This is a genomic window from Streptomyces sp. NPDC052079, assembly GCF_040680275.1.
GTDB lineage: Bacteria > Actinomycetota > Actinomycetes > Streptomycetales > Streptomycetaceae > Streptomyces.
Genome location: NZ_JBFAWL010000026.1, coordinates 1 through 57,671, shown reverse-complemented (window position 1 = coordinate 57,671; position 57,671 = coordinate 1). Strand labels below are relative to the sequence as shown.

At 69.9% G+C, this 57,671-nt stretch carries 42 protein-coding genes and 8 pseudogenes (1 of these 50 running past the window's edge); 19 read left to right on the top strand and 31 right to left on the bottom strand.

All coding sequences use genetic code 11. The features are described from left to right. Positions 1-1,163, top strand: the 3' portion of a protein-coding gene (locus AB0L56_RS27785; RefSeq protein ID WP_365427851.1) for a thiamine pyrophosphate-requiring protein. It extends 682 nt beyond the left edge of the window; 1,163 of the gene's 1,845 nt are visible here — the last part of the coding sequence; its start codon lies beyond the left edge, outside the window; it ends in the stop codon at positions 1,161-1,163. Positions 1,164-1,193: 30 nt separating this feature from the next. On the opposite strand, the pseudogene AB0L56_RS27780 reads toward AB0L56_RS27785, so the two are convergent. The 4 genes and pseudogenes from AB0L56_RS27780 to AB0L56_RS27765 form a co-directional block, all read right to left on the bottom strand. After that, a pseudogene (locus AB0L56_RS27780) lies at positions 1,194-1,917 on the bottom strand (glycoside hydrolase family 11 protein). 637 nt (positions 1,918-2,554) lie between these two features. Continuing rightward, positions 2,555-3,235 (bottom strand): hypothetical protein, encoded by a 681-nt coding sequence (locus AB0L56_RS27775; protein WP_365427848.1) that lies wholly within the window; start codon positions 3,233-3,235, stop codon positions 2,555-2,557. A gap of 29 nt (positions 3,236-3,264) precedes the next feature. Beyond that, positions 3,265-5,616, bottom strand: coding sequence for a hypothetical protein (locus tag AB0L56_RS27770; protein ID WP_365427845.1), 2,352 nt, complete (start codon positions 5,614-5,616; stop codon positions 3,265-3,267). 20 nt (positions 5,617-5,636) lie between these two features. Beyond that, a complete protein-coding gene (locus tag AB0L56_RS27765; RefSeq protein WP_365427842.1) occupies positions 5,637-6,068 on the bottom strand; it encodes a hypothetical protein in 432 nt (143 codons plus the stop codon). A gap of 235 nt (positions 6,069-6,303) precedes the next feature. Between AB0L56_RS27765 and AB0L56_RS27760 the strand changes: the two are divergent. After that, a pseudogene (locus tag AB0L56_RS27760) lies at positions 6,304-6,417 on the top strand (IS5/IS1182 family transposase); the annotation flags it as partial. 29 nt (positions 6,418-6,446) lie between these two features. Here the strand turns inward: AB0L56_RS27760 and AB0L56_RS27755 are convergent. After that, positions 6,447-6,710: pseudogene (locus AB0L56_RS27755) on the bottom strand (transposase); the annotation flags it as partial. Between AB0L56_RS27755 and AB0L56_RS27750 the strand changes: the two are divergent. Further along, the gene (locus AB0L56_RS27750; RefSeq protein WP_365427839.1) at positions 6,708-7,103 is read left to right on the top strand and encodes a hypothetical protein; all 396 of its coding nucleotides are present in this window, start codon (positions 6,708-6,710) and stop codon (positions 7,101-7,103) included. The pseudogene AB0L56_RS27755 and the gene AB0L56_RS27750 overlap by 3 nt on opposite strands. Before the next feature lie 340 nt (positions 7,104-7,443). On the opposite strand, the pseudogene AB0L56_RS27745 reads toward AB0L56_RS27750, so the two are convergent. The 6 genes and pseudogenes from AB0L56_RS27745 to AB0L56_RS27720 form a co-directional block, all read right to left on the bottom strand. After that, positions 7,444-7,817 (bottom strand): annotated as a pseudogene (locus tag AB0L56_RS27745) (TMEM165/GDT1 family protein); the annotation flags it as partial. Between the two features lie 89 nt (positions 7,818-7,906). Then, positions 7,907-8,464: a DM13 domain-containing protein gene (locus AB0L56_RS27740; protein ID WP_365427836.1), complete on the bottom strand. Its 558-nt coding sequence runs from the start codon at positions 8,462-8,464 to the stop codon at positions 7,907-7,909. 108 nt (positions 8,465-8,572) lie between these two features. Further along, positions 8,573-8,747, bottom strand: a pseudogene (locus AB0L56_RS27735) (flavodoxin family protein); the annotation flags it as partial. Between the two features lie 314 nt (positions 8,748-9,061). Continuing rightward, on the bottom strand, positions 9,062-10,114 hold the full coding sequence (locus AB0L56_RS27730; RefSeq protein ID WP_365427833.1) for an ABC transporter ATP-binding protein: 1,053 nt from the start codon (positions 10,112-10,114) through the stop codon (positions 9,062-9,064). After that, positions 10,111-11,655: an iron ABC transporter permease gene (locus tag AB0L56_RS27725; protein ID WP_365427899.1), complete on the bottom strand. Its 1,545-nt coding sequence runs from the start codon at positions 11,653-11,655 to the stop codon at positions 10,111-10,113. Before AB0L56_RS27725 ends, AB0L56_RS27730 begins: the two co-directional genes overlap by 4 nt. Positions 11,656-11,772: 117 nt before the next feature. Further along, positions 11,773-12,819 carry an iron ABC transporter substrate-binding protein gene (locus AB0L56_RS27720; RefSeq protein ID WP_365427830.1) on the bottom strand — a complete coding sequence of 349 codons (1,047 nt, stop codon included), beginning with the start codon at positions 12,817-12,819 and terminating at the stop codon, positions 11,773-11,775. A 258-nt stretch (positions 12,820-13,077) separates the two neighbouring features. On the opposite strand from AB0L56_RS27720, the gene AB0L56_RS27715 reads away from it, so the two are divergent. Beyond that, positions 13,078-15,648, top strand: coding sequence for an AMP-binding protein (locus AB0L56_RS27715; protein ID WP_365427827.1), 2,571 nt, complete (start codon positions 13,078-13,080; stop codon positions 15,646-15,648). Between the two features lie 383 nt (positions 15,649-16,031). On the opposite strand, the gene AB0L56_RS27710 is transcribed toward AB0L56_RS27715, so the two are convergent. The 10 genes and pseudogenes from AB0L56_RS27710 to AB0L56_RS27665 all read right to left on the bottom strand — a co-directional run. Then, complete coding sequence (locus tag AB0L56_RS27710; RefSeq protein WP_365427824.1) at positions 16,032-16,676, bottom strand: hypothetical protein; 645 nt, start codon at positions 16,674-16,676, stop codon at positions 16,032-16,034. Positions 16,677-16,706: 30 nt separating this feature from the next. Continuing rightward, positions 16,707-16,829 carry a hypothetical protein gene (locus tag AB0L56_RS27705; RefSeq protein WP_365427821.1) on the bottom strand — a complete coding sequence of 41 codons (123 nt, stop codon included), beginning with the start codon at positions 16,827-16,829 and terminating at the stop codon, positions 16,707-16,709. 240 nt (positions 16,830-17,069) lie between these two features. Next, entirely contained in the window at positions 17,070-17,435 is a 366-nt protein-coding gene (locus AB0L56_RS27700; protein WP_365427818.1) for a transposase family protein, read from the bottom strand. 303 nt (positions 17,436-17,738) lie between these two features. Beyond that, positions 17,739-20,279, bottom strand: a complete 2,541-nt coding sequence (locus AB0L56_RS27695) for a DUF4118 domain-containing protein (protein WP_365427815.1) — start codon at positions 20,277-20,279, stop codon at positions 17,739-17,741. 13 nt (positions 20,280-20,292) lie between these two features. Continuing rightward, entirely contained in the window at positions 20,293-20,976 is a 684-nt protein-coding gene (locus tag AB0L56_RS27690) for a response regulator (protein WP_365427812.1), read from the bottom strand. A gap of 134 nt (positions 20,977-21,110) precedes the next feature. Further along, positions 21,111-21,779: a potassium-transporting ATPase subunit C gene (locus tag AB0L56_RS27685; RefSeq protein ID WP_365427896.1), complete on the bottom strand. Its 669-nt coding sequence runs from the start codon at positions 21,777-21,779 to the stop codon at positions 21,111-21,113. A gap of 24 nt (positions 21,780-21,803) precedes the next feature. Beyond that, on the bottom strand, positions 21,804-23,924 hold the full coding sequence (gene kdpB / locus AB0L56_RS27680) for a potassium-transporting ATPase subunit KdpB (RefSeq protein ID WP_365427809.1): 2,121 nt from the start codon (positions 23,922-23,924) through the stop codon (positions 21,804-21,806). Further along, the gene (kdpA, locus tag AB0L56_RS27675) at positions 23,924-25,585 is read right to left on the bottom strand and encodes a potassium-transporting ATPase subunit KdpA (RefSeq protein ID WP_361026206.1); all 1,662 of its coding nucleotides are present in this window, start codon (positions 25,583-25,585) and stop codon (positions 23,924-23,926) included. The genes kdpB and kdpA overlap by 1 nt, the downstream gene beginning before the upstream one ends. An 8-nt stretch (positions 25,586-25,593) precedes the next feature. Then, positions 25,594-25,683, bottom strand: a complete 90-nt coding sequence (gene kdpF, locus AB0L56_RS27670; RefSeq protein WP_037672136.1) for a K(+)-transporting ATPase subunit F — start codon at positions 25,681-25,683, stop codon at positions 25,594-25,596. A 320-nt stretch (positions 25,684-26,003) separates the two neighbouring features. Further along, a pseudogene (locus AB0L56_RS27665) lies at positions 26,004-26,233 on the bottom strand (amino acid permease); the annotation flags it as partial. A gap of 367 nt (positions 26,234-26,600) precedes the next feature. Here AB0L56_RS27665 and AB0L56_RS27660 point away from each other — a divergent pair. The 3 genes from AB0L56_RS27660 to AB0L56_RS27650 all read left to right on the top strand — a co-directional run bounded on the left by AB0L56_RS27660 (position 26,601) and on the right by AB0L56_RS27650 (position 29,758). Beyond that, positions 26,601-28,553 (top strand): amino acid transporter, encoded by a 1,953-nt coding sequence (locus tag AB0L56_RS27660; protein ID WP_365427805.1) that lies wholly within the window; start codon positions 26,601-26,603, stop codon positions 28,551-28,553. A gap of 448 nt (positions 28,554-29,001) precedes the next feature. After that, a complete protein-coding gene (locus AB0L56_RS27655) occupies positions 29,002-29,205 on the top strand; it encodes a hypothetical protein (RefSeq protein WP_365427802.1) in 204 nt (67 codons plus the stop codon). Between the two features lie 385 nt (positions 29,206-29,590). Beyond that, on the top strand, positions 29,591-29,758 hold the full coding sequence (locus AB0L56_RS27650; protein ID WP_365427799.1) for a hypothetical protein: 168 nt from the start codon (positions 29,591-29,593) through the stop codon (positions 29,756-29,758). On the opposite strand, the pseudogene AB0L56_RS27645 reads toward AB0L56_RS27650, so the two are convergent. Continuing rightward, positions 29,758-30,352, bottom strand: a pseudogene (locus AB0L56_RS27645) (FAD binding domain-containing protein); the annotation flags it as partial. The gene AB0L56_RS27650 and the pseudogene AB0L56_RS27645 overlap by 1 nt on opposite strands. Before the next feature lie 223 nt (positions 30,353-30,575). Between AB0L56_RS27645 and AB0L56_RS27640 the strand changes: the two are divergent. The 4 genes from AB0L56_RS27640 (at position 30,576) to AB0L56_RS27625 (ending at position 33,853) form a co-directional block, all read left to right on the top strand. Beyond that, positions 30,576-31,091, top strand: coding sequence for a toxin-antitoxin system HicB family antitoxin (locus AB0L56_RS27640; RefSeq protein ID WP_365427796.1), 516 nt, complete (start codon positions 30,576-30,578; stop codon positions 31,089-31,091). Between the two features lie 82 nt (positions 31,092-31,173). Continuing rightward, the gene (locus AB0L56_RS27635) at positions 31,174-32,016 is read left to right on the top strand and encodes a DUF4097 family beta strand repeat-containing protein (protein WP_365427793.1); all 843 of its coding nucleotides are present in this window, start codon (positions 31,174-31,176) and stop codon (positions 32,014-32,016) included. Positions 32,017-32,072: 56 nt separating this feature from the next. After that, positions 32,073-33,065 carry an ATP-binding cassette domain-containing protein gene (locus tag AB0L56_RS27630; RefSeq protein WP_365427790.1) on the top strand — a complete coding sequence of 331 codons (993 nt, stop codon included), beginning with the start codon at positions 32,073-32,075 and terminating at the stop codon, positions 33,063-33,065. Further along, positions 33,062-33,853 (top strand): ABC transporter permease, encoded by a 792-nt coding sequence (locus AB0L56_RS27625; RefSeq protein WP_365427787.1) that lies wholly within the window; start codon positions 33,062-33,064, stop codon positions 33,851-33,853. Before AB0L56_RS27630 ends, AB0L56_RS27625 begins: the two co-directional genes overlap by 4 nt. A gap of 136 nt (positions 33,854-33,989) precedes the next feature. On the opposite strand, the gene AB0L56_RS27620 is transcribed toward AB0L56_RS27625, so the two are convergent. After that, positions 33,990-34,124: a hypothetical protein gene (locus AB0L56_RS27620; RefSeq protein WP_365427905.1), complete on the bottom strand. Its 135-nt coding sequence runs from the start codon at positions 34,122-34,124 to the stop codon at positions 33,990-33,992. Then, positions 34,090-34,432: pseudogene (locus AB0L56_RS27615) on the bottom strand (response regulator); the annotation flags it as partial. The gene AB0L56_RS27620 and the pseudogene AB0L56_RS27615, both read right to left, overlap by 35 nt. A 1,798-nt stretch (positions 34,433-36,230) precedes the next feature. Here AB0L56_RS27615 and AB0L56_RS27610 point away from each other — a divergent pair. Both AB0L56_RS27610 and AB0L56_RS27605 read left to right on the top strand, forming a co-directional pair. Next, positions 36,231-37,886, top strand: coding sequence for a histidine kinase (locus tag AB0L56_RS27610; RefSeq protein ID WP_365427784.1), 1,656 nt, complete (start codon positions 36,231-36,233; stop codon positions 37,884-37,886). 16 nt (positions 37,887-37,902) lie between these two features. After that, positions 37,903-38,604 (top strand): response regulator transcription factor, encoded by a 702-nt coding sequence (locus AB0L56_RS27605; RefSeq protein WP_365427781.1) that lies wholly within the window; start codon positions 37,903-37,905, stop codon positions 38,602-38,604. Between the two features lie 161 nt (positions 38,605-38,765). Here the strand turns inward: AB0L56_RS27605 and AB0L56_RS27600 are convergent, their stop codons facing one another. From AB0L56_RS27600 to AB0L56_RS27590, 3 genes are read right to left on the bottom strand one after another with little or no spacing between them, the layout of a single operon-like run. Then, positions 38,766-39,563, bottom strand: a complete 798-nt coding sequence (locus tag AB0L56_RS27600; protein ID WP_365427778.1) for an ABC transporter permease — start codon at positions 39,561-39,563, stop codon at positions 38,766-38,768. A 19-nt stretch (positions 39,564-39,582) separates the two neighbouring features. Next, positions 39,583-40,278 (bottom strand): phosphatase PAP2 family protein, encoded by a 696-nt coding sequence (locus AB0L56_RS27595; RefSeq protein WP_365427775.1) that lies wholly within the window; start codon positions 40,276-40,278, stop codon positions 39,583-39,585. After that, a complete protein-coding gene (locus AB0L56_RS27590) occupies positions 40,278-41,219 on the bottom strand; it encodes an ABC transporter ATP-binding protein (protein ID WP_365427772.1) in 942 nt (313 codons plus the stop codon). Before AB0L56_RS27590 ends, AB0L56_RS27595 begins: the two co-directional genes overlap by 1 nt. Positions 41,220-41,372: 153 nt before the next feature. Here AB0L56_RS27590 and AB0L56_RS27585 point away from each other — a divergent pair, with 153 nt between their 5' ends. The 6 genes from AB0L56_RS27585 (at position 41,373) to AB0L56_RS27560 (ending at position 47,510) form a co-directional block, all read left to right on the top strand. Then, positions 41,373-41,921, top strand: coding sequence for a nuclear transport factor 2 family protein (locus AB0L56_RS27585; RefSeq protein WP_365427769.1), 549 nt, complete (start codon positions 41,373-41,375; stop codon positions 41,919-41,921). A 36-nt stretch (positions 41,922-41,957) separates the two neighbouring features. Next, on the top strand, positions 41,958-43,076 hold the full coding sequence (locus AB0L56_RS27580; RefSeq protein WP_365427766.1) for a branched-chain amino acid aminotransferase: 1,119 nt from the start codon (positions 41,958-41,960) through the stop codon (positions 43,074-43,076). 82 nt (positions 43,077-43,158) lie between these two features. Next, entirely contained in the window at positions 43,159-44,211 is a 1,053-nt protein-coding gene (gene proB / locus AB0L56_RS27575) for a glutamate 5-kinase (RefSeq protein ID WP_365427763.1), read from the top strand. 2 nt (positions 44,212-44,213) lie between these two features. After that, on the top strand, positions 44,214-45,470 hold the full coding sequence (locus tag AB0L56_RS27570; RefSeq protein ID WP_365427760.1) for a glutamate-5-semialdehyde dehydrogenase: 1,257 nt from the start codon (positions 44,214-44,216) through the stop codon (positions 45,468-45,470). Positions 45,471-45,525: 55 nt separating this feature from the next. Then, positions 45,526-46,680, top strand: coding sequence for an aminotransferase class I/II-fold pyridoxal phosphate-dependent enzyme (locus AB0L56_RS27565; RefSeq protein WP_365427757.1), 1,155 nt, complete (start codon positions 45,526-45,528; stop codon positions 46,678-46,680). Continuing rightward, positions 46,677-47,510 carry a pyrroline-5-carboxylate reductase dimerization domain-containing protein gene (locus AB0L56_RS27560; protein ID WP_365427754.1) on the top strand — a complete coding sequence of 278 codons (834 nt, stop codon included), beginning with the start codon at positions 46,677-46,679 and terminating at the stop codon, positions 47,508-47,510. Before AB0L56_RS27565 ends, AB0L56_RS27560 begins: the two co-directional genes overlap by 4 nt. Positions 47,511-47,638: 128 nt before the next feature. On the opposite strand, the gene panD is transcribed toward AB0L56_RS27560, so the two are convergent. The 4 genes from panD to AB0L56_RS27540 all read right to left on the bottom strand — a co-directional run. Continuing rightward, a complete protein-coding gene (panD, locus tag AB0L56_RS27555) occupies positions 47,639-48,046 on the bottom strand; it encodes an aspartate 1-decarboxylase (protein WP_365427751.1) in 408 nt (135 codons plus the stop codon). A 14-nt stretch (positions 48,047-48,060) separates the two neighbouring features. Beyond that, complete coding sequence (locus AB0L56_RS27550) at positions 48,061-48,285, bottom strand: MbtH family protein (protein WP_123763581.1); 225 nt, start codon at positions 48,283-48,285, stop codon at positions 48,061-48,063. Between the two features lie 3 nt (positions 48,286-48,288). Beyond that, positions 48,289-55,443: an amino acid adenylation domain-containing protein gene (locus tag AB0L56_RS27545; RefSeq protein WP_365427748.1), complete on the bottom strand. Its 7,155-nt coding sequence runs from the start codon at positions 55,441-55,443 to the stop codon at positions 48,289-48,291. A gap of 11 nt (positions 55,444-55,454) precedes the next feature. After that, positions 55,455-57,671 (bottom strand): condensation domain-containing protein (locus tag AB0L56_RS27540; protein WP_365427745.1); only part of this gene is annotated, 2,217 nt, incomplete at its 5' end.

Below are 57,671 nucleotides of genomic sequence, written 5' to 3'. Positions count from 1 at the left end.
AGCGGCTGGCGGACGTGCTCGGTGCCGGAGTGGCCAAGGCCCTGCTCGGCAAGGATGCCCTGCCCGACGACCTGCCCTACGTCACCGGCTCCATCGGGCTGCTGGGCACCCGCCCCTCCTACGAGCTGATGCAGGAGTGCGACACCCTGCTGATGATCGGCTCCAGCTTCCCGTATACGCAGTTCATGCCCGAGCTGGACCAGGCGCGGGCCGTGCAGATCGACATCGACCCGCACATGATCGGCATGCGCTACCCGAACGAGGTCAACCTCGTCGGCGACGCCCGGGAGACGCTGCGCCGTCTGCTGCCCAAGCTGCACCGCAAGCAGGACCGGGCATGGCGGGAGAAGATCGAGAAGAACGTCGCCCGCTGGTGGGAGGTCATGCAGCGCCGCGCCGCCGTCAGCGCCGATCCCGTCAATCCGGAGTACGTCGTGCACGCCCTGGACGGCAAGCTGCCCGAGGACGCCATCCTCGCCGCCGACTCCGGCTCGGCCGCCAACTGGTACGCCCGGCACCTGCGGCTGCGCGGCCGGATGCGCGGCTCCCTGTCCGGCACCCTGGCCACCATGGGCTCCGGCGTGCCATACGCCATCGGCGCCAAGTTCGCCCACCCGGACCGGCCCGCCATCGCCCTGGTCGGCGATGGCGCCATGCAGATGAACGGCATGATGGAGCTGGTCACCGCCGCGAGGTACCACCGCGAGTGGTCCGATCCGCGGCTGATCGTGGCCGTACTGAACAACGGCGACCTCAACCAGGTCACCTGGGAGATGCGCGCCATGACCGGCGCTCCCCAGTTCGAGGAGTCCCAGCACATCCCCGACCTCCCTTACGCCGACCTGGCCCAGCGCATCGGCCTCGACGGCGTACGGGTGGAGAAGCCCAAGCAGGTCGAGGCCGCCTGGGACCGCGCCCTCGCCGCCGACCGGCCCTTCGTCATCGACTTCCGCACCGACCCGGCCGTGCCGCCGATCCCACCGCACGCCTCGCTGGACCAGATCGAGGCCGCCGCCACCGCGATCCTCAAGGGCGACAGCGACCGCGCCTCCATCGTCAAGCAGGGTCTCAAGGCCAAGGTCCAGGAAATGCTCCCCGGCAGCCGCCACCGCAACGACCGCCCCGGCGCCGGCAAGCACGACAGCACCGAAAAGAACAAGTAACCCAGGCGGCGTCACGCGGCCGGCCGCCTGTCAGCCGCTGACCGTGATGGCGGAGCTTCCGCTGCTCTGGTAGCCCTCGGTGGCCATGATCATGTAGTACCTGAACTGGCCGAGGTTCATGCTCGCGTGCCCACGCGTCGAAGTGGTTGCCGGTGGTGATCGTGCCGGAGCCGCTGGTCACCTTCGACTGCCGGACGCTCCAGTACTGGTCGAAGGTGCGGGTGCCCTCGACGGAGGGGGCGTTGTACCGCGTCGTCTTGTAGATGTCGTACGTGCCGCCGTCGCTGTTCACGGTGCCCCGGTGCTCGCCGGTGGGCCGGTAGCTGCCCCAGTTGTCGACGATGTAGTACTCCACCAGCGGGTTCGACGTCCACCCGTAGAGGCAGCCGTAGCCGTTGCCCGACGGGTTGAAGTAGCCCGTGTAACGGACCGTCCTGCGCCCGCCGTTGCCCCACCCCTTGCCGGCGACGAAGTTGCCGCAGTTGGTCCACCGGGTGCTGTAACTGCCGCCGCCGTTGAGCGTCATGGAGACGGAGCCGCCGCCGTCGGTCCAGAACGAGTAGTACATGCCGTCGTAGCCGGTCTGGTTGGTGGTGATGGTGGTGGCGGCGTGGGCGGTGCCGGGCAGCAGCAGTCCGGACGCGGTGGCGAGCGCGGCGGTGCCGACGCCGCCGAGGAAGCCCCGTCGGCTCAGGCCGCTGAAGGGAGCGAGGTGCTGCTGAATCCGGTCCTGCTGGGTGCCGTCCTTGTGCAAGCGTCCTCCCGATGAAGGCTGGTGGGGGCCGGGCGGCTACTGCCGCCCGCGGCCTCGTGGTGCCGCAACGGTCTCCTGTCGTTCGGCGACCACAAGTCTTCGGACGGCGCCATGGCCCTGTCAACAGTTTCGACAACCTTTCGGAAACATTCCCGTCACGAAAGAACCCCCGACGAGCGGATCCTCGCAGGCCATACCACCTTCTACGCGAGTCGCCACCTTGGATGGGACGAGACCAGGAAGAACCACAACGCACGCACGTGCACGGACATCGAAACTTTCGACCCCCTCCGCCCCCTGAAGGCCGCCGCCTGCGCGGATTGGATCATCGACAACACGGCGTCCGGACGTAACACGAACGAGCGGGACCTTCGTAACGTGGTCGGCCACTGGCGAGGACGGCGGGCTGGACGTCGTTCTCGTCGACGAACGGCAGGTCGGCGCCGAGGCGTTCACCGGTGTGTACGCGCCGGTGAAGGTGAACGTCCCACGCCGCTGGTCGAACGAGCCCGGCCGCTCGCGGGCCGGGGCCGCGCGTCCGTGCACCGCTCGCCCATGGCGGACCGCATACAGCAGACGGCCCCTCCTCCGGAGAGGAGGGCCCCCTGATCACGGTCGTTTCCGCATACGTCGGCGGCTACGCGGGGTCCAGCACAGGCCGCTCGGGGAGCCCGCCGTTCTTCTCACAGCGCAGTTCTTCGGCCATGGCCAGCGAGAAGGAGTGAGCCACGGTCGCGTAGGCGTCCTTCAACGCCTCGATGTCGCCCTCGGGCTCCGTCGGCGTGCCCCAGCGCTCCACGCCGATGGCGACGTGAGCCGCATTCGCCGAGTTGGGGAACCTGTCGCTCTGGCACGCGAACCGGACCGACGCCCTGTTGGCCGCCGCCAGGGTGCGCTCCCCCATCTTCAGCACGGTGAAATCCGGGGCCGGAGTTCCCGTCGGGGGACCGCCCTCCAGCCCCCAGGTGACTCGGATCGCGAAACCGGGCGTACCGTCGGCCGTGTAGATGCGGCAGACGTCGTCGCGTCCCCCGGTGGCGACCGGAAGCGCCTCTACGAGGTCCGTCGCGGCCCGCGCGACGGTGGACTTCTCCGCCGTCGTCCCGAACCGCGACGACCCCGTGATCACCTTCAGCGCCTTGGACGCCTGGACGGACACGGCGTCGCCACCGCACAGTTGCGTCCCCGTCACAGCCTTGTCGGGCGCCTCCTCGTCTCCGTCCCCACCACAACCGGTGACCCCGAGACACAACAAGCCGACCACGGCCGTGGCAAAGAGTCCAACGCGCACCGGCCTACGACTGATCATTGTCCGCATCCTTACGTGTCCTCGGCCGTACACCGACATCAGCCGGTCTCCGGGCGGTTGCCCTGCTGATTCTCCCGGTCGTTGCCGACCCCGTAGCCGATCAGCATCGATTCGCGAAGGTCCTGCGCGAACGTGCTGTTCCCGGGGTCCGGGACGTGCAGCCTCAGAAACTCCTCCATCGGCGCCTCGGCCAGGGCCTCACCGGCGGAGAAGATCGCCATTCTCTCCTCGTCGGTGAGCTCCTCCATGTTCTCCTTGTGCTCGTCCACCGTTTTGTCGGAGATGTCGCCGACCACCTGACCGATGAGCTGCTCGGCAGCACCACTGGCGGTGTCGGTCGCCAGCGGGACGAGCACCGCTGCCGCACCCACGGCCGCGGTCGCGGGCAGGAAGGCGACGCCCGCCGCGACGCCCACCGTGGCCCCGAACTCCACCCAGCCCGCCCGCTTGGCGACCGCTTTCTCGTAGTCCTCGTGGGTCTTGAGGTTCGTCGCCTCGACCTGGTCGGCCCGGGACTGATCGAGCATGCCCTGCACCTCGGCGCCCACGCGCACGGTCGCCCTGGCAGCGCCCTCGTTGATCTTTCCGTCCGGGCCCGCTGCCCCTTCCAGCGCGCTGCGGGTGTAGACCTGCTCCGCGGTCGAGACCGTCGCGTAGGCGTCCGGATGCTGGCCGAGGGTGCTGAGGAAGCCCCGTACGACGCTCCGCCCGTTCCCGTCCGCGGTGTCCGCGAAGTCGACGTGCCCGTGCGGGTTCTTGCCCGGCGCGAACACGCTGCCCGGATCGTTCTTGTCCAGCGCCCAGTTGATGTCGTCGATGTAGCCGGCGCCCATGACGCCCAGGCTGTCGGCCATCGCCTCGTGGTGCTCCTTGAGCAGACCCGGGTCCGCACCGTACTTTTCCATGACCTTCTGCATGACCGCGGCGTTGTCCGCGTCCCGCACCACGCCGGCGTCCGGATGCCCGGCCGGGTAGCCGAGGGTCGCCGCCTCCAGGGCGTGGCCGAGGGCGTCGGGCATCTGGTCGAGCGACGCCTTGAGCTCCTTCTGGTCGAGCGAGTTGACGTCGGGGAAGGACTCCCACTTCTCGTTGCTGAAGAAGTCGAGGTAGTTGTCGATCGCCTCGCCGTCCTTGCCCTTGCCCAGGTCGGCCGTGGCGCCGTGGTTGACCGTGCCGTCCTCGTTGTACGCGGTCGGGGGGTCGGCGAAGAACTTCTTCGCCGCTTCCGGGCTGTTGCCGAGCGCTTCCAGCATGGCGGTGGCCGGGTCGTAGCCGGCCCCGTTGACGCCAGAGGGGTTGAACGGGTTCTTGAACGGACTGTTCACCACCTTGTTGTCGGCGAACATGTACGGGTCCTTCTGGTGCAGCTGCGCCACGTGTTCGGCGATCGGGTTGAGGAACTTCGCGTCGTAGTTCCCGTACCGCATGATCCCGCCGAGCAGCTGGTATCCGAACGGCCCGCCGTAGTCGTGCTTGGTCAGCGGAACGCGCTCCGTACCCAACTTGCGGAGCTCCGGGCCCCACTTATCCGTGAATTCCCTGTCGTGGGAGGCGGTGGCCAGGTTGAGGCCGAGGTTCTTCTGGAGCTCCTGGACGTCCTTGAGGCGATCCGAGTCGACCTTGCCGTACTCGTACGTGTCCGTGGAGAGCTGGCCGAAGAACGCCAGCGACTTCTCGGGGCCGAGCTTCTCGTAGAAGCCCCTGGAGAAATCCACCGACGAACTGTTGTCCTTCAGCAGCTCGTTGAGCTGCTGAAGTTCGGCGTGCGTGAGGTCCCGGCCCTTGGCCGCCAGGGCGGCGGCGCGGGCGGCCTCCTCCTGGTCCAGCTTCGTGTACGTCGGAGCGCTGAAGTCCTTGCGGTCGGTGACGTTGGCCTCGAGGGTGTTCTTGAGGGCGAGGTCGGTGTCGTTGCAGGTCTCGACGATGAGGTCGATCCTCTTCTGCCACGACTCGATGTTCCGCCTCTCCTCCCGCAGCAACTCGCTGTAGTCGGGGTCGTGCCGCGCCGCCTGGTTCTCGGACAACGGGTGCCGCGCCGTGACCTTGCCGTTGCCGTCCACGCGGATACCGGCCGCGGGCCCCTCGTGGTCCCGGATGTCGATCAGGTCGTCCTTGGCCTTCTTGATGGCCGCGTAGCCCTCTTCCAGGATCCGCTTCACGCCCATGGCCTCGGCCGCGGCGTCCGCGAACTCCTTGGCTGTCTTGCCGATGAAAGCCTTGGTGACCCCTGCGTTGACGCCCTCCCAAGCCGCTTTGTCCGCCTTTGCCTTCATCCCGTCGGCGGCGTCGGTGGCGAGTTTGTCCAGCTTCCCCGCCATCTCCGACCAGTCGTCGACGGCGTTCTTCAGCTTCGCCACCGGGGCGTCGACGATGTCCTCGTACTTCAGCATGTCGCGCGCTCCCCCGAGCCTTATTTCATGTATTCCGTGAGCACGGATAGCCGCGTCAGTTCTCCCACGATCTTCGCCTCGTCCTTGGCGTGCCGGGCCTTGCTGTAATCGAGGTGGTTCGAAATCTGCGCGCAGGCGTCCAGCAGCGTCTTCAGGTGGGTCTGCCAGAAGTCGTGCACCTTCAGCACGGCCGGACCGCTCACGAAGTTCCCGTTGGTCAGCGCCGTCGCCGCGTCGAACGTAGAGGCACGGGCGATGTCGCCCTCCTTACCCAGCCGTCCCAGCAGGTCGTACGCGTCATTGCCGATGGCGCCGAGGTGGTCCCGATGGACCACCAGGTCTTTCCCGCCACCACCGCCTCCGCCGCCCTCGGCCGGAATGCTGTTGATCTGCATGGCGGTCCGCTCGGCCGCCGCGGCGCGCAGCTCGGCCCATTCTTGCTCGAACGTCATGCATTCCCCCAAGTCCATCCGGGCAGGCCACTCCACCGTACTCGCGCGGCCACCAGCCTGATCACCTGTCTCTTGTATCATCACCTGCCCACGAGCGGCCGGTAGTTGCTCCCCCGAAGCCCGGACGACAGCGATCGAATCCCGGCAGGGTCATGCCCGTGGAACCGGCCTCCCTGCCTGCCCGAAGGCGATAGATGCGGCCCCGGAAACGACCACTCGCCATTCGTCAGACCCCACCACCTTGCGCCGACGCCGCGACGAGTGGATCGCCGCCGGCCTGATGGACAGGCTACGGCTACTCGCACGCGCCGCCTACGACCGCACGATCGGCCTCGAACTCGACCGCCTGGATCGTGCCCCTTCTCGTGGTGTAGGCGATCAGTCGTCGGTTGTGTTGGTGGTGTTGGGGAGTGCGGGGGCGCTATCGCACGGCTCGGAGGGGTAGATCTGGCCCATGCTGCCCTGGGGTAGGTAGCGGCGAGGGAAGGCGGCGATCCACTCGTCGTGCATCTCGAATGGCACGGCGGTGACCAGCCGCAGGAGCGCGTCGTCGTTGGGGAAGACCTGGACGACGTCGACGCGGCGTTTGATCTCGCGGTTGACGCGCTCCAGCGGGTTCGTGGACTGAATCGTGTTCCAGTGAGCATCGTCCAACCTGAATTCGCTGTCCTTCGAGGCGAGGACGTCCCCTTCGACTGCCAGGCAGCGGAGTTCGTCTGCCGCATCCTCGTCGACCCGCACCATCCGTTCACGATGGCCCGCTATTTCGATACCCACTGGTTCATGAACGCGAGCAACGCGGCGGACGCGCCCGGCGTGCCACCGGCCGAGTGGCCGTCGATACACCACTCCAGCGGACGTAACCTTCTCCCGTCTGGGCCTCCGCGGCTGGCACCTCGCACGGGCCTTCCGAAATTTAGCGTTGTGGAGGCGCTGGATGGTTCCGCCGGCATCGAGGCCCTCGTCGACGCTTTCACCGGCCAGCTCATCGGCCAGGAATCGGAGCAGGGAGAAGACGAGGGCGAAGACGACTGAGTCGGCCATCGACCGTCCCGGGGGGCGGGTGTTCGCCTTTGTGGTGGAGGTGAGGCACCTGCCCCGCGGCGACGGGACGCTCAACGATTCCGCGTCCCTGATCTCCTTTCCTCCCTAGCCCGGGACGGGCGCTCGCGACCGGCCGTACAGGGGTCGTTTCGTCATGACCGGCCAGGGTGCTGCGCCAGGCCGCATACCCTCCTCCGGCTCCGACCTCTGGGACACCGAGACGGGCACTAGCCGGTCGCGGCCCGGGTGGGCGCGTCGAGTGCGCGGTGGCGGCAGGGCCCTGGCTGGGGTCGGGAGCCCTGCCGCGCGGGTGGAGACGCGGGGCTGGGGCTTACCCGGTGAATGCTTCGATGAGGGTCCAGATGGCCAGGCCGGCCATGCACAGGGCGCCGATGCGCTGCACGGCCCTGAGCGGGACGCGCTTGGCGATGAACCGGCCGACCAGCAGGGCCAGGGCGGGGACGGCCATCAGGGCGGCGGCCGAGCCGATGGCGGTGGGCAGTCAGCCGTTGGCGGCGCAAAGGTCGCGGTGGTGATCTGGGTGAGATCGCCCCATTCGCTGATGAAGACGGCCGTGAAGCGGTGGTGTAGACGGGCCAAAGCCGGTGACCGTCTTGGCGGCCGTGTCGTCCTCGTCGTCGTCCCGCACAGCAGGACGAAGGCCCCGAAGGCGAACAGAACGGCGGAGACGAGCTTGACGGACCACCCGCGCCGAACCGGCAGACATTCTCGCCGCGCTCGACGCGCTGGCCTGAGGTAGACAGCCCGAACAGAGCTTGTACCGGCAGGGCCTATCAGGCATGGGCGAGTTCTGCCGCACCGAAGGAGACGTCGAACCGGTCGCACCAGATGCTGACGCTGCTGAACCGGGCCGGATCGATGTCCTCGGGCAGGGCGTAGTTCTGGTTGCCCTTGTTCCCCTTGAGCTTGCCGAGGCTGACGTATTCCCCGTCGTCAAAGACGTGCCAGCCGGCCGTCCCTTCCTTCACCGGTGCGTCGGTCAGCCACACGCGCAGGTCGGGGCCGTTACTGGTGTCGAGGTTCTCCAGCCGGACGACGTGGGAGCCGTCAGCCAGCCGTACGAGCTTCACCGCACCCGACGTCGCGTGTTCGTGGCTGATCAGCTCACCGCTCGCCAGCGTCTGTGGTCGGGCCGGCGTGGTGGGCGTCCGGGAGGGCGCCGCCGCAGGAGGTGCGGAGGCGTCCACCTGGGGCAGGGCCTCCTCGACGGTCTCGTCCTGCCACAGCTTCCACGGCTGGAACCAGTACAGCCCGAAGCCTCCTCCGGCGACCGCCACCACCAGTACCGCGATGGTCAACGGCCTGGTCACCACCTTCCGCACGCGCCTCATCGTCGCCTCGCCTTCTGGGAGTTTTCTGTCCTGCCCCATTCAACGGAAGTGGGCGGCAGTCCCACACCCCGCAGGTGATGACGGAATCCTTACGCCGCACCGTCCCATTCAGCGGTGCTCGGGTTGTCCACCCCCGGGCCGACAGCCGGCGTCCCACTCCGAGCGCTGGCTTACCGTGGGCCGGGATGCGTCCCGCGTGTTTGAGCAGGGCCGCCAGGTGCATCAGGTTCCAGGTCATGAAGGATGTGTTGCGGTTGGTGAAGTCGTTCTCCGGGCCGCACGCCGCGACACCGCCCCCAGCCGCACCTAGCCTGGTGTCATGGCGACGGTGCAGGTCAGCGGGGTGGAAGTCGCCTATGCGCGCGTGGGTCACGGCTCGGCGGCTTCGGGGTCGCCTTCCTGATCACCACCCCGGTCAACAAGTGGATGATCGGCCGCGGCAAGGGACACGCGGTCGTCCACGCCTACCACTGACCATCAGCCGGACCGGCACCAACCCGCCTGGAGCACCCCCAGACCGTGGGGCGCCCCATGCGCGTTTCCCTACCTGGCTCTCTGGCTCGGACCCGGGCGAGGCGAAAGCGTGGTGCACCGTGGCTACGGGTGGAGGCCGGCCTCGCCCACGACGCGGATGCCCGTCTCCTCCCCCGGGCGGACGGTCAGAGGGACCGCGACCCTGATGCCGACCGGGGTGTTATGGCCCTGGACGGCCACGGTGACCATGGCGTCGTGGCCGTAGTACGAGACGTCTTTTACCACGCCTCTCACCGAGTCCTCGGAGTCCGTGTCGGTCAGCAAGAGTTGTTCCGGGCGGAGTAGGACCGTGCCGGTGCGGAGTCCTGTGGGCGGGGTGGCGAGGGGTACGGCGCCCAGGGCAGTCAGGGCCGTGCGGTCGCCTTCGACGGTGCCGGGGAGCAGGACGGCGTCGCCGACGAAGCCGGCGATCCAGGGGTCGGCGGGGTGCCGGTAGAGGTCCTGCGGGGTGGCGCACTGGGCCACCTGTCCGTCTCGTACGACGGCGACGAGGTCGGCAGTGGACAGGGCCTCCTGCTGGTCGTGGGTGACGAGGACGGCCGTGGCGCCGGTCGCCCGCAGTGCGGATCGTACGTCTGCCCGCACTCCAGCCCGCAGTGCGCTGTCGAGGGCGTTGAACGGTTCGTCGAGGAGCACGAGCCCGGGTCGTGGGGCGAGTGCGCGGGCCAGGGCGATGCGCTGTTGCTGGCCGCCGGACAGCTCGTGCGGCATGCGGTCGCCGTAGCCGGCGAGGCCGACCAGTTCGAGCATCTCCTCGGTGCGGCGCCGCCGTTCGGTCCGGTCTATGCCGGTCAGTCCGAAGGCGACGTTGCGGGCCACGCTCAGGTGCGGGAAGAGGGCGCCTTCCTGGGGCACGATGCCGATACGGCGTCGCTCCGGGGGGAGGTGGACGCCGGGCCCGCTCAGGAGCCGGTCGCCGAGTCGGACGGTGCCCGCGTCGGCGTGCAGGAAGCCGGCGACGATTCGCAGCATGGTGGTCTTGCCGCAGCCGGAGGGACCGAGGACCGCCACCAACGCGCCTGCGGAGACGGTGAGTTCGAGGCCGCGCAGGACCGGCTCTCCGGCTCCGTAGGACTTGGTGAGCCCCTCGACGTGCAGTGCGTTCGTGTCGTTCATGTCCGGTGCCTGCCTAGGAGGTAAGAGGGGACGGCGGCCAGCACAATCAGCACGGCGGCGTACGGGGCGGCGGCCGCGAAGGATCCGGCGCCGGTCTCGGTCCACAGCCGGGTGGCGAGGGTGTCCATGCCGGTGGGGCGCAGGAGGAGGGTTGCGGGGAGTTCCTTCATGCAGACCACGAAGGTAAGAGCGGCCCCGGCGGCGACGCCGGGCGCGGCCAGCGGCACGGTGACCTCGCGCAGCACCTGCCACGGCCGTCGCCCGAGCGAGCGGGCCACGTCCTCCAGGGCGGGCGGCGCCTGGAGCACGGCCGCGCGGGTGGCGGCCACCGCGACCGGCAGGAAGAGAACCGCGTACGCGCAGACCAGCAACGGGAGTCGCTGGTAGATCGGGTACGCATACCGCACGGCGAAGAACACCAGCGCGAGCGCGACCGTGATGCCGGGCAGCGCATGGCCCGCATACGCCGCCTGCTCCAACAGGCGGGCGGCGCGACCCCGGTGCCGGGCCGCGATCACCCCGACCGGCAGGGCGAGGAGCGTAGTGAGGCCGGCGCCCGCCGCCGCAACCCCGAAGGTGGCCCAGGCCGTCTCCGCGAGCACGCCCAGATCCCATGTGGCCGAGCTGCCGACGGCCAGCCAGTACCCAAGGGTGCCCAGCGGGAAGGCGACGGCGAGCACACCCACAGCGCCGCACCACAGCAGGGCGAGTGGCTGCCATCGGCCGAGGGCGGCTGGGGCCGCCGGGCGGGCGGTGCCCGTACCGGTCCTGACGTGCCCGGCCCGTCCGCGTGTACGGGCCTCGGCGGCCACCAGGGCGACGGTCATCACCACCAGCACGACGCTGAGGGCGGCGGCCGGGGTGCGGTCGAAGGAGGCACGGTAGGAGGTGTGGATGGCCCGGGTGAAGGTGTCGTACCGCATCAGTGACACCGCGCCGAAGTCGGAGAGCACGTACAGCGCGACGAGCAGCGCCCCGCCCGCGGCCGCCGGCCGCAGCTGCGGGAGCGTGACGCGCACGAAGGTCCGCAGCGGCCCGTGCCCGAGGGAGCGTGCGGCCTCCTCTTGGGCCGGGTCGATGCCCCGCAGCGCGGCGGCGACCGGCAGTTGCACGTACGGGTAGCTGACCAGCGTCAGCGCGAGGGCGGCACCGCCGAAGCCGGCGAGGTCCGGCTCGGCCGACAGCCAGGCGAACGCTGCCACGTAGCTGGGCACAGCCAGGGGCAGCGTGGCCAGCACCGACCAGGCGCGGGCTCCGGGTAGCGCGGTGCGCACGGTCAGCCAGGCCAGCGAGACGCCCAGTACCAGACACGCCGCCACGACCACGGCGGTCAGGCCGAGGCTGCGGCCGAGGAGGTCGAGCGTCCGCTCGTCGGCGATGACCTCCCAGGCGAAGGCCGGGCCGCGTTCCAGGGCGCGGACGGCGAGGTAGCCGAGCGGCAGCAGAGCGAAGAGGGCGGCGACGCAGGCGGGGACCAGCAGGATCAGGGCTGGTCGGCGATCGGGCCTGCGGGGCTTGCCCGGCTTGCGAAATGCCCTGATCCGCGCACGGATAGCACGGGCCGTACCGCTCCCGCTGGTGTCGCGCACGCGCTCACGCCCGGGCGGGGCCGGGGCTCCGGTCGGGCGCGAGGTGGACGGCGGTGTGCGCACGGTGGGTCAGACCAGCCCGACGTCCTGGAGCATGGCCAGCGTCTCCTGGAGGGACTCCAGCTTGCCGAGGTCGATGTCAGGTGATTCGAGCGAGTCGAACGCCGGCAGGCCCTCAACGGTGCTGGTGACACCCGCGGCCAGCGGGTACTCCTTGGTGTTGTCCGCGAAGTAGGTCTGTGCCTCCTCCGACAGCAGGTAGTCCACGGCCTTCTGGGCGGTGGCGCTCTGCCCGCTGTCCTTGAGGATGCCCGCGCCGGCGACGTTGATCAGCGCGCCGGGGTCCTTGCCGGGCAGGAAGTTCAACTTGGAGTTGACCTTGTCCTCGCCCTTCTCGGCGACCCGCTCGTACCAGTAGTAGTGGTTGACCAGGCCGAGTTCGACCTCGCCGGCCTCGACGGCGTCCAGGGTGGCGAGGTTGTGGGCGTAGGTCTTGGCGCCGTTCGCCTTCAGGTCCTGCAGCCACTCGCGGGTGACGTCGTCGCCCCTGAGGACCCGCATGCCGGTGACGAAAGCCTGGAAGGAGGCATTGGTGGGCGCGAAGCCGACCTTGCCCTTCCACTCGGGCTCGACCACGTCGAAGACGCTGTCCGGAACCTTGTCCTCGGCGACCTTGTCCGGGTTGTAGGCGATGACGCGGACGCGCCCCGAGAGACCCACCCAGTCACCCTCGGAGCCGCGGTACGCCTCGTCGACCTTGCCCAGGGTGGCCGTGGGCAACTCTTGCAGCATGCCCTCCTTGGACAGGGCGCCCAGTGCTCCGGCGTCCTGGGAGAAGAACAGCCCGGCCTTGGTGCGGTCGCCCTCCTCCAGGATCTGCGCGGCCAGTTCGGCGCTTTCGCCATAGCGGACCTCGACCTTGGCGCCGACGGCCTTCTCCAGCTTGTCCAGCAGCGGCCTCACCAGCTTCTCGTTGCGGCCGGAATAGATGACGAGGGCAGAATCGCCGCTCCCGCTCCCGCTGTCCTTGTCGTCGGAGCCGCATGCCGCGAGGGCGGGGAGCAACAGGCCGGCCGCGACCAGCGCAGTGATCCGGCGAACCGAGGGGCGTCGCATGGTGTGTGCCTTCCTGCGGGGGCTCGCCGTTACGCCGCCGGTCATGTCGGTGCAGAGCGAGGGGCGAAGCCATCCTGTGGCTTTGCTGTGGCTTGATTATGACCATGCTATGAATAAGGTAAAGCTTACCTAATCGTCAAGGGCTCGGTGTCAACAGCGGACGTTGCCGCGGAAAGGGCGCGCCCCGTGATCCACCTCTCCGGATCCCTCCCGGCACCTGCCGTCCCCGACTCCCCCTCAGCACCGGGGCCGAAAACCGTGCCGTTCACGCGTGAACTCGCGGCGCACGGCGACCGCGTCGCGCTCATCACGCCTGACGCCGAGCTGACGTATCGCCAGCTGGGCGAGCGGGTGACCGCCACCGCCGAGCGCCTCGGGCCCCTGCGGCGGCTGGTACTGCTGGCCGGAGCCAACCGCGCCGACGCGCTCGTCACCTACCTGGCCGCCCTGTCGGCCGGTCACCCCGTCCTGCTCGTCCCCGGCGACAGCGAGAGCACAATCCGCTCGCTGACCGAGGCGTACGCCCCCGACGTCGTGGCCCGCCCGCACGCCGACGGGACATGGACGCTCGACGAACGCCACCCCGAGAGCGCCCACATGCTCCACCCGGACCTCGCCCTGCTGCTGAGCACCTCCGGCTCGACCGGCTCGCCCAAACTGGTGCGCCTCTCCCACGAGAACCTCCAGGCCAACGCCGAGTCCATTGCCACCTACCTCGGCATCGACGACACCGACCGCGCGGCCACCACGCTGCCCATGCACTACTGCTACGGCCTCTCCGTCATCCACAGTCACCTGCTGCGCGGCGCCGGCCTGATCCTCACCGAGCGGTCGGTGTCCGAGGCTGCCTTCTGGGAGGAGTTCCGTGCCGCGCGCGGCACCTCGCTCGCCGGCGTGCCGTACACGTTCGACCTGCTGGACCGGATCGGCTTCGAGCGGATGGAGCTGCCGCACCTGCGCCGCCTCACTCAGGCGGGGGGACGTCTGGGGCCCGAACGTGTCCGCCGGTACGCGGAGTTGGGGCGCCGCTCCGACTGGGAGCTGTTCGTGATGTATGGCCAGACCGAGGCCACAGCCCGCATGGCCTACCTCCCGGCGCACCTCGCCGCCGAGCGCCCCGAGGCCATCGGTGTGCCGATACCCAGGGGCTCCTTCCGGCTGCAACCGGTCGACGGCCACGGCCGGGATGTCGGAGAACTGGTCTACTCGGGGCCGAACGTAATGCTCGGTTACGCCGAGAGCCCGGCCGACCTCGCTCTCGGCCGGACCGTGCAGGAACTGCACACCGGGGACCTCGCCCGGCGCGCGTCCGACGGGATGTACGAGATCGTGGGCCGCCGCAGCCGCTTCGCGAAGATCCTCGGACTGCGGATCGACCCGCAGCAAGTGGAGACCCTGCTGGAAGCTCACGGGGTCACCTCGTACTGCGCGGGCGACGGGGAGTCACTCGCGGTGGCCGCGCTCGGCGGCACCGGCGAGGAAGCACGTATCCGGCGACTGGTCGCGGAGGAGTGCGGGCTACCGGCTCGGGCGATACGGGTCCGAGTCCTGTCAGAACTCCCCCGCCTGGCCACGGGCAAGCCCGACTACGGGGCCGTAAGACACCTGACGAGCGCTGAGCAGGAGGAGACGACCAGCACCGGTGAGGACCTCCGCCGCCTCTTTGCGGAGATCCTCGACCGCACTGACGTCACCGAGGAGACCAGCTTCGTCAGTCTGGGCGGCGACTCCCTGTGCTACGTCGAGATGTCCCTGCGTCTGGAGGAGGCGCTGAGCCACCTGCCCACCGACTGGCATACGAGGACCATCCGCGAGTTGAGGTCCTTGGCGTCGCCCACAGCAGAGAAGCCGGAGGGCCAGGACTGGCGGCCGGCGACGCGGCGGGCCCGGCCGGCGCCGGGACTCATGCGGGCGCTGCGCTCCTGGACGGCCCCGCAGTCCTGGCGGACCCGCCGCACCCTGGAGACCGGCATCGCCCTGCGCGCCGTCGGGATCGTCCTCATCGTCGGCTCACACGTCCAAATCTTCGACATCCAGGGCTTCGCCCACATCCTCATCGGCATCGCGGGCTACAACTTCGCCCGCTTCCAACTGACCGACGCCGCACGCCGCGAGCGCGTACGACACCTGTGGCGCAGCATCACCCGCATCGCGGTACCGAGCATGGTATGGATCACTGGCGCAGTCGTCCTGACCGACTTCTACGACCCGGCCAACGCCGTGCTCCTCAACACCCTGCTCTCCCAGGGGAACGACCGCTTCGACTGGGCCTACTGGTTCGTGGAGGCCCTGGTCTACTACTTGGTCGTCCTGGCCGCGCTCATGGCCGTACCGCTGCTGGACCGGCTGGAGCGGCGGTACGCGTTCGGCGTGCCGCTGGCGCTCATGGCCGTCGGCCTCATCGGCCGCTACGACCTGCTGGGTCTGGCATCCGCCCGCCCTCACCTGAGCCCCTCGGTGGTCTTCTGGTTGTTCGCACTCGGGTGGGCGTCCGCACGGGCAGGCACCATGCCGCAACGGGCCCTGCTCACAGCCGCGCTACTGCTCACCGTGCCCGGCCTGTTCCAGGACCAGCCCGTGCGCACCGTCCTCGTGATCGCCGGGCTTGGGCTGCTGATCTGGGTGCCGACCCTGCCCAGCATCGGCCCGCTCAGCGCCCTCGCCGGCGTCCTGGCGAGCAGTTCCCTCTACATCTACCTGACTCACTACCAGGTCTACCCCTACCTCCAGCAGGACTTCCCACTCACCGCCCTCTTCGCCTCCCTCGTGCTCGGCGTCGGCTACGCGGCGATCGTGACCCGGGCCGCCCGAAGGGTCCGGTGGCTGTGACCGCAGCCCTCGGGTGGGGGCGCAGGCCGGCAGGCCCGCGGTGGAGCCGCTGATGGACCAGCCGCGCTCGCCTCAACACCGGACTCACCGCCGCCCCCACCTCTCCCACTCTGCTCCCCTGAGCCCGGACAGAGAGTGAGTCCCTCGAGGTATCGGCGGGGGCACGCCATGGAGATCACCGTCCAGTTAATGCGAACGTCCTGGACCAAGAAGTCCCGGGGAGGGGAGCTGCCTCCCACAGGAACGCGGCCCCGACGGCGTCGGAGTGAGTGCCCAAGCAGGTGATCATCCGGCGCCTTGCCGGTTCGCCGGAATCACGATGCCGGGCCCGGAGTGCCTCGTAGGCTCCGAGGAGAGCCGGGGCTGTTGGCAGCGGGGTTCGGTCAGCCGCTCTCCCGGTAGTTCATGAACCAGTGGGTATCGAAGTAGCGGGCCATCGTGAACGGATGGTGCGGGTCGACGAGGATGCGGCAGACGAACTCCGCTGCCTGGCAGTCGAAGGGGACGTCCTCGCCGTCGAAGGACTGGACCACGACGGGCCAACGGTCGGGGTCGTCGCCGTCGGTCCTCCAGCAGTACAGGTCCTCGTGCTCAGTGCCCGCCCAGATGAGCAGACCGTCCTCTCTGAGATTCGTCCACGGCTCCTGGATCAGGTTCAGGAATCCGTCGAAGGCGCCCTCACCGAACGTCTCGACCATGCGCTTGTAGTCGCTCGGCAGCGCGGTGCCCAGGCGCGACTCCACCTCAGCCCAGTCCACGTCCGGCCGCTGGGCGGGCTGTGTCCAGCCGGTGATCCGTCTGAGCCGCTCCATCCAGTCGACGTCCGCGTCCGGAGTGACCGCCAAGGGTTCCGGCACCTCCCGGTGAGCGACCACCAGCACCGGCCGCTCGGCCCCCTCGGCGTCCCGCGCCGTACCCGTGCCGACCCACTGATCCCCGTACGCCCACGCCCGTATCGTCACGGCCCGGTCCTCGAAGGGGACGAGGAGAGCCGCGCCCCTGGACTCGTCGACCGTCGGGTCGGTCAAGCCGTCGAGGACGAGGGTGCGCGGGGCACCTTACCTGCCGTCGAGTAGGTCGGTCAGGTCCTGCGGGTCCAGGTCACTGGGCAGGTACAGGTAGCCGTCCTGCGGGCCGAGTCGGGCCAGCAGGTCGGTGACGGTCGCTTGCGTGAGCTCCATGGCGGGCAGTGAAGCGCACCGCACTGACACTGGGCAACGTCCAGCCTGAAGCTGCAGGTCACGGGGCTGGCGTGGGCCGAGGCCGGGGTGCTCGCGCCGGCCGCGACGCCTTGACTTCGCAGCATTGGGTGGTCGTCCGTCAGCGTTGGACCTCGGCGTTCGTCAGCACGAGGAGAGCCCGCAGCAGCGTGGTCGCGTGTCGGGCGTTCATGCGGACCTTGGTGAGGATCCGCCAGTTCTTCAGGTCGGCGAAGCCGTGCTCGTTCGCCGCTCGCTCGCGGCTGACCAGCCGGTTCGCCTCCTTCCGGGCGTCGGTGAGCGGATGGCTGCCCGTCGGCCGGTGACGATGACCGGGTCGTCGGGGTCGTCGTCCAGGCCGACGAAGCCGAGATCGGCCAGAGCACCCAGGCGGGCCTCCCGCAGACGGGTAGTGATCCTGTTGTGGCGGGCGGCGGTGATCTCGCTGGAGCGCCCCGGCTTCGCCGCCGAGATCCAGACCAGGTTGCCCGCCTCGTCGGTCAGGGCTAGGAACAGCAGGCCGTGAGCCTTGTGCTTCCCGCTGTAGTTCGGCCGGTTCTCGTCCCCGGTGCGTCGGCGGGTGCGCACCAGGGTGCCGTCGAGCAGGACGACTCGGCCGCCACAGTGTGGAGCGGTACGGACGCTGTCGCGGGTCCGCCCTGCCCGCTCACTCCGTCAAGGAGAGGTGAGCGGCCCACCGGGGCAGTCACGCCGCCGTGCCCTGCTCGTTCCGCTGGCCCCGGCGCCGTAGCGAGGGCTCCGGCCCGTGCGGTCGTCGCTGCTCCGCTAGGCACCGATCGCGGGGGTGCAGCCCCACGCCACCGACCGCCCCGCCGGAACGCCCTGCCTGTCACGGGTCGTCAGGACCCCGCTGCCCGGAGCCCGAGGCTCTCAGGTTCCGGCCGCGGCGGGAAGCGCCGGCTGGTCCAGCCGTTCGGGGGCCATCGGGACGCTGAGCACCATGGTGAGGCCGCCGCCGGGCGTGTCCTCGGCGTGCACGGTGCCGCGCACCGCCTCGGTGAAGCCGCGTGCGACCGCGAGGCCGAGGCCGACGCCCACACCGCGGGGTGAGTCGCCGTAGCGCTGGAACGGTTCAAAGATGCGCTCCTTGGCCTCGTCAGGCACCCCGGGGCCACGGTCGACGACCCGCACTTCGACGCGGTCCGCGAGCGCGCTGGCGGACACCAGGACCTTCTCCCCCGGCGGGCTGTGCTTGACGGCGTTCTCCACGACGTTGGCAACGGCCCTCTCCAGGAGTCCCCGGTCGATGTGGACCATGGGCAGAGTCTCGGGGATGTCCAGCTCGACGCTGTCCTCGGGGACCCCGCCGAGCGCCATGGGAACGACCTCGTCCAGGTCGGTCTCGCGGAGGACCGGTGTGACCGTGCCGGTCTGCAGGCGGGACATGTCGAGCAGGTTGCCGACCAGTTGGTCGAGCCGGTCGGCGCCCTCCTCGATGGCCTCCAGCAGTTCCGCCTCGTCCTCCTCGGACCACTCGACGTCGTCGGAGCGCAGCGACGTGACGGCTGCCTTGATCCCGGCGAGCGGGGTACGCAGGTCGTGGCTGACGGCGGCGAGCAGCGCGGTGCGGATGCGGTTGCCCTCGGCCAGTTCCTCCGCCCGGTCCGCCTCGCCCTTGAGGCGCTGGCGGTCCAGGACGACCGCGGCCTGGGCGGCGAAGGCGGCCAGCACCCTCCGGTCGGCGGCCGGCAGCACCCGGCCGCGCAGGGACAGGGCCATGTGATCGCCGACGGGAACGTCGACGTCCGCATCGTCCGGGGTTCCGGCGGGCCGCGGTCCCACGCTGCCTGCGCAGGTCCAGGGAGCCTTCTCGCCGGTCCGCTCCAGCAGCGCGACCGACTCCATGCCGAACGTCTCGCGGACGCGTTCCAGAAGTTCCTCCAGCCCGGTCTCGCCGCGCAACACGTTGCCCGCGAGGAAGGACAGGATCTCCGACTCCGCCCGCAGCCGGGTGGCCTGGTGGGTGCGGCGGGCCGCCAGGTCCACCACCGAGGCCACCGCCACGGCCACGCCGACGAAGACCACGATGGCGACGATGTTCTGCGGGTCGGCGACGGTCAGGGTGTGGACGGGCGGGGTGAAGAACCAGTTCAGCAGCGTGGAGCCGACCACGGCGGAGGCCAGGGCTGGCAGGAGTCCGCCCAGCAGCGCCGCCGCCACCGTCAGGGTCAGGAACAGCAGCATGTCGTTGGCGAGACCGATGTCCGGCACGACGCTGTTCAGGAGCCAGGTGAGCAGGAGAGGGCCGAGCACGCCGGCCAGCCAGCCGCTGATCACCCGGGTGCGCCCAAGGCGTGCGCCACGTGCCACCGGCAGTCCGCGGCCCTTGCCGGCCTCGGCGTGCGTGATGAGATGGACGTCGAGGTCGGGGCCGGACTCGCGGGCGACCGTGGCGCCGACGCCGGGCCCGAAGACGTACTGCCAGCTGCGGCGCCGGGAGACGCCGAGGACGATCTGGGTGGCGTTCACGCCGCGGGCGAAGTCGAGGAGGGCGGCGGGGATGTCGTCGCCGATGACGTGGTGGAAGGTTCCGCCCAGGTCCTCGACCAGCGTGCGCTGGAGAGCCAGCTCCTTCGGGGACGCGCTGGTGAGGCCGTCGCTGCGGGAAATGTAGACGGCCATGACTTCGCCGCCGGCGCCCTTCTCGGCCAGGCGTGCGGCTCGCCGGATCAGGGTGCGGCCCTCCGGGCCGCCGGTGAGGCCGACGACGATCCGTTCCCGCGAACCCCAGATGGCGGAGACGTGGTGCTCGCTGCGGTACTCGGTCAGGTAGGCGTCGACCCGGTCGGCCACCCAGAGCAGCGCCAGTTCGCGCAGGGCGGTGAGGTTGCCGGGCCGGAAGTAGTTGGAGAGCGCCGCGTCGACCTTGTCCGGCTTGTAGATGTTGCCGTGCGCCATACGGCGGCGCAGCGCCTGCGGGGACATGTCGACCAGTTCGATCTGGTCGGCCCGCCGTACGACTTCGTCGGGGACGGTCTCGCGCTGGCGTACCCCGGTGATCGACTCGACCACGTCGCCGAGCGATTCCAGGTGCTGGATGTTGACGGTGGATATGACGTCGATGCCTGCGGCGAGGAGTTCCTCCACGTCCTGCCAGCGCTTGGTGTTGCGGGAACCCGGCACGTTGGTGTGGGCGAGCTCGTCGACGAGTGCGACCTTGGGGGCGCGGCGCAGGACGGCGTCCACGTCCATATCGGTGAAGGTCCCGCCCCGGTACTCGAGCTCCCTGCGCGGGACGTGTTCGAGACCGTGGAGCATCACCTCGGTGCGCGGCCGGTGGTGGTGCTCCACGAAGGCGACCACGCAGTCGGTGCCCCGTTCGACCCGGCGGTGCGCCTCCGACAGCATCGCGTACGTCTTGCCGACGCCCGGTGCCGCGCCGAGGTAGATCCGAAGCGTGCCGCGTGCCATGTCGTCCCTCGGTTCAGCGTTCGAAGCGGTAGCCCATGCCGGGCTCGGTGATCAGGTAGCGGGGGTGGGAGGGGTCCCTCTCCAGTTTGCGTCGCAGCTGGGCCATGTAGACCCGGAGGTAGTTGGTCTTGCTGCTCTGCGAGACGCCCCAGACCTCCTTCAGCAGGTGCTTCTGTGTGATCAGCCGGCCGGGGCTGGTCACCAGTATCTCCAGCAGATGCCACTCGGTGGGGGTCAGCCGCACATCCCTGCCGTCGCGCACCGCCCTCTTGGCCAGCAGGTCGAGGGTGAAGTCCTCGGTCTCGACGAGGGTCGCCAGCGGACCGGCCGGGAGGACCTCGGTACGGCGGACCGCGGCCCGCAGGCGGGCCAGCAGTTCATTCACGCTGAACGGCTTGGCGACGTAGTCGTCGGCACCGGCGTCCAGCGCGGCCACCTTCTCGTCGGACGCCTGCCGGGCGGAGAGGACCAGGATCGGCACACGGCTCCAGCCGCGCAGGCCCTTGATGACGTCGACGCCGTCCATGTCGGGCAGGCCGAGGTCGAGCAGTACCACGTCGGGCTGCCGTGCGGCGGCGAGCCGCAGGGCGGTGGCGCCGTCGGGCGCGGCGTCCACGCCGTACTGACGTGCCTGCAGGTTCAGGACGAGGGCCCGCACCAGCTGCGGGTCGTCCTCGACCACGAGCACCCGGGTCATGGGTGTCTGCCTCTCCTGTCGTACGTCGAGCCCTGCACGTCCGGGAGCAGGGCGCCCAACGTCGCGGCTGCGGAAGCCGGCGGTGCCGGGATGTTCCCGGCACCGCCGGTCCCCGAGGACATCGCGTGCCGTCATCAGCTCTTCGCCGTGAGTTCCTTGAGGGCGATGTTGAGCTCGAGGACGTTCACGCGCGGCTCGCCCATGAAGCCGAGGGTGCGGCCCTCGGCGTGCTCCTCGACGAGCTTCTGCACCTGCGCGGTGGACAGGCCGTTCCTTTCCGCGACCCGGTGGACCTGGAGGTCCGCGTACCGCGGGGAGATGTTCGGGTCCAGGCCGGACCCGGAGGAGGTGACCGCGTCGGCGGGCACCTGGGACGGATTCACCTTGTAGCTGTCCGTGGAGTTGTCCTTGACGACGGCGGCCTTGGCGTCCTTCACCCACTGGATGAGCTCTTCGTTGTCGCCGGAGCGGTTGGTCGCGCCGGACAGGATGAGCTTGTACTGGGTGTTGACGCTGTTGGTGCCGAGGCCGTTCTGGGGACGGCCCTGGAACCACTTCATGTCCGGTTCCGGGGTCTCCTGGCCCTCCTTCAGCGGCAGGTTGTACGCCTGTCCGATCAGGGAGGAGCCGACGACCTTGCCGTCCGCCTTGATCTCGGAGCCGTTCGCCTTGTCGTGGAACAGCCCCTGAGCGATGCCGGTGACTACCAGCGGGTAGAGGACACCGGTCACCAGGGTCAGCACGAGGAGGGCGCGCAGGCCCGCCCCGACCAGCCGGGCGGTGTTCGTGACGGAGTTGTTCATGGCCTTCAGCACGCTTTCGAGAAGTTACAGCCCGGGGATGAGGGAGATGAGCAGGTCGATGATCTTGATGCCGATGAAGGGGGCGACCAGTCCGCCCAGGCCGTAGATCGTCAGATTGCGCCGCAGCAGCTTGTCCGCGCTCACCGGCCGGTACTGCACGCCCTTCAGGGACAGCGGCACGAGGGCGATGATGACCAGGGCGTTGAAGATCACCGCGGACAGGATCGCGGACTCCGGTGAGGACAGGCCCATGATGTTGAGCTTGTCCAGGCCCGGATAGACGGCCGCGAACAGCGCCGGGATGATCGCGAAGTACTTCGCGACGTCGTTGGCGATGGAGAACGTGGTCAGCGCACCGCGCGTGATCAGCAGCTGCTTGCCGATCTCCACGATCTCGATGAGCTTGGTCGGGTTGGAGTCGAGGTCGACCATGTTGCCGGCCTCCTTGGCGGCCGACGTGCCGGTGTTCATGGCCACGCCGACGTCCGCCTGCGCGAGTGCGGGGGCGTCGTTGGTGCCGTCGCCCGTCATGGCGACGAGCTTGCCGCCGGCCTGCTCGCGCTTGATGAGGGCCATCTTGTCCTCGGGTGTGGCCTCCGCGAGGAAGTCGTCGACACCGGCCTCCTCGGCGATCGCCTTGGCCGTCAGCGGGTTGTCACCCGTGATCATGACGGTCTTGATGCCCATGCTGCGCAGTTCCTCGAACCGCTCCCGCATACCGTGCTTGACGACGTCCTTGAGGTGGATGACGCCCAGGACACGGGCACCAGGGGCGTCCTCGACCGCGACGAGCAGCGGCGTACCGCCTGCCTCGGAGATGCGGTCGGCGATCTCGTCGGCGTCCTCGGCGACCGTGCCGCCCCGCTCCTCGACCCAGGCGATGACCGAACCGGCCGCGCCCTTGCGGATCTTGCGCCCGTCGAAGTCCACACCCGACATGCGGGTCTGCGCGGTGAAGGCGATCCACTCGGCGCCCACCAGTTCGCCCTGGTGGCGTTCGCGCAGGCCGTACTTCTCCTTGGCGAGGACGACGACGGAGCGACCCTCGGGCGTCTCGTCGGCCAGGGACGACAGCTGCGCCGCGTCGGCGACCTGCGCCTCGGTCGTACCCCTCACCGGCACGAACTCGGCGGCCTGCCGGTTGCCCAGCGTGATGGTGCCGGTCTTGTCCAGCAGGAGGGTGGAGACGTCGCCGGCGGCCTCGACCGCGCGGCCCGACATGGCCAGCACGTTGCGCTGGACCAGGCGGTCCATGCCCGCGATGCCGATCGCGGAGAGCAGCGCGCCGATGGTGGTCGGGATCAGGCAGACCAGCAGGGCGACCAGCACGACCATCGTCAGGTGCGTGCCCGCGTAGTCCGCCAGCGGCGGCAGGGTGGCGCAGGCCAGCAGGAAGACGATCGTCAGCGAGGCCAGCAGGATGTTCAGGGCGATCTCGTTGGGCGTCTTCTGCCGGGCCGCGCCCTCGACCAGGTTGATCATCCGGTCGATGAAGGTCTCGCCGGGCTTCGTCGTGATCCTGACGACGATGCGGTCGGACAGGACCTTCGTTCCGCCGGTGACCGCCGAGCGGTCACCGCCGGACTCCCGGATCACGGGCGCGGACTCGCCGGTGATGGCCGACTCGTCCACGCTCGCGACGCCCTCGACGACGTCGCCGTCACCGGGGATGATGTCGCCGGCCTCGCACACGACCCGGTCGCCAATCCTCAGCTCGGTGCCAGGTACGCGCTCCTCGGTGGAACCGCTGAGCCGGCGGGCGACCGTGTCGGTCTTGGCCTTGCGCAGGGTGTCGGCCTGGGCCTTGCCCCGGCCCTCGGCGACGGCCTCCGCCAGGTTGGCGAAGATCACCGTCAGCCACAGCCAGGCGCTGATCGTCCAGCCGAACCAGTCGCCGGGGTCCGTGAAGGAGAACGCCGTCGTCAGGATGGACCCGATCCACACCACGAACATCACGGGGCACTTGACCATCACCCGCGGGTCGAGCTTGCGCAAGGCGTCCGGCAGCGATCTGACCAGTTGCTTGGGGTCGAAGAGGCCCGCGCCCACGCGGCCCTCGGGGGCCTTGTGCCCGGTGGGTGCGTCCTGGTGGGGCGCGAAGGTGCCAGTGGACATGGAGTCCTGCTTCTTTACGTCGGTGGTCATCACGCCAGCCCTTCGGCCAGCGGTCCCAGCGCGAGGGCGGGGAAGTACGTCAGACCGGTGATGATGATGATCGTGCCGACCAGCAGCCCGGTGTACAGCGGCTTGTCGGTGCGCAGGGTGCCGGAGCTCGCCGGGACCGGCTTCTGCTCGGCGAGCGAGCCGGCCAGCGCCAGCACGAACACCATCGGCAGGAAGCGGCCGAGGAGCATGGCCAGGCCGATCGTGGTGTTGAACCACTGGGTGTCCGCGTTCAGGCCGGCGAAAGCCGAACCGTTGTTGTTGGATCCGGACGTGTAGGCGTAGAGGATCTCGGAGAATCCGTGCGCCCCGCTGTTGGTCATGGAGTTGGCCGGGGTCGGCAGAGCCATGGCGAAGGCGGTGAAGACGAGCACGAGGGCGGGGGTGATCAGGATGTAGCAGGCCGCCAGCTTGATCTCGCGGGAGCCGATCTTCTTGCCCAGGTACTCCGGTGTACGGCCCACCATCAGGCCGGCGATGAACACCGCGATGACGGCCATGATGAGGATGCCGTAGAGGCCGGAGCCGACACCGCCGGGCGCGATCTCGCCCAGCATCATGCCGAGCATGGCGATGCCGCCGCCGAGGCCGGTGAAGGAGGAGTGGAAGGAGTCCACGGCACCGGTGGAGGTGAGCGTGGTCGACGTCGCGAAGATCGCCGACGAGCCGATCCCGAAGCGGACCTCCTTGCCCTCCATCGCCCCGTTCGCCAGTTCGAAGGCCGGGCCGTGGTGGGCGAACTCGGTCCACATCATCAGCGCGACGAAGCCGATCCAGATGGTGGCCATGGTGGCGAGGATCGCGTAGCCCTGTTTGACCGAGCCGACCATGATGCCGAAGGTCCGGGTGATCGAGAACGGGATCAGCAGGATCAGGAAGATCTCGAACAGGTTGGAGAACGGGGTGGGGTTCTCGAGCGGGTGGGCGCTGTTGGCGTTGAAGTAGCCGCCGCCGTTGGTGCCCAGTTCCTTGATGACCTCCTGCGAGGCGACCGCACCGCCGTTCCACTGCTGCGTGCCGCCCATGAACTGACCGACCTCGTGGATGCCCGAGAAGTTCTGGATTACTCCGCAGGCGACCAGCACGAGTGCGCCGACGACGGCGATCGGGACGAGGACCCGGACGACGCCGCGCACCAGGTCGGACCAGAAGTTGCCCAGCTCACCGGTGCGCGAGCGGGCGAACCCGCGTACGAGCGCCACGGCGACGGCCATTCCGACGGCGGCGGAGACAAAGTTCTGGACAGCCAGACCGGCGGTCTGCACTACGTGGCCCATGGCCTGCTCGCCGTAGTACGACTGCCAGTTGGTGTTGCTCACGAACGACGCGGCGGTGTTGAACGCCTGGTCCGGGTCGATCGCGGCAAAGCCCAGCGAGCCCGGCAGGTGACCCTGGAGGCGCTGGAGCAGGTAGAGGAACAGAACACCGACGGCGGAGAAGGCGAGGACGCCGCGCAGGTACGCGGGCCAGCGCATCTCCGTGTCGGGGTTGGCACCGACGCCCTTGTAGATCCACTTCTCGACGCGCCAGTGCTTGTCGGAGGTGTAGACCTTGGCCATGTGGTTGCCGAGCGGGATGTAGGCGAGCGCCAGTGCCGCTATCAGGGCGAGCAGTTGGAGCACTCCCGCTAGTACGGGACCCATTTCTTGTCTCAGAACCTCTCCGGGAAGATCAGGGCGAGGACGAGATAGCCCAGCAGGGAGACGGCCACGACGAGGCCGACGACGTTCTCGGCGGTCACAGCTTGGTCACCCCCTTGGCGACAAGGGCCACCAGCGCGAAAACCGCCACCGTGGTGACGACGAAGGCCAGATCGGCCATCGCGAACTCCTGGAGTGAGGTTCGGTTGGAACGGACGATTCGAGGAAAGCCCATCTGTGGCCGGATCGGGCCGGTCGTTGACGCCTCCCTTACGGCGGGGCCCACGGCTTTGACGGAACCCTGACGGGAGCCGGTCGGAAAGGGTGAGCAGGCTCGCCGTAGAGGTAGGCCATCCGGCCTCACGGCAGCCGGAAGCGGAGACGGCAGATCACCGCGTCGGTCTCCGTCGCACGGCGTGTGCGACGCCGGCTCGGAACGAAACAGGCCGACGGCGATCAGCACGAATATCGAGCCGACGAAGACGACCGTCGGCACGATGAACGCTCTCGCCGACTCCACGATGCCGCGCAGGTTCACTGCCGTGATCAGCGCCAGCACGGCGAACACAGTGCCAGCCGGACGTCGTAGAGGGCGGGGAAGGCCGAGGTCAGGGCGGCGACTCCGGCGGTGACGGCCACGGCGACGTTCAGGTCGGCACGCTCCGCCACCCGACCGGTCCGACGTGGACTGACTGCAGCGACAAGTCGCCCGCCCTCCCGGTTCTGGGAGCTGCGGAGCACCTGCGAACGGCGGGGAAGGCGTCGTTGCACCGCACGCGGTGTCCGCCGCAGACCTGGCGGGTCTCCTGCGGCTTCGCGGTCGAGACGGCGGGGGCACGACGTACCTGACCCGGCCGCCCCCGACTGCGGTGTGCGCCCCCTCGGGTGTTCTTGACACGGTCTTGACGCAGTCGGACGGCTCATCCGTGGGCCCATGCGTCACGGTGTGCTTACGCTGGTGCCGCCGTCCGCGTGATGGCCGGAACCTCACGCCGACCCGCGTATCAGGAGCACGCCGATGGCCACCACCGAACGCCCACCGCACCGCCTGCGTGCCTGGATATTGAAGGGTCTGTCCGACATGGGCAGGGCGGGCGGTCATACCGGGCCCCACGCCGCACCGGAGCCCGCCCACAAGGGGCAGCCGTGGTACCGCGTCATGTGCCTTACCGGCGTGGACTACTTCTCGACGCTCGGCTACCAGCCAGGCATCGCCGCCCTCGCCGCGGGCCTGTTGTCACCGTTCGCGACCGTCGTCCTGGTGGTGGTGACCCTCGCGGGCGCCCTGCCGGTCTACCGCCGTGTGGCCCAGGAGAGCCCGCACGGCGAGGGCTCCATCGCCATGCTGGAGCGACTGCTGTCGTTCTGGCAGGGCAAGCTGTTCGTCCTGACGTTGCTGGGTTTCGCGGCCACCGACTTCCTGATCACCATCACGTTGTCGGCCGCGGACGCCTCCACCCATCTCGTCGAGAACCCCCACCTCGAAGAGGCACTTCACGACAGGCAGCTGCTGATCACCCTGATTCTCATCGCGCTGCTCGGTGCGGTCTTCCTCAAGGGCTTCCTGGAAGCGATCGGCGTCGCCGTGGTCCTGGTGGGCGTCTACCTCGCCCTCAATGCCGTGGTGGTGGTGACAGGTCTGTGGCACGTGCTCACCGAGGGGCACGTGGTCACCGACTGGTCCAGCGCTTTGACCGCGGAGCACGGCAATGTCCTCGCTATGATCGGCGTGGCCCTGATCGTCTTTCCCAAGCTCGCGCTCGGTCTGTCCGGGTTCGAGACCGGGGTGGCGGTGATGCCGCACGTCAAGAGCGACCCGGGCGACACGGAGGAGAGCCCGAAGGGTCGAATCAGGGACACCAAGAAGCTGCTGACCGCCGCGGCCGTCATCATGAGCTGTTTCCTGATCACCACCAGCTTCATCACCACGCTGCTGATCCCGGAGAAGGAGTTCGAGCCGGGCGGCCAGGCCAACGGACGTGCCCTCGCGTTCCTGGCGCACGACTACCTGGGCAATGTCTTCGGCACTGTCTATGACATCTCGACGATCGCCATCCTCTGGTTCGCGGGAGCCTCCGCCATGGCCGGCCTGCTCAACCTCATGCCGCGCTATCTGCCGCGCTACGGCATGGCCCCGCACTGGGCCAGGGCCGTCCGCCCCATGGTCATCGTGTTCACCCTGGTCGGCTTCCTCGTCACCTGGATCTTCGACGCCGACGTCGACGCCCAGGGCGGCGCGTACGCCACCGGCGTCCTGGTGCTGATCACCTCGGCGGCGATTGCGGTGACCATCGCGGCCCGCCGGGCGAGGCAGCGGGGTTGGTTCATCGCGTTCACGGTGATCTCCGTGGTGTTCCTCTACACCACGGTCGTGAACGTCATCGAACGCCCCGACGGTGTGAAGATCGGCGCCTGCTTCATCGCGGGCATCGTCCTCATCTCCCTGCTCTCGCGGCTGATGCGCGCCTTCGAACTGCGCGTCACCAGCGTGACGCTCGACGACATGGCGGAACGATTCGTCCGGGACATAGCCAGCCGCAAGATCCGCTTCATCGCCAACGAGCCCGACAGCCGGGACACGACCGAGTACCGCGAGAAGGTCGAGCAGATCCGCGCCGACAACGACCTCCCCGAGCAGGAGGACTTCGTCTTCCTCGAAGTGACCGTCACCGACCCGTCCGAGTTCGAGGCCGGCCTGACCGTCCGCGGCGAGGTCATGCATCACCGCTACCGCGTCCTCACCCTGGAGTTCTCCTCCGTTCCCAACGCCCTGGCGGCCCTCCTGTTGCACGTCCGCGACACGACAGGCGCCGTCCCGCACATCTACTTCGAGTGGACCGAGGGCAACCCCTTCGCCAACTTCCTGCGCTTCTTCCTCTTCGGCCAGGGCGAGGTCGCCCCGGTCACCCGCGAGGTGCTGCGGGAGGCGGAACCGGACCGGGCGCGCCGCCCTCGGGTGCACGTAGGCTGATACGGAGGCGGCGCACGCGGCGGCGACCGCGCCGTGCCAGGTCCGCGACTTTGCGCAGGTTGCCGACCACCGACATGCCGATTCCTTCTTCTCCGAACCGCTGGATCCGCACAGTGTGCCAAAAGTCGATAGGCGGAGGTCGCACCCGACTCCCTTCACGGAAGGCCAGGTAGACCGGGGTGACCAGGTCCGCAGTCGTAACCGGCGTCGCCGGGTGCCCGGAACAGCCGGCCCAGCGGCGGGCATGTGGTCGAAGTCCATGCCGTAGACGGCAGCCATGGCGACGAGGATGGCGATCAAGGCGGCGGTCGCGCTGATGCCGCACCTGTCCTGGTCTTGCTGAACGCTCCTGGGGCGATGGCCATGGCCAGGATGTTGACGACAAGCACCGTGAGCACGGAGACTCGTTCGGCGGCCTGGGCGAGACGGTCGACGACACTGCGCAAGCATGCGGCCAGCTCCCGGCCCGCCCACAGCCAGGAACGCGACGCTGGGCGAGGTCGCCCGACGGCTGGGCCAGCGGCACGACGGCACGACGCAGTGCGAGGAGTTCGCGTTCGAGGTGTGGACGCGGCGTACGACGTGCCTGGCGTCCGGTGGTAACACGCCGATCTCGACCTGGTCGGTGGCCGCCTCCAACACGACGGCGTAGAGGTCCTGGTCGACTGGGCCTGCTTCCAAGCCGCGTCGGACACCGCTCAGGCGGCGGACACGGCCATGACGGACGACGACGATGAAGCCGCGGCCGACAAAGGCTGTGATCGCGCCGACGCCGACCGTGTCGGGATTCTCGACAAGGCGCTGACCAGCCTTGACGCTCGGCATGCGGGGGACGACGTCGCCATCATGGCAGCCCCACTCCCTCTCCGGGCCGCACCCGCACGATGGACCGCTCACCGGAGACGCCGCACATGGCCTCTATGCCGGGCCGACGCGGAGCCCACCCGTACAGATCGCGTATGGACTGCTCCACGGCGGGCCTGTCAGCACAGGGACTGCCATAGGCTGCACGGCAGGAGCCACGACAGGAACTGAACATGAGATCACTCGCCGACCTGGGAATGCGGTCCAGGATCACCATCCTCATGAGCGGGTCCGTCGCGCTCGTCACGGTGGGCTTCATCACTGACTGGTGGTGGCTCATCGGCATCGGCGCTTGGATGCTCATCGCCGCCGGCCTCACCGAGATGATCTACCGCCCCTGACCGGCGGCGGCCTTCCCCTCGCGGATCACCCCGCCGCGTATGTGCAGCGCGAGGCCGCCGACGTCAGGACGAACTCGTAGGACTCCCGGTCCCGCACCTTCGGATAGCCGGACCTGAGCGGGCGCGGGAGAACAGGGATCTCCACTGCGGTGATCAACTCTCCCTTGTGCAGCGCCTGTTCGCGCTGGGGGGCTGCCGGGCCGCAACAGGAAGTCGGCGATGGAGATTTGACGCGCCCCGTCCAGGCCCAACAGGTTCACCCGTGCCTCCAGGACGGCGAAGGCCACGGCGGCATCGGACGGGTGCGTGGCCACGCGGGCGTCAGAGGTGCCGAGGATGGCGTGAGTGCGGTTGGCGCCGTGCAGCGCGGCACAACCGGAGCGGGCTCACGCTTGTTGCAGTCGGCGGCCACGTCACGGAAGTACGTGCAGCGGGTGCGCTGCATGATGTTGCCGCCGATGGTGGCCATGTTCCGCAGCTGTGCCGACGCGCTCACTCCAGCGCCTCAAAGATGACGGGATACAGGGTGCGCACCCTGCGGTGGGCGGCGGCCTCGGACATGGTCACCAGGGCGCCGGTCCGCAGGCCCCCGCGGTCCGCGGTACAGCTCTGATGTCACGAGGCGACACAGATGGCATCATGAGGCGCCATCCGGTGCCACCGACGTGTTCACCCACGCGGGAGCGACCGCATTCACTTGGTGGCACCATGAGGGCTCCGTGCGCCTTTCCGCATCACGGAAAGGGCACGCGTTCCGAAACCTGTCACCCTCGTAGCGCCATTGCGCGCGGCGCCATTGTGGTGCCAAGCTAACGGCATGGACCTCAGCCCGTATGTCGACAACCTCCGCCGCGAACTCGCGGTGGCCGCCGAAGCCGGAGGGGAGGAAGCTCGCGAGCTCGCCGAGCGTCTCACCGCCCCGCTGGAGTCGGCGACCCGCCTGACCCTGCTCAACGTCCTGTCCGCCGCGATGGACGAGATCACGCGTGAGCTCGCCCCCGGCTCGGTCGACGTACGGCTGCGCGGTCTTGAGCCCGACTTCGTCGTGACACCCCCGCCCGCCGACGACACCACCACCGAACCGGTCAAGACCGTCGAGGCACCCGTCGCACCGGTGCCGGCCGACAGCGAGGGCGGTGGCCCCGCCCGTATCAACCTGCGTCTGCCCGCCCACCTCAAGGCGCGTGCCGAGGAGGCGGCGAACCGCGAGGGCCTCTCGGTCAACGCCTGGCTGGTCCGGGCGGTGGCCGGCGCGGTCGAGGGCGGCACCCCGATACGCACCACGGAGAAGACCCGCACCGTCGGACAGAGCCTGACTGGCTGGGTGCGCTAGCCCCGCTCGCGTCCACACCGCACCACCCACACCACGTCCCACCAGCGGGGGCGGCCCGACGACCCACGAGGACAGTACCGCCATGCCTTCTTTCGACACGCCCGAGCCAATCTCGGTCACGGCCCACGTCTACTCCGGATCCATCAGGTTCACCGCCGGCGACCGCACCGACACCGTCGTCGCGGTGGAGCCCCGCGACCCCAAGCGCGACCAGGACGCGCGGGTGGTGGAGCAGACCGAGGTCTCCTATGCGAACGGCACTCTGACCATCAGGACCCCCAAGGCCAACCTCGTCGGGCGCTCCGGCACCGTCGACGTGACGGTGGAACTGCCCACGGGCTCGCACATCGAGGTCTCCGGCGCCAGTGCCCAGGTGCTCGGCGAGGGCCGGCTGGGCGAGGTCCGCCTCAAGACCTCGGCCGGCGACGTCCGGCTCGACACGACCGGACCGCTCCAGCTGTCCGCCGCGCACGGCTCCATCACCGTGGACCGGGTCGAGGGCATGGCCGAGATCACCACCAACTCCGGCCACCTACGCATCGGGGTCGTGGACGGGCCCGCCGTCCTGAAGAACTCCCATGGCAGCACCACCGTCGACGCCGTGACCGGCGAACTGCGCGTGAACGGCGTCAACGGTGGCGTCGACATTGCGCGTGTCGAGTCGTCGGTCACCGGCACCACCACCAACGGCCACCTCCGCGTCAACGATGTCGCGCGCGGCACCGTTCACCTGGAGACCTCCAACGGTCAGATCGAGGTCGGCATCCGTGAGGGCACCGCCGCCTGGCTCGACGTCAGCTCCAAGCGCGGGCAGGTGCGCAACACGCTGTCCTCCTCCGACGCGCCGGAGGAGACCGAGGAGACCGTCCGGGTCCACGCACGGTCCAACTGGGGCAACATCGACATCCGCCGCGCCCGGACCTGAGCACCACCCGCCCCCGCTCATCCCCCGTCACGAAAGCCTCCGAAAGGGAGTGCTCCATGCCTTCTTCTGTCATGCCCACGTCCAGGAAGGGTGAGGGTGTGCCGCCGCCGGCCGCGATCTCGGCCGTCGGGCTGCGCAAGTCCTTCGGTGACAAGACCGTCCTCGACGGCATCGACCTGCATATCCCAACCGGGTCCGTGTTCGCCCTGCTCGGGCCGAACGGCGCGGGCAAGACCACCGCCGTCAAGATCCTCTCCACGCTCATCACCGCCGACGCGGGTGAGCTGCGCGTCGGCGGGCACGACGTCGCCACCGAGCCGCAAGCCGTGCGCGCCGCGATCGGCGTCACCGGGCAGTTCTCCGCCGTCGACGGCCTGATCACCGGGGAGGAGAACATGCTGCTCATGGCCGACCTGCAGCATCTGCCCCGGCAGGAGGGCCGGCGCGTCGCCGCGGAACTGCTGGAGCGCTTTGACCTCACCGACGCGGCGAAGAAGCCCGCCTCGTCCTACTCCGGCGGTATGAAGCGCCGTCTGGACCTGGCGATGACGCTGGTGGGCGACCCGCGGATCATCTTCCTCGACGAACCCACCACCGGCCTCGACCCACGCTCCCGGCACAACATGTGGCAGATCATCCGCGAGCTGCTCGCCGACGGCGTCACCGTCTTCCTCACCACCCAGTACCTGGAGGAGGCCGACGAACTCGCCGATCGCATCGCCGTGCTGAACAACGGCAAGATCGCCGCCGAGGGAAGCGCCGAGGAGCTCAAGCGGATCGTCCCCGGCGGGCACGTCCGGCTCCGCTTCACCGACCCGGCGGCCTACCAGACCGCCGTCACCACGCTGCACGAGGCCAACCGCGACGACGACGCGCTGGCCCTGCGCATCCCCAGCGACGGCACCCAGCGCGAACTGCGCTCCCTTCTCGACTGGCTGGACTCGGCCGGTATCGAGGCGGACGAGCTGTCCGTGCACACCCCCGACCTCGACGACGTCTTCTTCGCCCTGACCGGCGGCACCGACAAGCACAAGGAGGCTGCCCGATGAGCGCCCTGTCCCTCGTGGTCCGCGACTCGAACACGATGTTGCGCCGCAATCTGCTGCACGCCCGGCGCTATCCGTCCCTGACGCTGAACCTGCTGCTCACGCCCGTCATGATGCTGCTGCTCTTCGTCTACATCTTCGGCGACGTGATGAGCGCGGGCATCGGTGGCGGCGGCGCCGACCGCTCCGAGTACATCGCCTACATCGTTCCCGGCATCCTGCTGGTGACCATCGGCAGCACCGTCATCGGGGCCGCGGTGTCCGTCTCCACCGACATGTCCGAGGGCATCATCGCCCGCTTCCGAACCATGGCGATCCACCGGGGCTCGGTGCTCATCGGGCACGTGATCGGCAGCGTGTTGCAGGTGCTCATCAGTCTGGTCCTCGTCGGGGCCGTCGCCGCGGCCATCGGCTTCCGGTCCACCGACGCGACGGTGCTGGAGTGGCTGGCGGCATTCGGACTGCTCGCGCTGTTCGCCCTGGCACTCACCTGGATCGCGGTCGGCATGGGGCTGGCCAGTCCGAACGCCGAGGCGGCCAGCAACATGGCCATGCCGTTGATCTTGCTGCCGCTCATCTCGAGCGCCTTCATCCCGGCCGACACCATGCCGGGCTGGTTCCAGCCGATCGCCGAGTACCAGCCCTTCACCCCCGCCATCGAGACCCTGCGCGGACTGCTCCTCGGAACCGAGATCGGTCACAACGGGTGGCTTGCCATCGCCTGGTGCGTGGGTCTATCCGCCCTCGGCTACTTCTGGTCGAAGTCGCTCTTCGAGCGCGACTCCAAGTAACGGGCCGCACCCACGATCGGTCGTGATCCTTCCCCCGGTGGCGCGCGCCGAGACCGTCTCGGCGCGCGCCGCCCTCCCGGCCCTCCGACCCCTCGCCCCCCGGCTCACCGGTGTTCGGCTTCACCCCCGCCGGGCGTCACAGCGTTCCGGGCGTTCCGGGCGCCCCGCGGCGCAGGTAGACCTGCCCGGACCACGGCACGTCCGGGTCGAAGGAGCCGATGCGCTGCGTCCGCCGTTCACCGACGGCCGCGTAGGACCCGCCGGCCGCCACCACGTGGTCCGCCGACTCCCAGGAGAACGGGCCGAGTCCCGTCTCGCGTGGGGCGCCCCGCTGCAGGCTCGGTGATCAGATAGCGGGGGTGGGCGGGGTCCCTCTCCAGTTTGCGCCGCAGCTGGGCCATGCAGACCCGCAGGTAGTTGGTCTTGCTGCTTGCCGAACGGCTTGGTGACGTAGTCGTCGGCACCGGCGTCCAGCGCGGCCACCTTCTCGTCCGATCCCTGCCGTGCGGACAGGACCAGGATCGGCACGCGGGTCCAGCCGCGCAGGCCCTTGATGACGTCGACGCCGTCCATGTCGGGCGAGCAGAGATGATACCTGACCGGTATCAAAGCGGCGCAGTCGAGCCGCGTTCTCGACCCTCAAAGGAGCGTGGGGCCGAGATGGTCGCTCGCGCCGCCTGCGGAGGTGCAGCAGAGACTTCCACTTCGGGCGTCATCCGAGCGTCAACAATCTCCGAACGACCCTCTGAAGGCGTCGCCGACGCAGGCACCTCGCTCACGAATCCGCAGGTCAGCGAGCTGCAAAGATCGATCCGTCACTGGAACCGCTGCACGGAGAGAAACAGGTCGAGCAACCCACCCGGACAACAAAAGCGCAGGTCAGGGCCTCTTGCCCGCAGGTTCGAGGATCGCGACGCACTCCACATGCGCCGTCATAGGGAAGATGTGCGGTCTGGACCGCTCCAGATACCATGCAGGTCAGAGGCAGTTTTCCAGCCCATTTCGGGTTCCGTCGATGGCTCCGTGCGTCATACGTGCGTCACCGCCACAGACGTGCGTCAGAGACACCAGCACCGCGACCACAGCCGTGGCCCACAGCGTACTCGGCGGAAACCCGAGCCGCCCATGGCAGCACGAATCGCGGGCTCCCCGCCCACAAGCCCCTCGGAATCGGCAGCCCGACGCAAGAAGCCCCCTGACCGGCAGGAACCAGATCAGGGCGGCGTGCGCAAGAGCAGGGGGCACAAACACGGACGGATGTGGCGGGCGACTCACCCGCCACAGAGGAGGAGCATCACCATCCGGCCTCACCCGGTTGCGCGTCGGCCCCGCCCCCTCCACTCATACGATGCCTCTGCCCCTCCGACCTAGGATCCCGAACAGCCACTTCGCTATCGCAATCTGGTCGCAGCGCTGCGGCACCCCGCCGAACGGCTCTTGCCGCGGCACGCGCACATCGACGAGGCGCTCGTGGAGTACACGGTCGACACCCCCAGGAGATCTTCTGACGGCCCATCGGCCTTGTCCTGCACGATCTTGATGGCGACGCCTTTGACCGGGCCGTGGGCGCATATGCGGACAGCCGGTACCGCACCATCACCGTGGCCCGGACGCCCGGGACCGGGCCACGGCGCGTAATCGCCTCGCCGCCATCTGCTCTAGGCCGTCACCCACAGCCCGGTCGTGCCCCTCGCCCAGGCGGAGGTGGGGCACCCAACGCCGAGTGCCGTGTCCGAGTCCCGCGTCCTTCAGCCAGCATGGGCGGCCGAGTCGCCACCTTCCGGCCACGCCGGGCGCGGCAGGGGCTGCGCCCATGGCGTACTGAAGGCTTCGTCGCCGACCTTGACGACCACTTGATCGGTGCCCTCGGCGCAGAAGAACACAAATATCGCGCACCGTCAGCGCTTACCCCGGGGTCAGGACAGAGGAATCCTCGAGCCGCATTTCCTTGAGATTAGGTCCGAAGGGATCTTCAACCTTCCAGCACAGGGAGTACCGGTGGGAGCGTCAGCATCCAGTCGGCCACCTGGGCGTAGCGCTGCGGCACCCCGTCGCGCGACGAGGCGGGCGGGGTGCGGGCAAGGTGGCAGGATGGTGGTTGGGTCGGCCATGCCGCGAGCACAGCCGTGACCGCTGCGCGACGAGGAACGGTCTTGGATCTCGGAGCCACATCAAAGTACATGTGGGGCGCACGGGGGTAGGCGGACATTCGGACATTCGCCTGGCTGCTTCGGCTGGATCTGGATCACCAAAACCTGCGCCTGTCTCCGCTGCCGGGCATCGCCACTGTGCCTGCCGCGCGAATGCTTGAGCGGGCGTCGGCACACTTCACCTTTGTCAGTACTACTGCCTTCCCAAAGTAGTTAGCCTTGCCGTCGTGAAAGGATCAGTCGCCGGCATCGTCCGACCTCGCACTCCGCCCGCCGAACAGAAGCAGCCCTCGAGACGCACGCTGATCCCGCCACTGTTCGTCTGGGTCTCGCTCAATGTCTCCGCCCTGCTGCTGCCTTCTGGCTTCCCGGAGGGCCTGAACCGGTGGTGGCAGATGCTGATCGGGGCAGCCGTCACCGGCGTCGCCGTGGCGCTGCACCGGCGACAACCCCTGATCTCGTTCGTACTGTGCCTGTCCCTGTGGTGGACCCTCGGCACGTTGGACAACGACCTCGGGTCCACGATCCTTTCCCCGTACCTGCCCGCCGTCTTCATCATCAGCTTCGCGGTGGGACGGCTCCCGGTGGCCACCACATCGGTGCTGCTGGCCGTCGGCGGGACGATTGTCGTCGGCTCGGTCCTCGCGGTCTCGGTCCATCTGTCCCTGCCGATGTGGTTCCTCCTGCTGACCGTGCTGATCTTCGCCTGTCTGCTCCCCTGGCTGACGGGCCGCTACTGGCAGCAGCGGCACGAACTGCAGCTCGCAGGCTGGGAACACGCACGCCAGATGGAACTGCAGCAGCGCATCCTGATCGACCAGGTCCGACTGCGCGAGCGGACCCGGATCGCCGAGGACATGCACGACTCGCTGGGCCACGAACTCAGCCTGATCGCCCTGCGCGCCGGGGCGCTACAGGTCGCTCCCGGCGTGGACGAGAACTTCCGGGATGCGGCCGGTGAGCTGCGAGAAAGCACTGCACGGGCTATGGACCACCTGCGCGAGATCATCGGCGTCCTGCGCGAGGACGTCACGGAGACCCCACTGGATCCCTCACAGTCCGGCATCGCCTCGCTGATCGACCGCACCCGGGCGTCCGGTGTGCGGGTGAGTCTGGAACGCATGGGCGAGCCGGACCAGTTGCCCGCCATGACGGACAAGGCGCTGTACCGAGTCGTGCAGGAGTCACTGACCAACGCGATCAAACACGCCCCCGGTGCGCCCGTGACCGTGCGTCTGGAGTACTGGCCGACCGAGGTCATGGTGACCGTACGCAACGCTCCGCCGCAGGAACCACCGGCGGACGACCGACCGAGCGGGCGACGCGGGCTGATCGGGCTCCGGGAGCGGGCGCGGCTCGCGGGCGGGCGGTTGCACGCCGCCCCCCTGCCGGACGGCGGTTTCGAGGTGACGGCCAGGCTGCCCCGGGTGCCCGAGGCGATCAGGCCCGACGAGGATCCCGAGTGGCTGTCACCGGACGCCTCGGAGACGGAGGGCGGTCTCGCCGACGCGACCACGCATGTGCGCCGGCGCTTCATCGCCGCGGTGTCGCTGCCGTCCGGCCTGTTCGTCCTGCTCGTCGTCGGGATGATCGGCTACTACGCGTACCTGTCGGCGACCACCACGCTGTCCGCGGAGGACTTCGCCGGGCTCCGGATCGGTCAGAGCACGGCCGAGGTCAACCGCGTCCTTCCCAGCAACGACATGAACGATCCGCCGTCCGAGGAACTGCCCGTCCCATCCGGCGCGTTCTGCCACTACTACCGTTCCAGTAATGCGCTCTTCGTCCAGGTCGACGTCTACCGGCTCTGTTTCGCCCAAGGACGCCTCGTGGCCAAGGACGTCATCACCGCCGAGTCCCGGGTCCCCGCGGACCACGACTGACCGCCTCCCCCACCGTGTGCTTGAAGAGGAGACAACCATCACTCCCATCACCCTTGTCCTGGCCGACGACGAAGCAATGATCCGCGCGGGGGTGAAGGCCATCCTGGCCACCGATCCCGAGATCAATGTGGTCGCCGAGGCGGCCAACGGACGCGAGGCCATTGCCCTGACGCTGGAGCACCGGCCCGACGTGGTGCTCATGGACATCCGTATGCCCATCATGGACGGGCTCGCCGCCACTGCTGAGATCAAGCGGCAGGTTCCCCAGACCTCGGTGCTCGTACTGACCACCTTCTCCGAGGACTCGTATGTGGCCCGGGCGCTGGGCGACGGCGCCAGCGGCTTCATGCTCAAGTCCGGCGATCCGCGGGAACTGCTGACCGGCGTGCACGCCGCGGCGGCCGGTGCCTCCTATCTGTCGGCGAAGGTAGCCGAGCGGGTCATCGCCGAGCTCAACCGCGGCTCCGGACGGCAGGCCGAGTCGCGCGGCGCCGCCGCGCAAAAGCGGGTGAGTGAGCTGACCGAGCGGGAGCAGGAGGTGCTTGCGCTGGTTGGCAGCGGCCTGTCCAACGCCGACATCGGAAAGCGGCTTCATGTGGTCGAGGGCACTGTCAAAAGCTACGTCAGCGCCATTTTCACCGCGTTGGGTGTGCGCAACCGGGTGCAGGCCGCGATCATCGCGTACGAGGCCGGGCTAGTGACCGACCGGGACGCGTGACCCACGCGTCGTACCCCGGGCACCGATGTGCCCGGGGTACGACAACCGAAAAGGACAGCGAAAAAACCGGGGCGTCGGGCCACCGTGCGGGGGATTCCCGGTGGCCCGACGCCCGTACGCACCGGTCTGCGGCCGGAGCGCGTTTCAGGGGTGACCAGAGGTCACGCGTCGCGCTTGCGGAAGGTGTAGAAGCCCAGCGCCAGGGCTCCGAAGGCCCACAGTACGAGGAGCAGGAGCCCCATTCCGGGTCCGTACGGCGTGGAGTCCGCGTTCATGAAGACGGTGCCCGCCGAGTTGGGCATCCGCTCCGCGAGCGACACCAGCGGGTCGATATCGGAGGCCTGCAGGATCACTGGCAGAACGGTGAGCCCGACGAACACGAGGGTGAGCGTGCCGGCGGCGCTGCGCACGGCCACGGCGACGGCGGCCGTGAGCACGGCGACGAGCGCGAGGTAGACACCGATCCGCAGGGCGCTGCCCAGGGCGTCGCCGCCGGCCGTTTCCGCCTTGTCGCCCAGTGACACCGAGGAGACGCCTACGCCGATCAGGCCGAACACGATGCCGGCGAGCAGGCTCACCGCACCGGCCACCGCGGTCTTGGCCGCCAACAGCCGGCCTCGCTTCGGCACGGACTGGAGCGTCGTGCGGATGCTGCCCGAGGCGTACTCGGCCGTGATCATCAGCATCGCCAGGGCGATCAGCGCGAACTGGGCGACGTACACGGTGGCCACGGCGACATCGCCGACCGGCACCGTGGTGCCCTTCTCCTTGTTGTTCGCCATGGTCGCGCCGATGATCGGGGTGGTGAGGAGCATCAGCCCCGCGCCGCCGAGCAGGCACCACCAGGTGGACTTGACGGACCAGAGTTTGATCCATTCCGCGGCCACGGCGCCGGGCAGTCCGCCGCCGGAGGCACGTACCGATGGGTCGGCAGTCGTCGCGGGCATTGATGTCGTCATGACCAATCCTTGTGCTGAGTCAACGGTTCGACGCGGTCGCGTGGGGTTCTGCCGCCGGTTCGGGGCGGGGTGTCGCAGGGGGCGTGGTGCCGAGCACTGCTGTCAGCGCCGGGCGCTGCCGCAGCCGGGCGACGGCCCAGGTGCCCGGGATCATCGCGGCCAGCAGGAGCACCGGGGCCAGCACCACGCCGAGCAGGGCACCGGCGACGACGTCGTGCAGGTAGTGCACGCCGACGTAGACACGTGACAGCGCGACGAGCACGGCGAGGGGCAGGGCGAAAGCGGCTACGAGGCGCCAGGTGATGAGGAACGTCGCGGCGGAGGCAGCGGCGATCACGGAGTGGTTGCTCGGGAAGGCCCAGTCACCCGGCGCCGGACATTCGGCGATGGTCCGGACGTTGGGAATGTCGCGGCAGGGACGTTCCTCGTGCAGCCAGACCTTGATGATCTCGCTCAGCCCGTACACGATCAGGACGGCGGCCGGTGCGAGCAGTGCCACGGCCATCGACCGGTGGTCACGACCGCGAGCCCGCCACCACTGGAGGACGAAGAGGGCGGCGAGAACGAGAATGCCGAGTTCCGTGCCGATCTCGCCCGCCGACTGCATCCAGCCCGGCGTGGTGGCCGCCCACTCGGTGATCTCCCGGTAGACGCCGACGCCGTACTCGGGTCCGGCCTCGGCGAGCTGCACCGTAGGGATCGTCGTCTCCGACATCAAGCCCCCGTCCCCGGGTGCTGGTGGCCGGAGGCGGCCCCGAACTCGACGCTGTCAGCGGTGAGTTCCATGTACGCCTGCTCGAGCGATGCCTCGACGCTGCGGACTTCATGCAACCGGACGCCCAGCTCGAAGGCTAGATCCGACACCCGGTCGACGGTAAGCCCCGTGATGTACAGCTCGTTGTAGCTCTCCCAGCGAGCAGGCACCGACCATTCGTGCAGCCGGGCCATGAGCTTCTGGAGCCCTTCCTGCTCGGGTCCGCGCGCCCGCACGGCGTTGAGCGAGCTGCTCTCGATGAGCTGCTGGACGGACGTCTCGGTGATCAGCCGCCCCTTGCCGATGATCACCAGCTGATCGGCGGTGAGCTGCATCTCGCTCATCAGGTGGCTGGAGACGAAAACGGTGCGGCCCTCGGCGGCCAGTCCGCGCATCAGACCTCGGATCCAGCGCACACCGTCGGGGTCGAGGCCGTTGACGGGCTCGTCGAACATGACGACGCCGGGGTCGCCCAGCAGGGCGCCCGCGATGCCGAGGCGCTGGCCCATGCCGAGCGAGAACGAGCCGGCGCGGCGGTTGGCCACCGAGGTCAGACCCACGGTCTCCAGGACCTCGTCGACCCGGCGGGCCGGGATGCCGTTGGTACGGGCGAGCGCACGCAGATGGGCGCGCGCGCTGCGACCGGGATGCACGGCCTTGGCGTCCAGCAATGCTCCGATCTCTCTCAGCGGGTAGGCCAGTTCAACGTAGGGCCGGCCGCCAACGAGTGCCTGGCCGGACGTGGGACGGTCCAGGCCCATGATCATTCGCATGGTGGTGGACTTGCCCGCACCGTTGGGCCCGAGGAATCCGGTGACCTTGCCCGCCCCGATGGTGAGGGACAGGTTGTCTACGGCGGCCTGACCGCCGTACCTCTTGGTCAACCCCTGCAGGGTGATCATGAATGACTACTCCCAGCCGTTCCAGCTTCTCTGTCTCACCGAGAACCTAGGCTCTGGCCAGGCACGATCACATCAGTCCAAGGGAAGGCGTCCGCCCTTACTTTAGTCAGGACTTGCACCGAGACCTTAGGCAACCACCAATTGACTCTTGCCATGATCCGTCCGGAGAGCGCAGAGTGGAACGGCAGTTCCCAGCCGGACGCAGCGGCCGTCCCTCGTCTCACTTTTCCGTTCCCGTCGAAAGGTCCTTCAGCGCTGCCCGAAAACGGTATGCGCACCGCCCTCAACCTCATCTGGGGAGCCATGTCTCAGCTCACGAACGCACCCTGTATAGAGGAATCCGAACCCACCGATCCGGTCCACACCGTCCGCACCTATTACCGTCTGGTCGACTCCGGCGACGTGCCCGGTCTGGTCCGGCTCTTCGCACCCGACGCCGAGTATCACCGCCCCGGATACGACAAGCTCACAGGCCGTGCGGAACTCGAACGCTTCTATCGCGAGGACCGCGTCATCGCCGACGGCACACACCGCCTGACCAAGATCGTGAGCCAGGGCCGCGACGTGGCTGTGCATGGCACGTTCGAAGGGGTGCTGCACGACGGGACTAGGACTTCCGTGCGATTCGCCGATTTCTTCAGCGTGAACACGGCGGGCACTTTCTCGCTGCGCGAGACTTTCTTCTACGCGCCGCTCGTCTGAGCCAACTGCGCAACACACCGGGGGATTTTCTCTGTCATGCGTCAATTCGATGCAACCGCCGCCGAAGCCACCCGAATACCCTTCGGGGAACAATTCACCCCGCACATGGTCACCGCCGAGTGGACAGAGCGGGACGGCTGGTCCGAACCACGGCTGAGCCCTTTCAGGGATCTGCCGATGTCCCCGGCCATGGTCGGCCTGCACTACGGCCAGGTCGTCTTCGAAGGGCTGAAGGCCTACCGCCGGGGCAGCGACGCGGTGGCCTGTTTCCGGCCCGCCGACCACGCCGCACGGCTGAGGCGCTCCGCGGAGCGCCTGGCCATTCCCGCACTGCCCGAGGAGAGTCTCCTGCAGGCCCTGGACCTGATCCTCGAGGCCGACGGCGGCTGTCTGCCGCAGCGTCCCGGACTGAGTCTGTACCTGCGCCCGGTTCTCTACGCGAGCGAGGCGAATCTCGCCCTGCGCCCCGCCCGCAGGTACACGTTCCTGCTGATCGCCTTCGTCACAGGAGGCTTCTTCTCCGACCGTCCGGATCCGGTGAAGGTCTGGGTCGGCCGCGACTACACGCGCGCGGCCCCGGGCGGCACCGGCGGCGTGAAGTTCGCCGGGAACTACGCCCCGTCGTACGCCGCCCAGGAGCAGGCACGTCGGGCCGGCTGCGACCAGGTGGTGTGGCTGGACCCCGTGGAGCGCCGGTGGGTCGACGAACTCGGCGGCATGAACCTCTTCTTCGTCTGGGGCAGCGGCCCGTCGGCGCAGCTGGTCACGCCGCCGGTGACCGGGACGCTGCTGCCCGGCGTCACCCGGGACTCGCTGCTGCACCTGGCCGCCGCGCGCGGACTCGCCGTACGCGAGGAGCCGCTGTCGATCGAGCAGTGGAAGGCCGAGTGCCTCGACGGCACGATCACGGAGACCTTCGCCAGCGGCACCGCCGCTGTCGTCACCCCGGTCGGCACGGTGCGTGACGGCGCCGACGGGTGGCAGGTGGGGACGGGCCTGGCGGGCCCCCTCACGCTTGCCCTGCGCGATGCGCTGGTCGACATCCACACCGGGCGGGCGCCGGCGCCCGAGGGCTGGCTGCGCACCGTCGACATCCGAGGTGCAGGCCATGGCCGGACGCCGTCACGGGAGAGCCTGGTCGGCTCCGGTCAGTGAACACCACGGCCGGTACGGGCTGCGGCCCGCCCATCGGCCATCCAACGCGGTCTGCAACAGGGGGAGTTCCATGCATTCCGACGTGCGTGCGAAGCGTGTCGTCGTCAAGATCGGCACCTCGTCGCTCATCTCCGCGGGAGCACCCGACCCCGCGAAAGTGTCCGCCCTCGCCGACGCGGTGCTACGGCTGCACCAGGACGGCCTGACGCCCGTACTGGTCGCGTCGGGGGCCATCGCCCTGGGCGGCGCGCAGCTGCCGCCGGTCGCCCGAGAGGGGGGCGCGGGACGCCAGTTGGCGGCCGCGGTGGGGCAGGGCCTGCTCTTCGATTCGTTCCGGCGCGGCCTCGCGGAGCGGGGTCTGACCGCCGCGCAGGTTCTGCTGACCCCGGTCGACGTCACCGGCCCGGAGCACGGTGACAGCGTCCGCGCGGTGCTCGAGTCCTGTCTCGAGGCAGGGCTGGTACCCGTCGTCAACGAGAACGACACCGTCATGGTGCGCAACAACGACGTGCTCGCGGCGCTGCTGGCGGCCGCGCTCGGGGCCGAGCGGCTGGTGCTTCTCACCGATGTCCCCGCCCTGTACGAGAGCGATCCGCGGCATGACACCGACGCGCGCCGCATCCCTGAAGTGCGCGCCCTGACGCCCGAGATCGAACGGCTCGCGGGCGTGGCGGCGAGCGGCATGGGCACCGGCGGCATGGCCGCCAAGCTGTGCGCCGCCTGGATCGCCACACTGGCCGGGGTGCCCACGGTGATCGCGGGCGCGGACGCCGAGGACGCGGTGGTGCGTGCAGTGCGCGGCGAGGACATAGGCACCCTCGTTCAAGCCCGCGCCCGCGACAAGCAGCCGGGCCTGCGCCGGCTGTGGCGCGCCCTGTCGGCGCCGCCGGCCGCGCGGCTGCGGGGCGGCCCGGACATCCGTCGCCTGGTCGCCGACGGCGCGCCACTGACGACCCGTCATTTTGTCTTTTGCGAGGAGCCGTTCGGGACGGACGACGTCGTGGACGTGCTCGACCCGGACGGCCGGGTCGTGGCGCGGGGCCGCGCCTGTGTGGCCGCCGACCGCCTGGCGGATGCCGCCGCCGATCCGACCGTGGTTCACCACACCGAATACATCAGCCTGTTGGAGGAGTGAGAATGTCCGCCACCGTTACCGACATCTGCCAACGCGCCCGTGCCGCGTCCACCGTCATCCGCGAGCTGACCACCGAGGTCAAGGACCAGGTGCTGAGCGAGATGGCCGACGCGATCGACGCGGCGGCCGAGGTGCTGAAGGAGGCCAACGCCCGTGATGTGGAGGCGGCTCGCGCCGCGGGCACCTCGGCCACCCTGGTCGACCGGCTCACGCTGACCGACAAGCGCATCGCGGGGATGACCGGCGCGATCCGCACGATCATCGACCTGCCCGACCCGGTCGGCGAGGTGGTGGGCGGCCGTACCCGGCCCAACGGCCTGCGCATCGAGCATGTGCGTGAGCCGCTCGGGGTCGTCGCGGTCATCTACGAGGCCCGTCCGAACGTCACCGCCGACGTGGCGGCGCTGTGCCTGAAGTCCGGCAACGCGGCCGTGCTGCGCGGCTCCTCGATCGCGCAGCACACCAACGCGGCGATCGCGGACGTCCTGACCGAGGTGCTGCGGGCGCGGGAGGACGTTCCCGACGACGCCGTGCAGCTGATCCGGGACACCTCTCGCGAGGCCGCGATGGAGCTGCTGCACGCGGACGGCTACGTCGATCTGCTGGTGCCGCGCGGCGGCCCGAGTTTGATCCAGACCGTCAAGGACAACGCCACCGTGCCGACCGTGATCGACGGTGACGGCAACTGCCACGTCTACGTCGACGCCAGCGCCGACCTCGCGCGCGCCACGGACATCGTGGTCAACGGCAAGACCTCGCGGCCCAGCGTGTGCAACGCGGTGGAGACCCTGCTGGTCCACCGGGACCTGGCCGCGGACTGGCTGCCCAAGGTGCTGGACACCCTGCAGGGGCTCGGCGTGAGCATCCGCGGCGACAAGGGCACCCGCGAGGTGTGGCCGACCGCGGCCGAGGCGCAGGACAGCGACTGGGAGACCGAGTATCTGGACCTGATCCTCGCGGTGAAGGTGGTGGACGACCTCGACGAGGCCGTCCGGCACATCGACCGCTACGGCACGCGCAACGCCGAGGCGATCGTGGCCCAGGACTACGACGTGGCCCGCCGCTTCACCCTGGCGGTCGACTCGGGCAGCGTCTTCGTCAACACCTCCACGCGCTACTCCGACGGCGGCGAGTTCGGCTACGGCGTCGAGATCGGTGTCTCCACGCAGAAGCTGCACGCCCGCGGTCCGATGGGGCTCGAATCGCTGACCTGTGTCAAGAACGTGGTCTGGGGCAGTGGGCAGATCCGTGTCATATGAACGCCCGGTGCGCGCCACATCCGCACCCCCGGTACCCGCGAAAGGCGAAGCCGCAATGCCCGCGCTGCACCACGCGAGCCTGCTGGACACGGTCCAGGAGGCCTCGTCGATCAAGCTGAACAACCGGATCTACGAGATGCAGGCCGCCGGGGTCGACGTGGTCACGCTCTCCCTCGGGGAGGCCTTCTTCGACCTCCCCGTGCCGTCCTTCGAGGGGCTGCCCGCGTCCCGGCTGCACCACTACTCGCACTCGCGCGGTCTGCCGCTGCTGCGGGAGAAGCTCGCCAAGTACCACGCGTCCGCCTCGGGCGTCCCGGTCGACCCCGACCATGAGGTGCTGGTGACGGCCGGCTCCAAGGCCGCGATCTTCATGGTGCTCACGGCGCTGCTGGAACCGGGCGACGAGGTGATCATCCCGGAGCCGCTGTGGGTGAGCTACCCGGACCAGGTGCGACTGGCCCGCGGGGTGCCGGTGATGACCCCGTGGTACGACACCGTGGAGGACTTCGACTCCTACGTCACCCCCCGCACCCGGGCCATCGTCGTCAACAACCCGCACAACCCCAGCGGCCGGCGGCTCGGCGCCGAGGAGCTGCGGGTGCTGCACGAATTGGGCGAGCGGCACGGCCTGTTACTGATCGCCGACGAGGCGTACCACGAATTCGTGCCGGAGGGCGCGGAATTTGTCTCGGCCCTCGTGTTCGATCCGGAGAAGCGGCACACCGTCGTCTGCAATTCCATGTCGAAGAACTACGGTATATCCGGCTGGCGCATCGGCTATGTGATGGCCAACCGGCAGCTGACGGATCAGCTCATCAAATTGCAGCAGCATCTGGTGACCTGTGCGCCGACGATTCTCAGCTACTACCTGGCGGAGCATTTCGAGAACGTCCTGGAACACACGCGGCCGCAGATCCAGCGGGTCGTGTCACTGCGCAACCGGATGGCCGGGATGCTCGCGGAGCGCGGTGTGGAATGCCTTCCCGGGGATGCCACGTTCTATCTGTTCGCCTCGCTCGGCGCCTCCCGGCTGGACTCCGAGGAGTTCGCGGGGACTCTCCTCGACCGGCACCGGGTGGCGGTGGTCCCGGGGATCGGATACGGCGCCTCCTGCAACCGGTTCGTCCGGATATCGGTGGGCACGGAGAGCGAGGAGCGACTGGTCCGCGGGGTCTCGGCGGTGGCGTCGCTCATCGAGGAGACGCGGTGAGCCGGACCGTCGCCTTCGTCGGCTGCGGGCGCATCACGCGCGCCGTGGTGGGCGGGCTGGTCGCTGCGGGAGACGCCCCGGAGTCACTCCGGGGCGTCTCCCGCAGCGGGGCCCGGGCCCGGGCGCTCAGCGAGGAGTTCGGCATCCGGGCCGCGGCATCGGTGCAGGAGGCCGTGGACGGCGCGGACGTCGTCGTCCTCGCCGTCCATCCGCACCAGACTCCGGCTGCGCTGGACGCCCTGGCGGGCGCGCCGGCCGGCGGTGGGGCGGTGCTGGTGTCGCTGGTGGCGTCCTGTCGCACGAAGGCCGTGGTCGCGGCGCTGCCGGGGACCGCGGTGGTGCGTGCCGTGCCGAACGTCGCGGTGGCCGCGCGCCGCGGGGTGACCGTCCTGTCGTCCGGCCCGGGCTGCCCGCCCGGGGCGTTCCACACCGCCCGGGCGCTCTTCGCGCCGCTGGGCGAGGTGCTGACGGTGCGGGAGGACCTGATGGAGACGGTGAGCGCACTGTCCGGGGCGGGTCCGGCCCTGGTCGCCCACTTCGCGCGGGCGCTGGCCCGGGCGGGCGCCGGACAGGGGCTGAGCGCGGACACGGCCGCCGTTCTGGCCGCTCACGCCGTACGGGGCACGGGTGCGCTGCTGACGGAGCCCGGTGCCACACCGGATGCCGTCATGGACCAGGTCGCCTCCCCGAGGGGCATGACCGAGGCGGCGCTGCGCACGCTGGACGAACGGGCCCTGCCGCAGAGTGTGCGGGAGGCGCTCGACGCGGCGGTCCGGCTGTCGCTGGGCCGCTTGCTGACGGGGGCCGAGGGCCTTTCGGCGCGCTCCTGATCCTGCTGGTCGCACGGCCCTGATCCTGCTGGTTCTGCCGCGCTGACCTGCTGGTTTCGCGGCAGAGAACACCGCCGGGGTGGCCGCGTCCTGTGACACGGCCACCCCGGCGGTCGTGTGTCGGCGGCTCAGCGAACCGCCGGCTCGAGGACACCGACCCCGCCGGCCAGCGCGGGATCGTTGCTCTCCTCCAGGATGCGGTTGCGCTCGTCCACGAAGACCACCCGCGGCTTCAGCTCACGGGCCTGCGCGTCGGCCACGACGCCGTACCCGATGATGATGACGAGGTCGCCCTCATGGACGAGCCGCGCCGCCGCGCCATTGATCTTGACCATCCCCGAGCCTCGTTCGCCCTCGATGACGTAGGTCTCCAGGCGCGAGCCGTTGTTGATGTCGACAATGTGGACCAGCTCGCCCGGGAGCAGATCGGCGGCCTCCATCAGGTCCGGGTCCAGGGTGAGCGACCCCACGTAGTTCAGGTCGGCCTGGGTGACCGTGGCCCGGTGGATCTTCGACTTCAGCATCGTACGGAACACTGCGTGCCCGCCCCTCAGTTCGCGGCGCCCGCGGCGTCCATCGCCGCGATCAGGCTGGCCGGCCGCATATCGGTCCAGTTCTCGTTGATGTAGTCCACGCAGGTCTGCCGGTCGGTCTCCGGCACGACGACGTTCCATCCGGCCGGCACCTCGACGAAGGATGGCCACAGCGAGTGCTGGCCCTCGTCGTTCACCAGGACCAGGTACTTGCCGTCGGCGTCCTCGAACGGGTTGCTCATCGTTCATACCCCCTGTATCGGTGCGGAGTTCGTCCGCAGCTCGTTCAACTTCTCTGCAACAACACGCCCTATTCGGGCGGTGGGTGCCGGCTGGGTCAGCATTTCCTCATGCTCGGCATCCACATCGTAGTTTTCCAACCGCCCTTCCGTATAGGGATTCCAGGCCGTGACGTCACGACGGTTCCTCGTTTCCTCGGAAACCTCGGTCGCTGTGAAGAAGAGCACATCGCCACGGAAGACCTCGGGTTCGTGACGGGGCATCATCCGCACATTGTTCACGTACACGTTCTTGACCGCGACCACTTCGTCCGCGCTCAACTCGGCGAGCGCCCTGTTCTCGCGCCGGAGGAATTCCCGGTAGCGCTCCAGCGGGAAGTGGTCGTCCGACAGCTCGCTCATCTCGAAGTCGAATCCGACGGCCCGCAGGCTGTTCGCCACGATCTCCGCCTCGGAGCGCTCGGGAGCGTCCTGACCGCGCGAGCTCGACGGGTAGGAGTCCACCAGGCACAGCAGCTCCACCTCGGCGCCCAGCGCCTGCAGCCGGGTGGCGACGGCCTGGGCGACCGGCCCGCCGAACGACCAGCCCATGACGCGGTACGGCCCCTCGGGCCGCACGGAGCGGATCAGATCGGCGTACTGGGCCGCCATCTCGGTGACGTCGGCGGGCAGCGCCGCGTCCCGGTCCCCGATCCCCCGCGCCTGCAGCGCGTACACCGGGGTGTCCGGGTCGAGGTGGGCGAGCAGTCCGGCGTAGCACCAGCCGAGGCCGGCCGCCGGGTGCACGCAGAACAGCGGGGTGTCGGTGCCGCTCTCGCGCAGCGGGAGCAGTTCGGCGAAGGGGTCGTGGCGGGTGCCCCGGTCGAGCTCCTCGGCGAGGCGCGCCACCGTCGGGGCCTCGAACAGGCTCCGGATGGACAGCTCGACGCCGAGGACGGCCCGGATCCGGCCGAGCAGCCGGGCGACCAGCAGAGAGTGCCCGCCGAGGGAGAAGAAGTCGTCGTCGACACCCACCTCGGGCAGCTTGAGCACCTCCGCGAACAGGGTGCACAGCACCTCCTCGCGGGGCCCGTTCGGGCCGCGGCCGGCCTGTGTCGCGTAGTCCGGGACGGGCAGGGCACGCCGGTCGAGCTTGCCGTTCGGGGTGAGCGGCAGCGCGTCCACGGCCATGAAGACGGCCGGGATCATGTAGTCCGGCAGCCGCTCGCCGAGGTGGGCGCGGAGTTCGGCCGTGCCGGGCAGTTCCCCGGTCGCCACCGCGTACGCCACCAGGCGCCGGTCGCCGGGCCAGTCCTCGCGCAGCACGACCGCGGCCTGGGCGACGGCCGGGTGGGCGGTGAGTGCCGCCTCCACCTCGCCGGGTTCGATGCGGAAGCCGCGCAGCTTGATCTGCTGGTCGGCGCGGCCGAGGAACTCCAGTTGGCCGTCGGCGCGCGTGCGGACCCGGTCACCGGTGCGGTACATGCGTTCGCCCGGCTCGAAGGGGCAGGCCACGAAGCGCTCCGCGGTCAGCCCGGGTCGGCCGAGGTAGCCGCGGGCCAGGCCGGCACCGGAGACGTAGAGTTCGCCGGACACGCCTGGGGGCACCGGGCGCAGGCGGTCGTCGAGCACATACAGGCCGGTGTTGGCAATCGCCGTGCCGATCGGGGCGGTGGCGGGCCAGTCGGCCGGGTCGGCGGGCAGGGTGGCACCCGTCGCCGCGTGCGTCTCGCTGGGGCCGTAGTGGTTGTGCAGCAGCAGCCCCGGTCGCCGGCCGAAGAACTCCCGCACGGTCGGGGTGAGGTTCAGCGCCTCGCCGGCCTGGGCGATGTCGGTCAGGCGGGGCAGGTCCGCGCCGAGCTCCGCGGCGGCCTCGGCGAGCGCCTCGACGACCAGGTTGGGCGCGTGCAACTGCTCGACCTCGTGCTCCTCCAGCCAGCGCACCAGCCGCCGCGGATCGCGCCGGACGTCCTCCGGGCACGGCACGAGGCGCTTGCCGCCGAGCAGCGCGGAGAGGATCTCGTGCACCGACACGTCGAAGCTGATCGCCGCGAACTGGGCGACGGCAGCGCCGGGCCGGCGTGGCGGCATGGCCTCCTGGTGCCAGGAGATCAGGTTGTCCATGGCCCGGGCCGGCATCAGGACGCCCTTGGGGCGTCCCGTCGAACCCGAGGTGTAGATCGCGTACACGGGCCGGTCCGGGGACAGCGGTCCGGTGCGCGGGGCCGTCACGGGCGCGGCGGCCAGGTCCCGGACCGTCTCCGGAACGTCGAGGACGAGCAGGGGGGCCGCCTGTGCGGGGAGGCGCCCGGCGACCTCGGCCGTCGTCACCACGAGGACCGGCTGCGCGTCCTCGGTGATGTGCGCGAGGCGCTCCGCCGGGTACTCCGGGTCGAGCGGCAGATAGCCGGCGCCGGTCTTGAGCACGGCGAGCAGGGCGACAACGAGGTCCGCCGAGCGGCGCAGGGCCAGGCCCACCAGGTGCTCGGGGCCCGCGCCTTCGCGGGCCAGCAGCGCGGCGAGGCGGTTGGCCGCCGCGTCGAGCCGCTCGTACGTCAGTACCGTGTCCCCGTCCTGCACGGCCACGACCCGCGGGGTGCGGCGCACCTGCTCCTCGAACCGCTCCGCGAGGGACGCACGGGACAGTTCCCGCACGGCGGGGCGGGCGAGGAGCCGCGCACGCTCCTCGGGGGCCAGGATCTCGGCCCGGCCGATCGGCTGCTCGGGCGCCTCGGCCAGGGCGCGCAGCACCCGTACGAAGCGTTCGGCGAGGGCCTCGGCCGTGGCGGCGTCGAACAGGTCGGCGCTGTACTCGACGATGCCGTTGAGGCCGCCGGGCGTGCCCTTGCCGTCGTGCACGTCGCTGAAGGCGAAGAGCAGGTCGAAGCGGGAGACCGCCGAGCCAACGGCCTGACCGGTGACCTTCAGTCCGGGCAACTGCTCGATGGCCTCGTGGGCGGCCTGCTGCTCCGTGTTGTTGAACGCCAGCATCACCTGGAACAAGGGGTGGCGGGCCATCGACCTGACGGGGTTGAGCAGTTCCACCAGGCGCTCGAAGGGCACGTCCTGGTGGGCGTAGGCGGCCAGGGAGTTCTCGCGTACCCGGCGCACCAGCTCATCGAAGGTCGGGTCGCCGGAGGTGTCGGTGCGCAGGACGAGGGTGTTGACGAAGAAGCCGACCAGGTCCTCGAGGGTGTCGTCGGTGCGTCCGGCGATCGGGGTGCCGATTGGGATGTCGTCGCCCGCACCCACCCGGGACAGCGCCACGGCCAGCGCGGCCTGCACCACAATGAAGACGGTCGCCCTGTTCTTGCGGGCCAGTTCGGCCACGGCGGCGTGGAGGTCGGCCGGCACCTGGACGGCGATGCGAGCGCCAGTCTGGCTGGACACCGCGGGCCTGGGCCGGTCGGTGGGCAGGTCGAGTTCCTCGGGGAGGCCCGCGAGGGTCTCCTTCCAGTGGGCGAGCTGGCGGGAGATGAGGCTGTCGGGGTCGTCCTCGGAGCCGAGTGTCTCGCGCTGCCACAGCGTGTAGTCGGCGTACTGCACGGCCAGTTCACGCCAGCGCGGGGCGTCGCCGGCGCAGCGGGCGGCGTAGGCGAGGGCGAGGTCCCGGCCGAGCGGCCGCCTCGACCAGGCGTCGCTGGCGATGTGGTGCACCAGCAGGAGCAGCACATGGTCCTCGGGGCCGAGTTCGAACAGGGTGGCGTGTACGGGCAGTTCGTGTGCCAGGTCGAAGCCGTGGCGGGCCGCGGCGCGCAATTCGTCCGGCAGCCGGTCCTCGTCGGTGGCGACGGTGACGAACGGCACCTGGATGTCGCCCGGTCCGCGCACGCTCTGATAGGCGCCGTCGCCGTCCTCCGCGAACACGGTCCGCAGCGACTCGTGCCGGGCCACGACGTCGTCGAGGGACTGCCGCAGCGCGGCCCGGTCCAGGGGCCCGTGGAAGCGACGCGAGACGGGGATGTTGTAGGTGGGGCTGGGGCCTTCCATGCGGTGCAGGAACCACAGCCGTGACTGGGCGTACGACAGCGGCAGCCGGTCCGGCCGCCGCGCCGGGCGGGTGACCGCGCGGCGGCCACCGCTGCCGGTGTCCAGGGCTTCCGAGACCCCCGCGACGGTCGGCGTGTCGAACAGCCGGCGTACCGACAGTTCGACGTCGAGCGTGGAGCGGATGCGGCTCACCAGGCGGGTGGCGAGCAGCGAGTGGCCTCCGAGGTCGAAGAAGTTGTCGTCGATGCCGACGACCGGCCGGCGCAGTACCTCGGCGAAGAGGGAGCAGAGGATCTCCTCGCGCGGTGAGCGCGGCGCGCGACCCCCGGGGCCCGCCTCATACTCGGGCGCGGGCAGGGCCCGGCGATCCAGCTTGCCGTTCGGGGTCAGCGGCAGCGCGTCGAGGACGATCACCCCGTCCGGCACCATGTACTCCGGCAGCGCGGCCGCGGCGTGCTCACGTACGGCGGCCGGTGCGGGCACGACACCCTGTTCGGGGACGACGTAGGCGACGAGCCGCCGGTCGCCAGGCACGTCCTCGCGCACCACAACGGCCGTGCGGGCCACCTCCGGATGGCCGGAGAGCACGGACTCGATCTCCCCGAGCTCGATCCGGTAGCCGCGGATCTTGACCTGTCCGTCGACCCGGCCGACGAACTCCAGCTCGCCCGCCTCGTTCCAGCGGGCCAGGTCGCCGGTGCGGTACATGCGCTCACCGGGCGCGCCGTGGGGGCACGCGACGAAGCGCTCCGCGGTCAGGTCCTGCCGCCCGAGGTAGCCGCGGGCGAGTCCGGTGCCGGCGATGTACACCTCGCCCGCCGTGCCGGGCGGGACCGGCTGGAGTCCGGTGTCGAGGACGTGGATCCGGGTGTTCCAGAAGGGGCGTCCCACCGGGACGGCGCCGGCGGGGACCTGCGTGCCGGGTGCGATGGGCTTCTCGACGCTGTTCACGGTGGCTTCCGTGGCGCCGTAGACGTTGAACACGGTCGCGTCCGGGTGCCGTGCCCGCCAGCGGTCCAGGGCCTCGCCGACCAGCAGTTCGCCGCCGAGCATCAGCGTCCGGGTGGGCGACACCTCGTCCGGCAGCTCGTCGAGCAGCGCCAGGACACTGGGGGTGCCCTTGAGGAACGTGGCCCGCGGTCCCGCGGCGGCGTCCTCGGTGAGTTCGGCGATGTGCACGCGGCCGCCGCTGACCAGCGGGGTGTACAGCCCGGTCACCGTCAGGTCGAAGGAGATCGGCGAGTGCAGCAGGGTGGTACCGGCGGTGGTCGGATAGGCCTCCCTGGCCCGCACCAGATAGGCGCCCAGCGAGCGGTGCTCGATGACGACGCCCTTGGGGTGTCCCGTCGAGCCCGAGGTGAACACGACGTATGCGGGGTTGGTGAGGGCCAGGGGCAGCGCGCGGTCGGCGTCCCCGAGGTCCGTGCCGTCGTACGGCGCGAGATCGACGTCGTCCAGGACGATCCGGGGCGCCGGGTGCTCCGGCAGCGCCGGGGCGAGGTCCCGCGTGGTGACCAGCATCGCCGGGTCGGCGCTGTCCAGCATGTAGGCGATGCGGTCCGCCGGGTAGCCGGGGTCCAGCGGCAGGTACGCCGCGCCCGTCTTGAGCACGGCCAGCAGGCCGACCGCGGCCTGGACGGTGCGCGGCAGCGCCAGGGCCACGAACCGCTCGGGTGCCGCGCCCCGGGCAACGAGCAGCTTCGCCAGCCGGTTGGCGCGCGCGTTCAGTTCGGCGTAGGTCAGCCGCTCGGTACCGCTCACCACCGCCTCGGCGTCGGGGGTGCGGGCCACCTGCTCCTGGAAGAGGGTGACGACATCGGTCTCGCGGACCTCGCGGGCCGTGTCGTTCCACTCCTCCAGGACGCGGTGCCGCTCTGCGGCCGAGAGCACGTCGAGGGTGCCGACGGGGCGCCGCGGCTCGTCCAGGACCGCGGTCAGCACCCGGTGCAGCCGCTCGCCGACGGCCGTGGCCGCCTCCTCGGTGAACACGTCGGGACGGAAGTCGACGCGGAACCGCAGCGCGCGGCCCGGCTTGACGATCAGGCCTAGCGGATAGTGCATGCCGTCCTGCGTCTCCACGCCCGTCACCCGCACACCGTGCCGCGACGCCGACGCACCCGGCTCAGCGGCTCCGGCCGGGTCGAGCGGATAGTTCTCGAAGACCAGCGCCGAGTCGAACAGCTCGCCCACACCGGCCAGTTCCTGGATCCGGGTCAGTCCCAGGTACTGGTGGTCGAGGAGCCGGGCCTGCTCCGCCTGGAGCCTGCCGAGCAGCTCCGCGAGCGGCTCCGCCGGGTCCAGCCGCAGGCGCAGCGGCAGGGTGTTGATGAAGAGGCCGACCATGTTCTCAACGCCGTCCAGCTCCGGCGGCCGGCCGGACACCGTCACCCCGAACACCACGTCGCTGCGGCCCACCAGCTTGGACAGCACGATCGCCCAGGCCGCCTGCGCCACGGTGTTGAGGGTCACGCCGAGTTCGCGGGCGCGCTCGCCCAGCCGTGCCGTCTCCTGCGGGGTGAGCGTCAGCTCGATCCGGCCGGGGACCACGGGCACCCGCCCGGAGGCGGCGGGCGCCACCCGGAACGGCTCCTCGAGCCCGGCGAGCGCCTCCTGCCAGGCCCGCTCCCCCGCCTCACGGTCCCGCCCGGCGAGCCAGCCCAGGTAGTCGCGGAACGGGCGGACGCGCGGCAGCTGCGAGGCGTCACCGCCGTTCAGGTAGAGCGCCAGCAGCTCGCGCAGCAGCACCGGACGCGACCAGCCGTCCCACAGCACATGGTGGTTGGTCAGCACGAAGCGGTGCCGGTCCGGGCCGTACCGCAGCAGCGTGAACCTTACGAGCGGAGGCTCGGCCAGGTCGAAGCGGCGGGCGCGGTCCTCGTCGAGCACCCGGCGCGCCTCGCGTTCCCGCTCGTGCGGCGGAAACGCGCTCAGATCCACTTCGTGCCAAGCCAGCGGTACGTCCCTCAGGACGATCTGGACCGGTCGGCTGAGTCCCTCATGGCGCAGCGCCGTGCGCAGGTTGGCGTGCCGGGCCAGCAGTGCCCCGGCCGCGGTCCGCAACGCCTGGGCGTCCAGCGCCCCTTCGAGGTCCAGCACCATCTGGACCGTGTAGATGTCCAGTGCCTTCTCGTCGAAGACGTTGTGAAACAGCAGCCCCTCCTGCAACGGAGACAGCGGCAGTATATCCTCCAACGCGGACCGCTTCATTCCGACGTCCTCCACTCGGCTTCCAGCCGATCGATGTCGCTCTGGTTCAACATGGCCAGCGGTACGTCGGACGGGGTGAACCCGCCCGCCGTGTCCTCGGCCGCGTGGTCGACGAGCGCGCGCAGCGCCCGGAACCACGCCTGGGCCAACTCCTGCACCTCTTGCTCGGTGAGCAGCCCCTGGGCCCAGGTCCAGGAGGCGAGGAGCTCGGGACCGTCCTCGCCGTCACGGGTGATGGCGTTCAGTTCGACGGCGTGCGTCAGCGGCATTCCGGCGTCCCTACCGCCGCCGATGCCGGCGGTGCCGGGCGCCGTCGCCCAGTCGGCCGCCTCCTGGCCCCGGGAGCTGAACCGGCCCAGGTAGTTGAACTTGATCTGAGGTCGGGCCAGCGGGGCGAGGATCTCCGCGGTCTTGGGGTTGAGCCGGCGCAGCAGTCCGTGGCCGAGCCCCTTGCCGGGCACCGCCCGCAGATGCTCCTTCACCTGCTTCAGCGCCGCGCCCTCGTCGGCGGCCGGGCCCGTGTCGAGCCGGACGGGGTAGGTGCTGGTGAACCAGCCGACGGTACGGGTGAGATCGGCACCCGGCATCACCTCCTCCGCACGGCCGTGGGCCTCCAGCTCCACCAGCACGCCGTGTTGCGCCGCCGTGGGCCGCCACTCGCGCACCGCCTGCGCGAAGGCCGTGAGCAGCACGTCGTTGATCTCGGCGTGGAACGCCGCCTGCACCGTCGTGAGCAGCGGCTCGGTCACTTCCGAGGGCAGCTCCCGGGTCAGGTGACCGGTCGTGCCGGAGGTGTCGCGCGCCGGGTCCAGCGCCCGCCCGCCCAGCGGCGCGTCCGTGTGCTGGAGCACCCGCGTCCAGTGACTCAACTCGGCGGTGATCTCGGGCTCGTGGGCCAGCTCGTGCAGATGTCGTGCCCAGCGTCGCAGCGAGGTGCCGACCGGTTCGAGAACCGCTTCCCGGCCCGCCGCCACATCCCGCCAGGCCTGGGCCAGGTCCGGGACGAGAATCCGCAGGGACACCCCGTCGACGACCAAGTGGTGGAGCACGAGCAGCAGTTGCCCCGGCAGCTCGCGGCCGCGGTCGAACCAGACCGCCTGCACCATGACCCCGTCCTGCGGCGACAGGCGCGTACGGGCCCGCGGCCCGCGCTCGGCCATCAGGGCGCGCAGCTCCCCGTCGTCGAGCCCCGACGCGTCGATCCGCTCGACGCAGTCGCCGGCGCTCACCGAACCGGGCGCGGTCACCTCCAGGGACCACTCCTCGGTGCCGTCCGGCACGGTGAGCCGCGTCCGCAGGGCGTCGTGGTGGTCGAGCACCGCCTGCAACGCCTTCGTCAGGCTCTCGCGGGTCAGCTCGGCGGGCACCTGCACGACGGTGGACTGGTTGAACTCCGCGAACGGACCGCTCCGCGAGGCCAGCTCCTTCATGATCGGCGTCAGCGGCACCTCGCCCACCCCGTCGTCCGGGGCCTCCGGGGCGGCCCCGTCGGCGTCCTGGGCGGCCTCGGCGAGGCGGGCCACGGTCCTGCACTCGAAGACGTCCCGCGGAGAGAACCTCAGTCCGGCCCGGCGTGCCGCGCTCACCAACTGGATCGACATGATGCTGTCGCCGCCCAGGTCGAAGAAGCTGTCGTCGACACCGACCTCGGGCACCCGCAGGACCTCCGCGTAGAGCCCGCACAGCGCCTGCTCCTTCACCGAGACCGGCTCACGCGATCCGGCGCCGGCGGTGTATTGGGGGTCGGGGAGGGCGCGGCGGTCGAGCTTGCCGTGCGCGGTCAGCGGCAGCGCGTCCAGCACCACGACCGCGGCCGGGACCATGTACTCCGGCAACGACTCGGCCAACGACTTGCGCACCAACTGAGGGTCGACCGCGGGGGCGCCCTCCTGCGGGACGACATAGCCGAGCAGCCGTCCCTCGCGGACGATGGCGGCGGCCTGGGCGATGTGCGGATGCCCGGCGAGCGCGGACTGCACCTCGCCCAGCTCGATCCGGTAGCCCCGCACCTTGACCTGGTCGTCAGCCCGGCCCACATACTCCAGCTGACCGTCCCGGTTCCAGCGGGCGATGTCCCCCGTGCGATACATCCGCGAACCCGCCGGGCCGAACGGGTCCGCGACGAACCGCTCCGCCGTCAGCCCCGGACGATCCAGATAACCGCGGGCCAGCACCACACCCGCCACATACAGCTCACCCGGAGTACCCACCGG

What these genes read in the sequence shown, in the direction of transcription:
- AB0L56_RS27775 (WP_365427848.1), bottom strand. Translation starts at nt 3,235, where the DNA reads ATGCGGACAATGATCAGTCGTAGGCCGGTGCGCGTTGGACTCTTTGCC.
- AB0L56_RS27770 (WP_365427845.1), bottom strand. Translation starts at nt 5,616, where the DNA reads ATGCTGAAGTACGAGGACATCGTCGACGCCCCGGTGGCGAAGCTGAAG.
- AB0L56_RS27765 (WP_365427842.1), bottom strand. Translation starts at nt 6,068, where the DNA reads ATGACGTTCGAGCAAGAATGGGCCGAGCTGCGCGCCGCGGCGGCCGAG.
- AB0L56_RS27740 (WP_365427836.1), bottom strand. Translation starts at nt 8,464, where the DNA reads ATGAGGCGCGTGCGGAAGGTGGTGACCAGGCCGTTGACCATCGCGGTA.
- AB0L56_RS27730 (WP_365427833.1), bottom strand. Translation starts at nt 10,114, where the DNA reads ATGAACGACACGAACGCACTGCACGTCGAGGGGCTCACCAAGTCCTAC.
- AB0L56_RS27720 (WP_365427830.1), bottom strand. Translation starts at nt 12,819, where the DNA reads ATGCGACGCCCCTCGGTTCGCCGGATCACTGCGCTGGTCGCGGCCGGC.
- AB0L56_RS27705 (WP_365427821.1), bottom strand. Translation starts at nt 16,829, where the DNA reads ATGGAGCTCACGCAAGCGACCGTCACCGACCTGCTGGCCCGACTCGGC.
- AB0L56_RS27695 (WP_365427815.1), bottom strand. Translation starts at nt 20,279, where the DNA reads ATGGCACGCGGCACGCTTCGGATCTACCTCGGCGCGGCACCGGGCGTC.
- AB0L56_RS27690 (WP_365427812.1), bottom strand. Translation starts at nt 20,976, where the DNA reads ATGACCCGGGTGCTCGTGGTCGAGGACGACCCGCAGCTGGTGCGGGCC.
- AB0L56_RS27685 (WP_365427896.1), bottom strand. Translation starts at nt 21,779, where the DNA reads ATGAACAACTCCGTCACGAACACCGCCCGGCTGGTCGGGGCGGGCCTG.
- kdpB (WP_365427809.1), bottom strand. Translation starts at nt 23,924, where the DNA reads ATGACCACCGACGTAAAGAAGCAGGACTCCATGTCCACTGGCACCTTC.
- kdpA (WP_361026206.1), bottom strand. Translation starts at nt 25,585, where the DNA reads ATGGGTCCCGTACTAGCGGGAGTGCTCCAACTGCTCGCCCTGATAGCG.
- AB0L56_RS27660 (WP_365427805.1), top strand. Translation starts at nt 26,601, where the DNA reads ATGGCCACCACCGAACGCCCACCGCACCGCCTGCGTGCCTGGATATTG.
- AB0L56_RS27655 (WP_365427802.1), top strand. Translation starts at nt 29,002, where the DNA reads ATGCGGCCAGCTCCCGGCCCGCCCACAGCCAGGAACGCGACGCTGGGC.
- AB0L56_RS27650 (WP_365427799.1), top strand. Translation starts at nt 29,591, where the DNA reads ATGAGATCACTCGCCGACCTGGGAATGCGGTCCAGGATCACCATCCTC.
- AB0L56_RS27640 (WP_365427796.1), top strand. Translation starts at nt 30,576, where the DNA reads ATGGACCTCAGCCCGTATGTCGACAACCTCCGCCGCGAACTCGCGGTG.
- AB0L56_RS27635 (WP_365427793.1), top strand. Translation starts at nt 31,174, where the DNA reads ATGCCTTCTTTCGACACGCCCGAGCCAATCTCGGTCACGGCCCACGTC.
- AB0L56_RS27630 (WP_365427790.1), top strand. Translation starts at nt 32,073, where the DNA reads ATGCCTTCTTCTGTCATGCCCACGTCCAGGAAGGGTGAGGGTGTGCCG.
- AB0L56_RS27625 (WP_365427787.1), top strand. Translation starts at nt 33,062, where the DNA reads ATGAGCGCCCTGTCCCTCGTGGTCCGCGACTCGAACACGATGTTGCGC.
- AB0L56_RS27600 (WP_365427778.1), bottom strand. Translation starts at nt 39,563, where the DNA reads ATGACGACATCAATGCCCGCGACGACTGCCGACCCATCGGTACGTGCC.
- AB0L56_RS27595 (WP_365427775.1), bottom strand. Translation starts at nt 40,278, where the DNA reads ATGTCGGAGACGACGATCCCTACGGTGCAGCTCGCCGAGGCCGGACCC.
- AB0L56_RS27590 (WP_365427772.1), bottom strand. Translation starts at nt 41,219, where the DNA reads ATGATCACCCTGCAGGGGTTGACCAAGAGGTACGGCGGTCAGGCCGCC.
- AB0L56_RS27585 (WP_365427769.1), top strand. Translation starts at nt 41,373, where the DNA reads ATGATCCGTCCGGAGAGCGCAGAGTGGAACGGCAGTTCCCAGCCGGAC.
- AB0L56_RS27580 (WP_365427766.1), top strand. Translation starts at nt 41,958, where the DNA reads ATGCGTCAATTCGATGCAACCGCCGCCGAAGCCACCCGAATACCCTTC.
- AB0L56_RS27570 (WP_365427760.1), top strand. Translation starts at nt 44,214, where the DNA reads ATGTCCGCCACCGTTACCGACATCTGCCAACGCGCCCGTGCCGCGTCC.
- AB0L56_RS27565 (WP_365427757.1), top strand. Translation starts at nt 45,526, where the DNA reads ATGCCCGCGCTGCACCACGCGAGCCTGCTGGACACGGTCCAGGAGGCC.
- AB0L56_RS27550 (WP_123763581.1), bottom strand. Translation starts at nt 48,285, where the DNA reads ATGAGCAACCCGTTCGAGGACGCCGACGGCAAGTACCTGGTCCTGGTG.